The organism is Agrobacterium sp. H141 (assembly GCF_057158725.1).
Genome location: NZ_CM169893.1, coordinates 1932110 through 1988097, shown reverse-complemented (window position 1 = coordinate 1988097; position 55988 = coordinate 1932110). Strand labels below are relative to the sequence as shown.

General features: G+C 58.7%; 59 protein-coding genes (1 of these 59 cut by a window edge). 35 read left to right on the top strand and 24 right to left on the bottom strand.

Going from position 1 to position 55988, the window contains the following annotated elements:
* Positions 1-13: 13 nt before the first annotated feature.
* On the bottom strand, positions 14-3424 hold the full coding sequence (locus tag ACWPM9_RS09095) for a YhdP family protein (RefSeq protein WP_484757458.1): 3411 nt from the start codon (positions 3422-3424) through the stop codon (positions 14-16).
* 114 nt (positions 3425-3538) lie between these two features.
* Between ACWPM9_RS09095 and bcp the strand changes: the two genes are divergently transcribed.
* From bcp to ACWPM9_RS09065, 6 genes are all read left to right on the top strand, one after another.
* Positions 3539-4006, top strand: coding sequence for a thioredoxin-dependent thiol peroxidase (bcp, locus tag ACWPM9_RS09090; protein WP_484757457.1), 468 nt, complete (start codon positions 3539-3541; stop codon positions 4004-4006).
* Between the two features lie 5 nt (positions 4007-4011).
* The gene (locus ACWPM9_RS09085; RefSeq protein ID WP_428187485.1) at positions 4012-4839 is read left to right on the top strand and encodes a ferritin-like domain-containing protein; all 828 of its coding nucleotides are present in this window, start codon (positions 4012-4014) and stop codon (positions 4837-4839) included.
* A 219-nt stretch (positions 4840-5058) separates the two neighbouring features.
* A complete protein-coding gene (locus ACWPM9_RS09080) occupies positions 5059-6387 on the top strand; it encodes a peptidoglycan DD-metalloendopeptidase family protein (protein ID WP_484757456.1) in 1329 nt (442 codons plus the stop codon).
* 51 nt (positions 6388-6438) lie between these two features.
* Positions 6439-7062, top strand: coding sequence for a LysE family translocator (locus tag ACWPM9_RS09075; protein ID WP_484757455.1), 624 nt, complete (start codon positions 6439-6441; stop codon positions 7060-7062).
* A 144-nt stretch (positions 7063-7206) separates the two neighbouring features.
* Positions 7207-8688: a DEAD/DEAH box helicase gene (locus tag ACWPM9_RS09070; RefSeq protein ID WP_484757454.1), complete on the top strand. Its 1482-nt coding sequence runs from the start codon at positions 7207-7209 to the stop codon at positions 8686-8688.
* Positions 8688-9095 carry an NUDIX domain-containing protein gene (locus ACWPM9_RS09065; protein WP_428186966.1) on the top strand — a complete coding sequence of 136 codons (408 nt, stop codon included), beginning with the start codon at positions 8688-8690 and terminating at the stop codon, positions 9093-9095. The genes ACWPM9_RS09070 and ACWPM9_RS09065 overlap by 1 nt, the downstream gene beginning before the upstream one ends.
* On the opposite strand, the gene ACWPM9_RS09060 is transcribed toward ACWPM9_RS09065, so the two are convergent.
* The 7 genes from ACWPM9_RS09060 to ACWPM9_RS09030 are packed head-to-tail and all read right to left on the bottom strand — an operon-like array spanning position 9054 to position 14763.
* Entirely contained in the window at positions 9054-9434 is a 381-nt protein-coding gene (locus ACWPM9_RS09060; protein ID WP_428186967.1) for a TfoX/Sxy family protein, read from the bottom strand. The genes ACWPM9_RS09065 and ACWPM9_RS09060 overlap by 42 nt on opposite strands.
* Positions 9435-9437: 3 nt before the next feature.
* The gene (locus tag ACWPM9_RS09055) at positions 9438-11066 is read right to left on the bottom strand and encodes an NTP transferase domain-containing protein (RefSeq protein ID WP_484757453.1); all 1629 of its coding nucleotides are present in this window, start codon (positions 11064-11066) and stop codon (positions 9438-9440) included.
* On the bottom strand, positions 11063-11767 hold the full coding sequence (locus ACWPM9_RS09050) for an XdhC family protein (protein WP_484757452.1): 705 nt from the start codon (positions 11765-11767) through the stop codon (positions 11063-11065). Before ACWPM9_RS09050 ends, ACWPM9_RS09055 begins: the two co-directional genes overlap by 4 nt.
* On the bottom strand, positions 11767-12093 hold the full coding sequence (locus ACWPM9_RS09045; protein ID WP_428186970.1) for an XdhC family protein: 327 nt from the start codon (positions 12091-12093) through the stop codon (positions 11767-11769). The genes ACWPM9_RS09050 and ACWPM9_RS09045 overlap by 1 nt, the downstream gene beginning before the upstream one ends.
* Positions 12094-12103: 10 nt before the next feature.
* Entirely contained in the window at positions 12104-13354 is a 1251-nt protein-coding gene (locus ACWPM9_RS09040) for a vWA domain-containing protein (RefSeq protein WP_484757451.1), read from the bottom strand.
* 1 nt (position 13355) lies between these two features.
* Positions 13356-14285 carry an AAA family ATPase gene (locus tag ACWPM9_RS09035; RefSeq protein WP_428186971.1) on the bottom strand — a complete coding sequence of 310 codons (930 nt, stop codon included), beginning with the start codon at positions 14283-14285 and terminating at the stop codon, positions 13356-13358.
* Positions 14286-14313: 28 nt separating this feature from the next.
* Positions 14314-14763 carry a flavin reductase gene (locus ACWPM9_RS09030; protein WP_428187487.1) on the bottom strand — a complete coding sequence of 150 codons (450 nt, stop codon included), beginning with the start codon at positions 14761-14763 and terminating at the stop codon, positions 14314-14316.
* 234 nt (positions 14764-14997) lie between these two features.
* Here ACWPM9_RS09030 and ACWPM9_RS09025 point away from each other — a divergent pair, with 234 nt between their 5' ends.
* Together ACWPM9_RS09025 and ACWPM9_RS09020 are read left to right on the top strand one after the other, a co-directional pair.
* Positions 14998-16080 (top strand): ABC transporter substrate-binding protein, encoded by a 1083-nt coding sequence (locus tag ACWPM9_RS09025; protein ID WP_484757450.1) that lies wholly within the window; start codon positions 14998-15000, stop codon positions 16078-16080.
* Between the two features lie 28 nt (positions 16081-16108).
* A complete protein-coding gene (locus ACWPM9_RS09020) occupies positions 16109-16747 on the top strand; it encodes a LysE family translocator (RefSeq protein WP_484757449.1) in 639 nt (212 codons plus the stop codon).
* A gap of 90 nt (positions 16748-16837) precedes the next feature.
* On the opposite strand, the gene ACWPM9_RS09015 is transcribed toward ACWPM9_RS09020, so the two are convergent.
* A complete protein-coding gene (locus tag ACWPM9_RS09015; protein WP_484757448.1) occupies positions 16838-17602 on the bottom strand; it encodes an SDR family NAD(P)-dependent oxidoreductase in 765 nt (254 codons plus the stop codon).
* Positions 17603-17800: 198 nt separating this feature from the next.
* On the opposite strand from ACWPM9_RS09015, the gene rpe reads away from it, so the two are divergent.
* The 4 genes from rpe (at position 17801) to purB (ending at position 21117) form a co-directional block, all read left to right on the top strand.
* On the top strand, positions 17801-18478 hold the full coding sequence (gene rpe, locus ACWPM9_RS09010) for a ribulose-phosphate 3-epimerase (protein WP_484757447.1): 678 nt from the start codon (positions 17801-17803) through the stop codon (positions 18476-18478).
* A complete protein-coding gene (locus ACWPM9_RS09005) occupies positions 18475-19206 on the top strand; it encodes a DUF2259 domain-containing protein (protein ID WP_484757446.1) in 732 nt (243 codons plus the stop codon). The genes rpe and ACWPM9_RS09005 overlap by 4 nt, the downstream gene beginning before the upstream one ends.
* A gap of 1 nt (position 19207) precedes the next feature.
* The gene (locus tag ACWPM9_RS09000; RefSeq protein ID WP_484757445.1) at positions 19208-19729 is read left to right on the top strand and encodes a hypothetical protein; all 522 of its coding nucleotides are present in this window, start codon (positions 19208-19210) and stop codon (positions 19727-19729) included.
* Between the two features lie 86 nt (positions 19730-19815).
* Positions 19816-21117, top strand: coding sequence for an adenylosuccinate lyase (gene purB, locus ACWPM9_RS08995; RefSeq protein ID WP_428186978.1), 1302 nt, complete (start codon positions 19816-19818; stop codon positions 21115-21117).
* Between the two features lie 100 nt (positions 21118-21217).
* Here the strand turns inward: purB and ACWPM9_RS08990 are convergent, their stop codons facing one another.
* Positions 21218-22099 carry a DUF2189 domain-containing protein gene (locus tag ACWPM9_RS08990; protein WP_484757444.1) on the bottom strand — a complete coding sequence of 294 codons (882 nt, stop codon included), beginning with the start codon at positions 22097-22099 and terminating at the stop codon, positions 21218-21220.
* A gap of 358 nt (positions 22100-22457) precedes the next feature.
* Here ACWPM9_RS08990 and ACWPM9_RS08985 point away from each other — a divergent pair, with 358 nt between their 5' ends.
* Together ACWPM9_RS08985 and ACWPM9_RS08980 are read left to right on the top strand one after the other, a co-directional pair.
* Positions 22458-23006 carry an RBBP9/YdeN family alpha/beta hydrolase gene (locus ACWPM9_RS08985; RefSeq protein WP_428186980.1) on the top strand — a complete coding sequence of 183 codons (549 nt, stop codon included), beginning with the start codon at positions 22458-22460 and terminating at the stop codon, positions 23004-23006.
* A gap of 84 nt (positions 23007-23090) precedes the next feature.
* Complete coding sequence (locus tag ACWPM9_RS08980; RefSeq protein WP_484757443.1) at positions 23091-25655, top strand: sensor domain-containing protein; 2565 nt, start codon at positions 23091-23093, stop codon at positions 25653-25655.
* 26 nt (positions 25656-25681) lie between these two features.
* On the opposite strand, the gene ACWPM9_RS08975 is transcribed toward ACWPM9_RS08980, so the two are convergent.
* Entirely contained in the window at positions 25682-26002 is a 321-nt protein-coding gene (locus tag ACWPM9_RS08975; protein ID WP_428186982.1) for a DUF1476 domain-containing protein, read from the bottom strand.
* A gap of 258 nt (positions 26003-26260) precedes the next feature.
* On the opposite strand from ACWPM9_RS08975, the gene purC reads away from it, so the two are divergent.
* Genes purC through ACWPM9_RS08945 form a run of 6 tightly spaced genes read left to right on the top strand, consistent with a single transcriptional unit; the run spans position 26261 to position 28826 of the window.
* On the top strand, positions 26261-27025 hold the full coding sequence (gene purC / locus ACWPM9_RS08970) for a phosphoribosylaminoimidazolesuccinocarboxamide synthase (RefSeq protein WP_428186983.1): 765 nt from the start codon (positions 26261-26263) through the stop codon (positions 27023-27025).
* A gap of 16 nt (positions 27026-27041) precedes the next feature.
* The gene (gene purS, locus ACWPM9_RS08965; protein ID WP_428186984.1) at positions 27042-27284 is read left to right on the top strand and encodes a phosphoribosylformylglycinamidine synthase subunit PurS; all 243 of its coding nucleotides are present in this window, start codon (positions 27042-27044) and stop codon (positions 27282-27284) included.
* 19 nt (positions 27285-27303) lie between these two features.
* A complete protein-coding gene (locus tag ACWPM9_RS08960) occupies positions 27304-27510 on the top strand; it encodes a hypothetical protein (RefSeq protein WP_484757442.1) in 207 nt (68 codons plus the stop codon).
* Between the two features lies 1 nt (position 27511).
* Positions 27512-27760: a hypothetical protein gene (locus ACWPM9_RS08955; RefSeq protein ID WP_484757631.1), complete on the top strand. Its 249-nt coding sequence runs from the start codon at positions 27512-27514 to the stop codon at positions 27758-27760.
* Positions 27757-28434: a phosphoribosylformylglycinamidine synthase subunit PurQ gene (gene purQ, locus ACWPM9_RS08950; RefSeq protein ID WP_428186986.1), complete on the top strand. Its 678-nt coding sequence runs from the start codon at positions 27757-27759 to the stop codon at positions 28432-28434. The genes ACWPM9_RS08955 and purQ overlap by 4 nt, the downstream gene beginning before the upstream one ends.
* 11 nt (positions 28435-28445) lie before the next feature.
* Complete coding sequence (locus ACWPM9_RS08945) at positions 28446-28826, top strand: hypothetical protein (RefSeq protein WP_484757441.1); 381 nt, start codon at positions 28446-28448, stop codon at positions 28824-28826.
* Between the two features lie 119 nt (positions 28827-28945).
* On the opposite strand, the gene ACWPM9_RS08940 is transcribed toward ACWPM9_RS08945, so the two are convergent.
* Positions 28946-29224: a DUF1127 domain-containing protein gene (locus tag ACWPM9_RS08940; protein WP_428186988.1), complete on the bottom strand. Its 279-nt coding sequence runs from the start codon at positions 29222-29224 to the stop codon at positions 28946-28948.
* An 83-nt stretch (positions 29225-29307) separates the two neighbouring features.
* On the opposite strand from ACWPM9_RS08940, the gene ACWPM9_RS08935 reads away from it, so the two are divergent.
* From ACWPM9_RS08935 to ACWPM9_RS08900, 8 genes are all read left to right on the top strand, one after another.
* Positions 29308-30726 carry an aminotransferase-like domain-containing protein gene (locus ACWPM9_RS08935; protein ID WP_428186989.1) on the top strand — a complete coding sequence of 473 codons (1419 nt, stop codon included), beginning with the start codon at positions 29308-29310 and terminating at the stop codon, positions 30724-30726.
* Between the two features lie 30 nt (positions 30727-30756).
* Positions 30757-31356: a GNAT family N-acetyltransferase gene (locus tag ACWPM9_RS08930; RefSeq protein ID WP_484757440.1), complete on the top strand. Its 600-nt coding sequence runs from the start codon at positions 30757-30759 to the stop codon at positions 31354-31356.
* 143 nt (positions 31357-31499) lie between these two features.
* Positions 31500-31862 (top strand): DUF6636 domain-containing protein, encoded by a 363-nt coding sequence (locus ACWPM9_RS08925; RefSeq protein WP_484757439.1) that lies wholly within the window; start codon positions 31500-31502, stop codon positions 31860-31862.
* 190 nt (positions 31863-32052) lie between these two features.
* Complete coding sequence (gene purL / locus ACWPM9_RS08920; protein WP_484757630.1) at positions 32053-34284, top strand: phosphoribosylformylglycinamidine synthase subunit PurL; 2232 nt, start codon at positions 32053-32055, stop codon at positions 34282-34284.
* A gap of 15 nt (positions 34285-34299) precedes the next feature.
* Positions 34300-34533, top strand: a complete 234-nt coding sequence (locus ACWPM9_RS08915; RefSeq protein ID WP_428186991.1) for a BolA/IbaG family iron-sulfur metabolism protein — start codon at positions 34300-34302, stop codon at positions 34531-34533.
* A gap of 12 nt (positions 34534-34545) precedes the next feature.
* Positions 34546-34776, top strand: a complete 231-nt coding sequence (locus ACWPM9_RS08910; protein ID WP_428186992.1) for a hypothetical protein — start codon at positions 34546-34548, stop codon at positions 34774-34776.
* Positions 34777-34916: 140 nt separating this feature from the next.
* Positions 34917-35249, top strand: a complete 333-nt coding sequence (gene grxD / locus ACWPM9_RS08905; protein ID WP_428186993.1) for a Grx4 family monothiol glutaredoxin — start codon at positions 34917-34919, stop codon at positions 35247-35249.
* A 116-nt stretch (positions 35250-35365) separates the two neighbouring features.
* Positions 35366-36571: a multidrug effflux MFS transporter gene (locus tag ACWPM9_RS08900; RefSeq protein ID WP_484757629.1), complete on the top strand. Its 1206-nt coding sequence runs from the start codon at positions 35366-35368 to the stop codon at positions 36569-36571.
* 84 nt (positions 36572-36655) lie between these two features.
* Here the strand turns inward: ACWPM9_RS08900 and ACWPM9_RS08895 are convergent, their stop codons facing one another.
* The 5 genes from ACWPM9_RS08895 to rpsD form a co-directional block, all read right to left on the bottom strand.
* Entirely contained in the window at positions 36656-37477 is an 822-nt protein-coding gene (locus ACWPM9_RS08895) for an inositol monophosphatase family protein (protein ID WP_428186994.1), read from the bottom strand.
* Positions 37478-37508: 31 nt separating this feature from the next.
* The gene (locus ACWPM9_RS08890; RefSeq protein ID WP_484757438.1) at positions 37509-38336 is read right to left on the bottom strand and encodes an inositol monophosphatase family protein; all 828 of its coding nucleotides are present in this window, start codon (positions 38334-38336) and stop codon (positions 37509-37511) included.
* A 45-nt stretch (positions 38337-38381) separates the two neighbouring features.
* Positions 38382-39254, bottom strand: a complete 873-nt coding sequence (gene ttcA, locus ACWPM9_RS08885; protein ID WP_428186996.1) for a tRNA 2-thiocytidine(32) synthetase TtcA — start codon at positions 39252-39254, stop codon at positions 38382-38384.
* Positions 39255-39321: 67 nt separating this feature from the next.
* Entirely contained in the window at positions 39322-40248 is a 927-nt protein-coding gene (locus ACWPM9_RS08880; RefSeq protein ID WP_428186997.1) for a glutaminase, read from the bottom strand.
* A gap of 111 nt (positions 40249-40359) precedes the next feature.
* Positions 40360-40977 carry a 30S ribosomal protein S4 gene (gene rpsD / locus ACWPM9_RS08875; protein WP_428186998.1) on the bottom strand — a complete coding sequence of 206 codons (618 nt, stop codon included), beginning with the start codon at positions 40975-40977 and terminating at the stop codon, positions 40360-40362.
* Between the two features lie 369 nt (positions 40978-41346).
* Here rpsD and ACWPM9_RS08870 point away from each other — a divergent pair, with 369 nt between their 5' ends.
* The 4 genes from ACWPM9_RS08870 (at position 41347) to ACWPM9_RS08855 (ending at position 45107) form a co-directional block, all read left to right on the top strand.
* Positions 41347-42387 (top strand): endonuclease/exonuclease/phosphatase family protein, encoded by a 1041-nt coding sequence (locus ACWPM9_RS08870; protein WP_484757437.1) that lies wholly within the window; start codon positions 41347-41349, stop codon positions 42385-42387.
* 135 nt (positions 42388-42522) lie between these two features.
* Positions 42523-43353: a D-alanyl-D-alanine carboxypeptidase family protein gene (locus ACWPM9_RS08865; RefSeq protein WP_484757436.1), complete on the top strand. Its 831-nt coding sequence runs from the start codon at positions 42523-42525 to the stop codon at positions 43351-43353.
* A gap of 36 nt (positions 43354-43389) precedes the next feature.
* The gene (pepT, locus tag ACWPM9_RS08860) at positions 43390-44625 is read left to right on the top strand and encodes a peptidase T (RefSeq protein ID WP_484757435.1); all 1236 of its coding nucleotides are present in this window, start codon (positions 43390-43392) and stop codon (positions 44623-44625) included.
* Between the two features lie 62 nt (positions 44626-44687).
* Entirely contained in the window at positions 44688-45107 is a 420-nt protein-coding gene (locus tag ACWPM9_RS08855; protein WP_428187002.1) for a DUF1810 domain-containing protein, read from the top strand.
* A 4-nt stretch (positions 45108-45111) separates the two neighbouring features.
* Here ACWPM9_RS08855 and ACWPM9_RS08850 read toward each other — a convergent pair whose 3' ends face one another.
* Both ACWPM9_RS08850 and ACWPM9_RS08845 read right to left on the bottom strand, forming a co-directional pair.
* On the bottom strand, positions 45112-46638 hold the full coding sequence (locus tag ACWPM9_RS08850) for a helicase HerA domain-containing protein (RefSeq protein ID WP_484757628.1): 1527 nt from the start codon (positions 46636-46638) through the stop codon (positions 45112-45114).
* A 143-nt stretch (positions 46639-46781) separates the two neighbouring features.
* Positions 46782-47003 carry a DUF1127 domain-containing protein gene (locus ACWPM9_RS08845; protein WP_484757434.1) on the bottom strand — a complete coding sequence of 74 codons (222 nt, stop codon included), beginning with the start codon at positions 47001-47003 and terminating at the stop codon, positions 46782-46784.
* A 131-nt stretch (positions 47004-47134) separates the two neighbouring features.
* Here ACWPM9_RS08845 and ACWPM9_RS08840 point away from each other — a divergent pair, with 131 nt between their 5' ends.
* On the top strand, positions 47135-47848 hold the full coding sequence (locus tag ACWPM9_RS08840) for an ArsR/SmtB family transcription factor (RefSeq protein ID WP_484757627.1): 714 nt from the start codon (positions 47135-47137) through the stop codon (positions 47846-47848).
* Positions 47849-47889: 41 nt separating this feature from the next.
* On the opposite strand, the gene ACWPM9_RS08835 is transcribed toward ACWPM9_RS08840, so the two are convergent.
* The 5 genes from ACWPM9_RS08835 to ACWPM9_RS08815 form a co-directional block, all read right to left on the bottom strand.
* A complete protein-coding gene (locus ACWPM9_RS08835) occupies positions 47890-48123 on the bottom strand; it encodes a hypothetical protein (RefSeq protein WP_484757433.1) in 234 nt (77 codons plus the stop codon).
* A 394-nt stretch (positions 48124-48517) separates the two neighbouring features.
* Positions 48518-49327 carry a glutamate racemase gene (gene murI, locus ACWPM9_RS08830; protein WP_484757432.1) on the bottom strand — a complete coding sequence of 270 codons (810 nt, stop codon included), beginning with the start codon at positions 49325-49327 and terminating at the stop codon, positions 48518-48520.
* Positions 49328-49442: 115 nt separating this feature from the next.
* A complete protein-coding gene (locus tag ACWPM9_RS08825) occupies positions 49443-51362 on the bottom strand; it encodes an FUSC family protein (protein WP_484757431.1) in 1920 nt (639 codons plus the stop codon).
* Between the two features lie 80 nt (positions 51363-51442).
* A complete protein-coding gene (locus ACWPM9_RS08820) occupies positions 51443-52267 on the bottom strand; it encodes an RNA methyltransferase (RefSeq protein WP_428187007.1) in 825 nt (274 codons plus the stop codon).
* 128 nt (positions 52268-52395) lie between these two features.
* Positions 52396-52914, bottom strand: coding sequence for a hypothetical protein (locus ACWPM9_RS08815; RefSeq protein WP_484757430.1), 519 nt, complete (start codon positions 52912-52914; stop codon positions 52396-52398).
* A 232-nt stretch (positions 52915-53146) separates the two neighbouring features.
* Between ACWPM9_RS08815 and ACWPM9_RS08810 the strand changes: the two genes are divergently transcribed.
* Together ACWPM9_RS08810 and ACWPM9_RS08805 are read left to right on the top strand one after the other, a co-directional pair.
* Positions 53147-54358, top strand: coding sequence for an NADP-dependent isocitrate dehydrogenase (locus ACWPM9_RS08810; protein ID WP_428187009.1), 1212 nt, complete (start codon positions 53147-53149; stop codon positions 54356-54358).
* Positions 54359-54532: 174 nt separating this feature from the next.
* Positions 54533-55988, top strand: the 5' portion of a protein-coding gene (locus tag ACWPM9_RS08805; protein WP_484757429.1) for a SulP family inorganic anion transporter. Its footprint extends 185 nt past the window's final position; the window shows 1456 of its 1641 coding nt (coding positions 1-1456); it begins with the start codon at positions 54533-54535; the stop codon falls past the right edge of the window.

Below are 55988 nucleotides of genomic sequence, written 5' to 3'. Positions count from 1 at the left end.
GCTTTTTTGTGGCTCAACGGAACTCGAAGATCGAGCGGAACACGCCAGGCGCGATGATGGAAAGCGGATTGATGGTCAGCCGCGGCGCACTGGTCGGGCCGGTCAGCTTGAAGGTAATCCCAAGCAGACCGCGATCCCGCCCATTGCCAAGCAGCAGACCGATCACCGGCAATTCGCCAAACAACCGGTTGAGCCCGTAGGCCGGCATGAAAGTGCCGGTCATGTCCATGTTGCCGGCGGCATCACGGATTGTCCCTTGAAAGGTCGCGCCGATCTGCTCGCCTCGAACAACACCATTATCCAGGCTGACGCTGCCATTGTTGAGTGCGATCAGCGCAAACCCGCGCTGGAATTTTTCGGAACTGATATCGATATCCCGCTTCACCGCATTGTTCAGGCTCTGGCCGTCTGCCCCCGCTGGCGATGACACAATCGATTGCAGCCGCTCTTCGTTTTCGACCCGGAAACTGCGGATATCGACCGAACCGTTCCAATTCTTGTTGTCTGGCGACATGAGCTTCAGATTGAGCAGCCCGCCGCGCATCCTTGTATATAGATTGATGAAACGCAGGATGGACCCCGCATCGCTGCTGGTCAGGCTCAACTCGTCGCCATTTTGTCCGGCCGCGAGCTTGGCAATGACAGCCTGCCCATTGTCGGTTACCGCGCTCAAGTTGAGTGCCGTCACTCGACCGCCGCCATTGCCGTAGACAAAATTGACGCTCGACAGGGTTTCTCCGGCAAACCCTGTCACACGATCCAGCTTGGCCTCGACGCTGATCGGTACGCTCTTGGCCGAGGTTCCTTCACCCTGCCCCTCACCGGGCGCCTTGATCTCAGCAATCACCGACCGCACATCGACAGACTTGCCATTCACCTTAACCTGGTAGCCACCGCCACTTTTTCGGACGCGAACAGAAAAACTGTCACTGGCTGAAAGCTTCATGCTGTCGATATCTGCCGAGGTCAGACCGGACGTGCCCACCACAAGGTTACCCGCTGCGCCGAAACCGTCGCCTGTCAGCGTGAGGTTGTCCACATGGGTGCTTCCATCGCGTTGCAGCAGATCGAAATCCGCCTTGGCGGCAATTCCGCGCCCCTTGGACCAACCCGCCCAGGGAAGGCTTAGAACGGCGGATCCCAGATCGGCGCGCACCCGCCACTCGGTGTCGCTGACATAGGTCAATTCAGCTTTCATGCTGCCTTGCAGGATATCATCGAGCCCCGGCGTCAGACGTTTGCGACCGTCATTGTCCAGAGTGAGTGTAACGACCCGTTCACGTTTGGCCCCGAGCGCCTTGTCCACAGGCTCAACCATGTGAATTTCCATCGGCACACCATCCAGCAATCCCTTGCCTTTCAGACGGGCCGCTGATGGGTCGATTTCCAGTGTTGCGTCAAGCTCGCTGAGTTTTCGTCCGGAGAAATCCTTCGCGACATTGACCTTGTTCAGGTCCAGCTTGGCCTCCCATTCTGGCGCAGGCGGATCCTGACTGCGCACAAGACCGGCCCGGACCCTGGCATGCGCTTTGACGGCACCGGTAAAATCGCTGATCGAAAAGCCCGCTTTTTCCAGTGCCCCGATCGGCTTGTAGCTCACCAGTTCTGCCACCGCTTCGGCGGCGCCCGCAACGGATATGTCAATATCGGCCATCAGCGGTTTGCTATAGGCATCCTCTATGGTCAGCGAGCCTCCACTCAAACTGACCGTTCGGCCGGACGGAAAATAGGAAACGCCTTCCTTGAAGGTCACGGTCAGATGACCGCCAACCATCTCCACATGTGCGTCGGTATCGCGCACCGGCGGAATATCGCCGGTCACGTTCGCTCGGGTATTCTCGATATCGAAGGAAAGACGCAGTTCGTTTTCCCCGAGATGAAGAGGCGACGGCTCCAGCTTCATGCGGCCCGCGGGGATGAATACATCCACTGACGCATTGGTGATCGTTCCACCGAACAGGTTCGACATCACCCAGTCGCGCGGTTTGTCGGCGATCCAGTAGGGCCATAACTGCTTGACGACCGACGTGTGGATCTGACTGAACTGCGCACTGAAACTCAGCTCTGGCGACTGATCGCCGAACTGCGCGCGCAGCGACCCGGTCATCGCCCCCCCACGGGTTGAAACAGCCAGTTTGTCAGCTTGGAACTCGCGGCTGTCATAGAGATAACGGCCAAAGAGCTTCAGGTCGAAGGGAACCGGAGCCTCACCCGAGTTTTCTGCTGACGCCACGCCATCCTTGACCAGCAGATCGATGCCAATGCCACTCCCGGGCTTATAGGTCGTATCCAACCTGTCGAGATCGATCAGCGCCCCGCTGAAGGGCATGGTCGTCGCTCCGAAGACGACATTGGAACGGCGAACCTCAAGCGTATTCTTTGTGAAATCATAGCCAAGCCGGATATCCGCAGACGTCACCTCCTGCGACTTGCCATCGATGTAGAAGATCCCATTGGCAGACTTGACGGATGCAGTCAGAAGCGGCGTGCGCCCGGAGCCTGCCCGTTCGGCGTCGATGGAAACCCCTGTCACCCCGCCAAACCCCTGGCGGATCGCACCACTGTCATCTCGCCGCAGAAGGATAGGCGCCACATCCAGATCGGCCACCCGGACCTTCATCGCCGACGTGACATCGCCCTTCACTGAACTTTCCACGTGAAAAGTGGCCGGCTGGCCCTTAACCGTCAGAATGCCATCTGCGAGCAACGCCGAATCGGTATTACGCTGCAAAACAAGATCGACAATGCCAACATCGAGCGGGTTCTGACCGCGACCGGGCACCTTGATACGCACGTTGGACATCCGCACGCGATCCAGACCGGCATTGGCGATGAAGGATTTGGCATTGTCCAGTTCTGCGAATGCATGTTCGACCACAGTCGGTGTGGCATCGACCCTGAACTTGGAAAAATCCACTGGCGGGCCTGATGGCATGACCGCGGCATCGATCACCATGTCGTCGGCAGCGATCTCATCCACCTCAACCTTGCCCACAAAAAGCGCGGTGGTCTTGAGGACGAACTTGACGGATTTTGCCTGGGCCAGCACCAGATCGCTGTCATTGTGGCGCGCAACCACGTCGCTCGCCTCGATCAACAGCCTGAGATCCTTGGAGAAACGGATGGATGTCGTGCCAATGCTGGCGCTGAATTGAGGACTGAGACCGGCGTCCAGCGCTTTGCGCGCACCATCAGCCAGCAGCCGATCGAGGCCACCAGTCTGGATGCTGGCAACCACGAGCGAGACAAACAGAAGAATGGCGATGATGGAAAGCACGCAGACACGCGCAAACCGTCTGGCAAAGCCGCGGCCGCGCGGACAATGCACAATAATCGGCTCCTCCGCCTGCGCCGACGGAAGTTGGTGCAGGGGTGTGATATCTCTCTTGCGAAAACGAAGCTTTTCGCCCCGGATTTCTCCCATGTGCCGGGTTGGTCTCCACTGATTGCCGCAAACGGGTGGACGTCCGCCGATACGACGATATATCCGTATGTATCCGTATACGTCGATAATGACGGCGAAAGAAAGGTTTGCACAGTGAGCGATTTGGCAATTGGCGACAAAGCACCGACCTTCACCCTGCCTCGCGATGGCGGGACAACGGTAAGCCCTTCAGATTTCGAAGGAAAAAAGGTTGTGGTCTATTTCTACCCGAAGGACAACACGTCGGGCTGCACCGTCGAAGCCGTCGACTTTACCGCGTTGGCGAAGAGCTTCGCCGATCAGGATGTGGTCGTGATCGGCATCTCGCCCGACTCGGTCAAAAGCCATGATCGATTCGTGTCCAAGCATGAACTCAGCGTCATTCTGGCAGCCGACGAGGATCACGCGGTCGCCGAGGCCTATGGAGTATGGGTCGAAAAGAGCATGTATGGACGCAAATACATGGGCATAGAGCGCTCGACCTTCCTGATCGACACCGATGGCAAGATTGCCGAAATCTGGAGCAAGGTGAAGGTCAAGGGCCACGCGCAAGCAGTGCTGGATAGAGCGTCAGCCCCTTGAACCAGATCTATACCGATGAGGCTATTGCCTCGCTGCGAGCAGGCGCTACCAAAGCCATCGCGGCAACCGATCTTGACCGCAAGATCAACCTGACACGCGAAACGGCGGTGCGCTGGAAAGCGCGCCGGCTGTCATTGCGTCACCCCGCTGATCCCTTGGTGCCCGACAGACCCGGCCGGCCGGAAAAGCCGGAACTGGTGCCGCCGAAAGCTGTCGGCAAACGGTCTTTGCATACCCTGCCCGGTCGCATTGCCATGCTGCATTCGCTGGCGCATATCGAGCTCAACGCCGTCGACCTTGCCCTTGATATCGTCGCACGCTTCGCAACGGAGCCGGTGCCCAATTCCTTCTTCGACGGCTGGATGCGGGTAGCAGATGAAGAGGCCAAGCATTTCGGCCTGGTGCGAGACCGGCTGCGCGCGCTCGGTGCAGACTATGGCGATATGCCGGCCCATGACGGCCTGTGGCAGGCAGCGCACGCAACCCGCAACGATCTGACGGCACGCCTGGCCGTCGTTCCACTGATACTCGAGGCACGAGGGCTCGACGTCACCCCGTCCCTGCAGGCCAAAATGCGTGAAACGGGCGACATCGAAAGCGCAGATGTCCTCAATATCATCTACGAAGATGAAAAAGGCCACGTAGCGATCGGTGCAAAATGGTTCCGCTTTTTTTGCGCACGGGAACGCGTCGATGCCGCCACTCGCTTCAAGGAACTGGTGAGGGAAAACTTCCGCGGCGCGCTGAAGGCGCCCTTTAACGACATCGCCCGCGCAGAAGCCGGATTGACGCCGTCATTCTACCGCTCTTTGACCGCCAGCAATCGCGGCTAAGTCACCTGAACTGTGTTGCAAAACAGGCTTGCGGCAAGCCGCCATCAAGTAATTATTAACCATATTGACCTGTAATGACCCCAGCGAAAAGGGCGACTCAACGCGCCCCGAGAGCGATCTGCATTGTTTGTAAAAATGGCGCGGATAACATGGGAACATGACGGCCGGGGCAGCGGCCGACGCGCCGAATTTTAATGTGCGCCGAGTAGGAGAGCATCTGTGGCCAACACGGCAAAAAGCCCGAGCTTCGGAAAACGCCGCCAGCAACACATCATCATTCTGGCAAGCGGTGATCGAATTCGCCATATGACAATCCGCCCCTGGATGACGGCAATCGCCTTCAGCGTTGTCGGCATGATGGCTGTCGGTTATCTCGGTGCGACCTCCTACCTCGTCTTGCGCGACAACCTGATCGGCGCCACCATGGCGCGTCAGGCACGCATGCAGCATGACTACGAAGACCGTATCGCGGCGCTGCGTGCCCAGGTCGATCGCGTCACCTCGCGCCAGCTTCTCGATCAGCAGGTTGTCGAACAGAAGGTTGAAAAACTTCTCGAGCAGCAGATGGCGCTGACCTCGCGCCACGGCCGTCTCGATTCGCTGCTTGATCGTGCAGAGGGTGCCGAGCCGACATCTGCCGATGTGCCGGTACCGGCCTTTCGCCCGGATACGAGTGCTGACCGCGCAAGCCTTTCCAACAGTGGTTTGACCGCAATCGACAGTCTGATGGGCGGCAAGCAAAGCGCAAAAGCCGATTCCGCCGCCGAGGTGCTCGCCTATGCCCCGCTCCGTGAAAGCGTAGCCGACAAGGCAGACCGCGTTTTCTCCAACGTCACGCTGTCCCTGAAGAACATTGAAAACGAGCAGCTGCAACGGGTGCAAAAGCTGACAGTCGGCGCCACCCAGACCGCAAGCGCCATTGAAACCATCCTGAAGGGCAACGGCATCCCGCTCGATCAGGTCGAACCGCTACAGAAGGCATCCTTGGCCGACGAGAGTGACGACGACAGCGGCACAGCTATCGGCGGTCCTTATCTGGCGCCTGAGAATCTCGAGGTCTTCGACGCATCGCTCGACGATCTCGACTCGGCACTGAGCCGGCTTGAGGCAATGCGCGACACGGCCAAGCGCCTTCCCTTTGGAAATCCCGCTCCGGGCAAGGCGATCACAAGTCGATTCGGCAATCGCGTCGATCCCTTCTTCGGCAAAATGGCCATGCATGCCGGTATCGACTTCCGTGAGCGCACTGGTGGTGAAATTCGCAGCACCGGCGCCGGCACAGTCGTCACCGCCGGCAGAGCAGGCGGCTATGGCAACATGGTCGAAATCGATCACGGCTTCGGCATCTCGACGCGTTTCGGCCATTTGAGCCGGGTTCTCGTCAAGAAAGGCGAGCATGTGGACGCTGGGGACCTGATCGGCCTTGCCGGCAGCACCGGCCGCTCCACCGGAACACACCTACACTACGAAGTGCGCCGCAACGGCGTTGCCGTCGACCCGATACGATTTCTGAATGCCGGAATGAAGCTTCAGGGCCTTGTCGATTGACACTTTGCGCCGCCAACCGCAATCTTCCTCTATCTGCAAGAGGAAACTCGTATGGACGCGCATTTATTGATCGCCTTCGCGGCGACATTTTTCGTTTTTGCAGCAAGTCCCGGCCCGGACAATGTGACGATCGTGGCAAAGACCGTCGCTAACGGCCCACGCTCCGGCATTGCATATGGACTGGGTACGGTTGCCGGCATTCTGGTCTATCTTGGCCTCGCCGCATTTGGTCTGTCACTGATTGCCTCTGAAATGTCTCTCTTGATGACCGGGCTACGCTATCTGGGCGGTGCCTACCTGATCTGGATGGGAATAAAACTGTGGACGCAGAAGCCTGCAACCGCTGAAATGCAGACAGAGCTACAGAAGAACGATGTCATTCAGCTGTTTGCCACAGGTTTCGCACTCAACCTCGGCAACCCCAAAATGCCACTCTTCTATCTGGCTCTGCTTCCGAACTTCGTTACCGCCGATTTTGGCATGCCGGAATACATCGCGCTCGCTACGACGATCGTGGCCGTTGAAATCGTGGTGATTGGCACCCATGTATGGATGGCACAGAGAGCGAAATCCCTCTTGCACCGCCCTTCCGTCGTCCGCAAAACCAATCGCGTGACGGGTCTGTTTCTCGCAGGCGCAGGAGTGGCAACCATTGCCACCGGACGCGCGACCTGACGTTACGTTAACGCTGACGGACAGGAACGCGCCGTATTCCTTGACTTTCCGGTGTTTTTTCACTATTCGGCGCTTGCGGATGACACCGCGCAACCGATTTTTCTGTCAGCGTTAGCACGAACCGAAACGGAAACAGATTTCCCTTTGACCACATTTGCTGATCTTGGCCTGAGCCAAAAAGTCATGTCCGCCGTCGAAGACGCCGGCTACACGATCCCCACACCGATCCAGGCCGGTGCAATCCCTCACGCCCTACAGCGTCGCGATATCTGCGGCATTGCGCAGACAGGAACCGGCAAGACCGCCTCCTTCGTGCTGCCCATGCTGACGCTTCTGGAAAAGGGTCGGGCCCGCGCCCGTATGCCGCGCACGCTGATCCTGGAGCCGACACGCGAACTCGCGGCCCAGGTCGCCGAGAACTTCGAGAAATACGGCAAGAATCACAAGCTGAATGTCGCCCTCCTCATCGGTGGCGTTTCGTTTGAAGAACAGAACCGCAAGCTTGAGCGCGGCGCCGATGTGCTGATCTGCACACCAGGCCGCCTGCTTGACCATTGCGAGCGCGGCAAACTTTTGATGACCGGCGTTGAAATTCTTGTCATCGATGAAGCCGACCGCATGCTCGACATGGGCTTCATTCCCGATATCGAACGTATCGCCAAGATGATACCGTTCACCCGCCAGACCCTGTTCTTCTCGGCCACCATGCCGCCTGAGATCCAGAAGCTGGCGGACCGGTTCCTGCAAAACCCGGAGCGGATCGAGGTGGCTCCGCCATCTTCGACCTCCAAGACCATTACCCAGCGCCTCGTGGCGTCGCAGAGCAAGGACTACGACAAGCGCGCAGTTCTTCGCGATCTGATCCGCGAACAGTCGGAACTGAAGAACGCCATCATCTTCTGCAACCGTAAAAAGGATGTGGCAGACCTGTTCCGCTCGCTTGAGCGTCATGGCTTCTCCGTCGGTGCACTGCATGGTGATATGGACCAGACGTCACGCACCAAGATGCTGGCAGGGTTCAAGGAAAATGCCATCACTCTGCTGGTTGCCTCCGACGTTGCCGCGCGCGGCCTCGACATCCCCGATGTGAGCCATGTCTTCAACTTTGATGTTCCGATCCATGCGGAAGACTATGTCCACCGCATCGGTCGTACCGGTCGTGCCGGTCGTGCGGGCGCTGCCTTCACACTCGTGACCAAGAGCGATGCCAAATATCTCGACTCCATCGAAAAGCTCATCGACCAGAAGATCGAATGGCTGAACGGTGATGTGGCGTCGCTTCCCTCTGCCACCGAAGGCTCGGACGAGGGCCGCGAAAAGCGTGGCCGTGGTGACCGTCGCAGCAAGAGCAAGGGTCACAAAACCGAAACGCGCAGCGCGCATACTGCGCCCGTCGAACAGGACGTTGTTCCAGAAGAGGCACCAAGCGTGATTGCAGAACAGACCAGACAGAAGAAAAGCGCACCACCGGTGGCACGTGGCAATGGCAACCGCCAGAACCCGGCCAATGACGATCATCGTGATCGCCGCCGCCGTGAGCGCGATCGCGATGACGGCCCGACGCCTGTAGGCTTCGGTGACGATATCCCGGCCTTCATGCTGATTGCGTCCAACGCAAAGATCTGATGACTGTGCCCGGCGTCCATTTTCCAGGCGTCGGTGTCGGGCTTGCCATCCTGCGCGACGGCAAGCTCCTTCTCTATAAGCGGATGAATGCGCCGGAAGCCGGCCACTGGAACATTGTGGGTGGCAAGGTCGATCATCTTGAGCCTTCTGTCCAGGCTGCCAAGCGCGAGGCCGAAGAAGAGACAGGCCTCTCGATCGGCGAAATCGAATTCGTGAAGACGAGCGAACAGATTATCGACGCCGACCATCAGCACTGGATATCGCTGCTTTACAAGACCGAAGACTTCTCCGGCGAACCGTCACTGACGGAGCCGGACAAGCTGTCTGATTTTGGCTGGTTCGAACTCGACAATCTGCCCGAGCCCTTATCGGCCTTTACCCGCGCGATCGTTCCCCATCTTGTCTGAACGCTTCTTTTTCGGCTTTGTCGGTCCAGCACGCATGCCGGCCTCATAGGCAAGACGCACCCATTTTTCCATCAGGTCGGGATCGTCATACGCATCTTCGGGTATGCTCCAGTAGGGCATCGCAACCGGCGACTTGCCCTCTCGCTGATAGACCCACTGCCGGGCTCCGGCCCGTTCGAACTCCGGCGCAGTTTGCTCGTCCGCTTTCAGCATGACCTCATCGAAGAGGTCGACGGCAATGATCACGCCATCTCGATACATGCCCTTGCCTCCAAACATGCGCTTGATGGTAATTTGCCCAAGGCTGGAAAACATCTCTTCAATATCGGCATTGTCCATGGATCACCCCTTGAGCACACCGCCAGCCGCGATCACGGCATCCTGAGTATCGACGTCGAGACGTGCATTCAGACCAATCTCGACGTCAATGATCTCCAGACCCGACGATTCGATGATAGCACGCGCTCCAATATCCCCCTCCAGCTTTGTGACTGCTCCAAAAGTCGATTTCGGAAGGATTACTGGATTGCCACGCTTTCCGCCGGCAACCGCGCGCACGATTGCCCGACCGCCAGAGTTTCGAAACGCAAAGACCAAAGCACGGATAGCCTCGGCATCCACACCCGGCATATCGCCAAGGAGAACAAGCACGCCATCTGCATCAGCCGATTCGGGCAGCGTGAACCCGGCGCGCAACGATCCGGCCATCCCACTTTCGTAGTCGAGATTATGGACAAGCGTCAGCGGCAATCCTTCGAGCGCTGCATCGATCTCGTCAGCGCGATGACCGGTGACCACCACAACGCTCTCCAGGCCGCTTGAAAGGGCAGCCTGTGCGACACGGCGAACCAGAGGCATGTCATCGAACTCGGCCAGCAGCTTGTGCGGCCCGCCCATGCGGCTGGATTTGCCGGCAGCCAGCAAGACTGCTGTGATACTGATTGCGCTGCGGGCCTCGGTCGCCACTTCCCGTGGCTGCGGACGACTGGCAATTTCCATGAGCAATCCTCCGACACCAAGTGTCGCCAGTTCAGCAGACGTCGGGTGTTCACCGGCCAACAGTCTTGCCAGAACCCAGTCAAACCCGTTTTCCTTTGGCGATCGGGCACAGCCCGGCGCGCCCACGACAGGCACATCTCCAACAAAGCCCAGAACCAGCAGATTGCCCGGATCGATGGGCAGGCCCACGCGCTCAACCTTGCCACCCGCAAGCCTGATAGCCTGTGGAATAACATCGCCATCGTCTGAAACGGCGGACGCGCCGAAAACCACCACCATACGCTTGTGTCTGGATCGATCTGCCAATGCATCTCCGATTGCATCAGCCACCGCTTGGGCTCGATGCGCAACGCGGATCTCATCGGTAAGCCGGCTACCGAAACCGGCGAGACGCTGTTCGAGAAGACGGGTCGTCTTGTCCATGACGGAGGATTTTAGCGAAGGCAGTTCGGTCGCAATCAGCGACACATGATGCTGGATGAAGAGATTCACCTGGATGACGGAGCCTTCGGTCAGCACAGCCAGTGCCGCTTCGACCGCGGTCGCCGGCACGGCAAGCGGTATGATCTTGATGGTGGCGATCATATCGCCCTGCCGAACATTGGAATGATCGGCAAGGCACGCAAGCGTGATGGCCGGATCGACGGCGTTGAACCGGTCGATCAGCGCCTTGTTTGCCACGAACAATCCATTTTCGGTTGCGTGAAAATTGACACGCCCCGTTGCCGGCGGCGCCGCGCGGACACCCGGACGCACCAGTGCCGAGGCCAGTATATCCGCTGCCAGATCTTCGCTCAGGTCACCATCTTCCAACCGGCTGACGATGACGGACGCCACCCTTTCGGACAGCAGCCGTTCGATATCACGGTACTCCAGACGGTGACCCTTTTTGAGCTTGCCGTCCTTCAGCGTCACGCTGTGCGCCAGGATTGCTCCTTCCGCGGCACTTGTGGCGATCTCGCCAAAAATCATGCAACCACCTTCAATGCCGAGGGCTCTCTGCGCCTGAGCGATTGGATGATGTCAGCCAGAACCGCAACGGCTATTTCAGCCGGGCTCGATGCACCTATATCGAGCCCAATCGGTGCCGAGATGCGGGCAATATCGGCATCATTGACACCCTCCGCCAGAAGCCGCTCCACACGCTTGCCATGGGTTTTCCTGCTTCCCAGAGCGCCGACGTAGAAGCAACCTGCCTTCAGTGCCGAAGCGAGCGGGAAATCATCGATCTTCGGATCATGGGTGACTGCGACCAGCGCGGTATAGGCATCCAGAGGACGCGATTTGAGGATATCCTCCGGCCAGTCCGCCAACAGATCGACGCCAACGAAACGCTCTGCAGTGGCAAAGGCCGTACGCGGGTCGATGACACTGACATCAAATCCGGCAATCTGCGCCATCGGACAAAGTGCCTGACTGATATGGACAGCGCCAATCACCACGATACGGGGCGACGGTAGGTGGACATTGAGAAACAGCGAGCTGCCGTCGATCTCGACCATGCCCGACTTTGCCGAGCGAAAGCGGGAAGCCACCTCGTCACCCAACGCACCGCCCACATCATCGCCTTCGAGGATCAACCGGCTCGAACCATTGGCTATATCCGTCACCATCACACAGGCCTTGCGCTCACGCCGTGCGGCATTGAGCGCCTTTAGATGTTGAAGCTCCATCAGGCTAGCCTCTCGACATAAACACGGATCCGCCCGCCACAGGACAGGCCGACACGCCAGGCGGTCTCGTCTGCAACACCGAATTCCAGCATCTTTGCCGACCCCGATTGCAAAACATCCATGGCTTCGCTGATGACTTCGCCCTCCACGCATCCACCGGAGACGGAGCCCTCAAAGTGCCCGTCCTGATCAATCACCAGATGACTGCCGATGGGACGCGGTGCCGAACCCCAGGTCTCGATGACCGTTGCCACCGCCACCTGCCGACCCAGATTCTTCCAGTCTTCCGCTATCGTCAGCGGGTCCATTGCTGCAGCCTCAGTCATGGAAATTACCTCATGCGTTGACGAAACGGCGGGGATCGGCTTCTCGCGACCTTAAACCGGAAAGGGCGGCTGCGAGATCCGCTAAAGAGTTTAGATTGTGCACGGAACGCAATTCGTCAATATGCGGCAGCATTGCGCGAATGCCCGATGCCTTTGCTTCGAACCCGTCGAAGCGCAAAAGCGGGTTGAGCCAGATCAGCCGCCGGCAAGATCGATGCAGCCTGTCGATCTCCGTCGACAACAGCTCCACACCGTCGCGCTCCAGTCCGTCCGTGATCAAGAGTACCACCGCACCCTGCCCCAGAACGCGCCGCGCCCAGATGCGGTTGAACTCCTTCAATGTCTCGCCGATACGCGTTCCACCGGACCAGTCCCGCACTACGGCATTGCAGCCGGCAATCGCGGCATCCGGATCGCGATGCTTCATTTGCCGGCTCACATTGGACAATCTCGTTCCGAACAGAAATGTATGGACCCGGCCGCGCTTCTCGGTCAGCACGTGAAGAAAGTGCAGGAAGACCCGTGTATACTGGCTCATGGAGCCTGATATATCGGCCAGAACCACCAGCGGCGGATGAACCTCTCGACGCTTGCGAAAGCGTGGCAGGATCAGGTCGCCCCCATGGCGCATGGAACTTCGCATGGTCGCCCGCGGATCAATGCGACCGGGCCTGCCTGCAGGTCTGTATCTGCGAATTTCCACCCGGTCGGCCGGCATCACCAGCCGTTCCATCTCGCGCCGCGCAGCCGCAAGCTCTGCCGCCGACATCTGGGCAAAGTCCATCGACCGCAGCAATTCATTGCCGGAGACTGTGAAGCGCGCGTCGATCTCGACGTCAGGATCTTCGGCCTCGCGCGGCGGTCGTTGCCGATCGGCAAACAACGCATCGTTGACACGGGCCGAGCCGGGTTTCGCCTTTTCCTTTTCAGCAGCATCAGGGGCGACCGGCGACATCATGGCGATCATCTTGCCGACCAGATCGCGCGAGCGCCAGAAAATGCGAAACGCCTCATCAAACACCATCTGATCCTCGTGACGCTTGACGAAGACACAAGACAGCGCTGCATGGAACTCTACCCGATTACCCATGCCGATTGCCTTGACGGCCTCGATGGCATCAGCAACGGCGCCCGGACCGGGCTTTAAGCCGGCCTTGCGCAGCACCCGGGCGAAATAGACGATATTGTCGGCAAACCGTCCGGCACCGGGTTGGACCGGTGGAAGGACGAGACCATCGCATTCGCCTGCCCGCTCCATCATCTCAGCTCGCCGCCTGAAGATCGGCCTTCACATCCGACAGCAGCTTTGCCCCCTCGCCGCCCTGGATGCGGGCGATATCCTCCTGATATTTCAGCAGTGTTCCCAGTGTGTCGGAAATCGTTTCGGGATCGAGTGCAAGACGGTCGAGTTCGGTCAGGGCCGTCGCCCAATCGATCGTCTCGGCAACGCCCGGGTTCTTGAACAGATCCAGCGTGCGCAGCTTTTGCACATAGGCAACGATCTCGCCGGACAGGTCTGCATGGCATCCCGGCACCTTGCGCCGAATGATTTCCAGTTCTTCGCGCGCCTGAGGATAATCCACCCAGTGATAAAGGCATCGTCGCTTCAATGCGTCATGCACCTCACGGGTGCGGTTGGATGTGACGATCACAATGGGCGGATGCTCCGCCTTCACCGTGCCAAGTTCCGGGATCGTCACCTGAAAATCGGATAGCACTTCCAGCAGAAATGCCTCGAAAGCCTCATCCGTACGGTCGAGCTCGTCGATCAGGAAAACGGGCGCCTTCCCGCCTGCGCTTTCGAGCGCCTGCAAGACCGGACGACGGATCAGATAACGCTCGGAAAAGATATCCTGCTCCAACCGGTCACGGTTAGATATGCCGGCAGCCTCAGCCATACGAATTTCCAGCATCTGGGCTGGATAGTTCCATTCATAAACGGCAGAGGCAATATCCAGCCCCTCATAGCACTGAAGGCGGATCAGCGGGCGGTCGAGCGCCTTGGCCAGCACCTTGGCGACTTCGGTCTTGCCGACACCGGCCTCGCCTTCGAGAAACAGCGGACGTCCCATACGAAGCGACAGAAACAGCACCGTCGCCAGCGCCTTGCCTGCAAGATAGTCATGGTCCGATAAAAGCCGCATCATCTCGTCGATTGATGCGGGAACCCTTGTGTCCTCACGCTCGGCCATGTCTGCTCCCCGTTATTTCAGGGCAAGCTTACAGGCTGCGGAAACCCCGGTCCAGATAGATGAGCGCATTGTCATCAGCGCCGAAATGAAGCGCTGCAACTTCACCAAACAGCACTGTATGGGTGCCGGTGATCTTGCTGTCGACCACGCGGCAGTCGAACACGGCAGAGGCATCGGTAAGCACAGGCGCACCTGTGGCAAGCGTCTGCCATTGACCAAGCGCAAAGCGTTCTTCCGCGGAAAGCTTGCCGAACCCGGCAAACGCGCCTGCCAATGCCTCATGCGCCGGCGTCAGCGAATTGAGCGCGAAATAGCCGCTTTCAAAAAACACGGCATTCTTGTCATTGCTGTTGTTGAGGCAGACCAGCACCATGGGCGGATTGTCGGAAACCGAGCAGGCAGCCGTAATGGTCACGCCCCGCTTCACACCCTCATATTCGGTGGTAACGATCTGCACATGGCCCGCATAGCGCGCCATGGCGTCGCGATAGAGGCTGGAATCTGCCTGCGTCTGTTTGTTCAACAAAAAACTCTCCCGGGCTTCAAGGACCCGTTTCAACCATTTCGAACTCAATATGGCGTGCAGGGATTACCTTTTCCATAAAGTGCCTGGAGTTTTAAGGTAAGAGCGCCGGAGCAGATATCCAAACTGCTTTCCGCCACCACCCCTTATGCGCTACGATGATTGTCATATTGACCGGGATATTCATTGATGACAGCAAGACCAACCGTTTCCCTACTCCTTGCCGCAACAGCGTTTCTCGCATCCTCAGCAGCCGATGCACAGGTGATAGGTGTTGTCTCACCGCAGAACGGATCTTTCGAATTGCTCGGTCGGCAGATCCGCGGCGGCGCGGCATTTGCCGGTATTTCCAACGGCGTCACCCTCAAGATGGTCCCGGAAAGCTGTGAAGACGGTAGCGGCGAAGCCGTCGCCCGCCGCCTGGTCGAATTGAAGGTCGATGCTGCCATTGGCTTCCTCTGCTCGGAATCGCTCGACGGCGCAATGCCGCCCTTGCAGAGCGCCGGCATTCCGGCAATCACACTTTCGGTGCGCTGGCAGGGCATCATGGAAGATGCGCTGAAACGCGACTGGCCGCTCTTTCGCATGGCACCAGCCACAAGGGCTGAAAGCGACAAACTCGCCGACGTCATCCTCACCCGTTGGCCGGGCGTGGCGCTTGCCCTGATCGACGACGGCACCATCAGCGGGCGCGATCTCTCCGAAGCCGTGCGGTCCAAACTGGAAGAACGCGGCATGAAGCCGGTCTTCACCGACACCTTCCGTCCCGGTCAGGAACAGCAGATCGGCCTCGTGCGCCGGCTGCAATCCACAGGTGCCACCCATGTGTTTATCGGCGGCGACCGCAGCGATGTCTCCATCATTGCCCGTGATGCCTCCGCCGAAAAGATCAAACTGACCATCGTCAGCGGTGACGCCATGCGTGCAGCCGACGCCCCCGTTGCGCTGCAAGACGGTGTTTATGCCGTTGCACTGCCGGACTATGGCGCAAAGGCAGATGCAAACGAGATCGCCACCAGCATGCGCGAAAAAGGGATCGAACCTGAAGGCTATGTCCTGCCGGCCTATGCCGCCGTGCAGATTGCCGCGGCAGCGGCTGAAAAAGCCAAACAGGACAAAAGCACGGTCGCCGCCGAGCTTCTTTCCAACCGTTTCGCCACGGCCATCGGTCCCATAGGCTTCACATCCGAACACGAACTCGCCGACAACCCCTATGTCTTGCAGGTCTGGCAGGACGGACGCTTTGTCAGGCCGCCCGCAGATACGCAGTGATCGGACGACGCAGCCAAAGGGGCATGGAATGAACTGGTCGGAACTTCTTGCATTCATCCTGGCGACCACCCTTCTGGTGACCTCGCCCGGGCCCAATGGCGTCTTGATCGCGCGCACCGTGCCAACCTCCGGCAAGGCTGCCGGCTTTGCCAATGTCGCAGGCTTCTTCACCGCCTTTTATATTCACGGCACCCTGTCGATCCTCGGCATATCGATCATACTGACGAAGTCCGCCACAGCCTTCATGATGGTCAAATATCTGGGTGCCGCCTATCTTTGCTGGGTGGGCATCAAATCGCTGCGCGCCGCGATGACAGGAAGACCGCAAGCGCCAACCATTGCGCCCGCCCGCCGTCAGCGGACGCTGGCATGGGCCTATGTCGAGGGCCTGTTGACCAATGGGCTCAACCCGAAGGTCTCACTCTTCTATCTCGCCGTCTTCCCGCAATTCGTCCCCGTCAACGGTCACCCCGCCGCGACTGCATTCCTGCTGGTCGTCATTCACTCGACGATCAACGTGATCTGGTTCACCGCCCTCATCCTGCTCTTTTCAAAGGTCACGCAAGCGACGCGCGGCGAACGGTTTCAACGCTGGTTGAAAGGTGTCACGGGTGCGGTTTTTATCGGTTTTGGAGTGAAGCTCGCGACCTTTAAGGCTGTTGGATAACCGAGAATCACGCATGACAGTATTGCAAACCAAAAACCTGACAATCCGACCTTGTTGTCTGGAAATATCATGACAGACCGAGCTTGACCGTCACAGCCCGTAAGGCCAGGTCGCCTGCGAGAACACGCCGCCATCAACCGTCAATGTCTGCCCGGTGACGAAACCGGCAGCCTCGCTCACCAGAAACAAGACCGGCCCTGCGATATCTTGCGGATGGCCTGCACGCCTAAGAGGCGTAACCTTGGACCAGGTCTCCTCGTAATCCGGGGCCTCCACCAGCGTGCGCTCGGTGATGATGGCGCCCGGTGCCACGCAGTTGACACGGATGCCGTGCGGACCAAGCTCCACGGCGGCGACCTTGGTGAACTGCTCGACACCTCCCTTTGATGCGGTGTAATCGACCAGTTTTGGAAAGGCGAGCTTGTTGCAGCCGGAGCCGATATTGATGATCGCCCCACCCTTGCCATCCGCAATCATGCGCCGTGCGGCCTCCTTGGTGTTGAGAAAGGCGCCGGTGAGATTGGTCCGGAGCACCCCGCTCCATTGCTCTTCGGTCAGATCGAGAAGCGAGGACCATGTCTGAATGCCGGCATTGTTGACGAGCACATCGGGTGCAGATCCGGCCCATGCGCATGCGGCGTCAAAGAAAGCCTCGACATCGCCCCCCTGCCCCACATCGGCCTTTGCGGCAAATGCCTGTCCGCCACCGGCCTCGACATCCGCCACAACGGCAGCGCCCTCCTCCGCAGAACCGTAATGCGACAGCGCAACCTTGTAGCCGTCCTTGACGAAGGCATCGACCAAATGCCGGCCAATACCGCTGGTGCCGCCGGTGATGATTGCAAATTGTCCCATACAGTCCTCCTGAGCGAGAGTGCGGCATGTAAGCTGCCTGAAGACCCCGCGAATCTCGATTGCGTGACGGATACTAGCCTGAAACATCGTTGAGATTAGCCCGCCCGACAGGTTGTGAGCAGGTTTTGCCGGTGCTATTGCGAAGCCCATATTGCGCGTCAAATAGGGCGCGCCAGGCGTTTAACCGGAGAAGCTGCCATGTCCCGTCCGCTCAAGATCGCTCCGTCGATCCTTGCCTCCAACTTTGCCAAGCTCGGCCAGGAAGTGGCCGATGTGACCGAGGCCGGCGCGGACTGGATCCATCTTGATGTCATGGACGGTCATTTCGTGCCCAATATTTCCTTCGGTCCGGCGGTCATCAAATCGCTGCGTCCGCACACCAAGGCAGTCTTCGATTGCCACCTGATGATTGCGCCGGCAGATCCCTATCTTGAAGCTTTCGCGGATGCCGGCTGCGATATCATCACGGTCCATGCCGAGGCTGGCCCTCATCTCCACCGCTCGCTGCAGACCATCCGCGCCCTTGGCAAGAAGGCCGGCGTTTCGCTCAATCCCGCAACCCCACTCTCCAACATCGAACATGTGCTGGACGATCTCGACCTGATCCTGATCATGAGCGTCAACCCCGGCTTCGGCGGACAGAAGTTCATCCCGGCCATGGTCGAGAAGATTGCCAAAACCAACCTTATGATTGCCAACCGGCCGATCGATCTGGAAGTCGATGGCGGCATTACCGCAGAGACTGCGCCATTGGTAACGGCAGCCGGCGCCAATGCTCTGGTGGCTGGCTCTGCCATCTTCAAGGGCGACGGCGTTGACGACTACCGCAAAACGGTCGACACTCTGAAAAAGGCAGCAGAGGACGGACGAGCTTGATACGTTTCAGCACGGCACTGGCAGCAGCGGGCATCTCGCTTGCCCTTTGCGGACCGGCCCACTCCGGCGATATTGCCAGCGTCCAGCCACTCGGCTTCTCCGAAGACCGCTCGGTCTTCGCCTTCGAGCAATATGGCGTCCAGGACGGGTCCGGCTTTCCCTATTCCGATATCTTCGTCATCGATACGGACAAGGACACGTTTCTACCGGGCTCTCCCATACGGGTGAGGATCGACGACGAAACAGTCGGGCTTGGCCAGGCGCGCGCAAAAGCCATGGCGCAGGCAAGCGAAATTCTCAAAGATTACGACATCGAGGATCATCCCGGAAAGCTGGTCGCCTTCAATCCGGTCAGCGAACTGGATACCGACGCTTATTTTATCCGGTATCTGCCCTATCCGGCCGATCCTGCCTTTGGAAATCCATACGCCTTTTCGCTTGAGGAAAGCTCGCACCTCCCGGCAGATCAGTGCGAGGGCATACTGGATGAAGTGAAGGGCTTTCGCCTGATCCTCAAGCAAAAAGACGGCAAGGACACCAACACGATCGTCCACGAAGACACCACCGTGCCGAAGAGCCGAAATTGCCCAACGGGCTATCGTATTGGCGGTGTCGTGACTTATACGGCAATGGATGGCGCCACCGTTCATGTCGTCCTGATCAACGTTTTGAGCCACGGCTTCGAGGGACACGACGGTCGCTGGATTGCTGTGCCGGTTCACCCCTGATATGCCAGAATCGGGCAAGACCGGCGCGCCCTCCGTCAGAACTCGCCTCTCAGCATCGCGCCCTCCCGCTCTCAGCTGGATCGCCGGCGCACTGATCTGGGGCGCTGCCATGACCGGGGCACTGCTAGTCACGCTCGCCATTCTGGAGCGTCTGGGCGAATTTCATCTGACGGCTCTCGTCAGCATCTATTTCTGTGGTGGCGCCCTTGCCTGGCTGATCGCCCTGCCGCTGATCCGCTTTGCCAGTTACAGGCGCCGGGTCGAAACCCGTTTTGCCGCCGGCTTCCTGTTTTTAGGCTTGGGAACGGTCGCGATGACCGCTTTACTGTTCGCCATGCAGTACCGTCTGTTTTATGCCCGCTGGCATGCCCCAGCGGGCTCATTCATCTGGATGTATCAATTCGTCTACACCTCTGCCGGTGCCGCTTATCAATTCTGCGTCATCGGTGTCAGGCTGGTCTTTCCGTGGGCGCCAGCCCTTCTCCTGGCCGCCAGCCTCTATCTTGCCCGTCAAAGAGCCTGAGCGGATTGTTGTGATTATCACGGCACTTTGCTAAAGCGGCGGCAGAATTTCCCAGCACGAATTGCCAAAGACAGGACGCAACGCCGATGATCCCTCGCTATTCCCGGCCCGAAATGGTCGCCATCTGGTCGCCTGAAACCAAGTTCCGCATCTGGTTCGAGATCGAGGCCCATGCCTGCGACGCGCTGGCCGAACTCGGTGTCATCCCGAAATCAGCCGCCGAGACCATCTGGGAAAAGGGCGGAAATGCCGAATTCGACGTTGCCCGCATCGATGAAATCGAGGCCGTCACCAAGCACGACGTCATCGCTTTCCTCACCCATCTCGCCGAATTCGTCGGCCCGGATTCACGCTTCATCCATCAGGGCATGACCTCGTCGGATGTACTCGACACCACCTTCAATATCCAGCTTGTGCGCGCCGCCGACATTCTGCTCGCTGACATGGATCGTCTTCTGGAAGCGCTGAAAAAGCGTGCCTTCGAACACAAGGATACGGTCCGCATCGGTCGCAGCCACGGCATCCATGCCGAGCCGACAACGATGGGTCTCACACTCGCCCGCTTCTATGCTGAAATGAAGCGCAACCGCGACCGGCTGGTCACCGCCCGCGCTGAAGTGGCAACCGGTGCGATCTCCGGCGCCGTCGGCACATTCGCCAATATCGACCCGCAGGTCGAAGAACATGTCTGCGCAAAGCTCGGCCTCGTACCGGAGCCTGTTTCCACCCAGGTCATCCCGCGGGACCGCCACGCCATGTTCTTCGCCACCCTCGGCGTGATTGCGTCTTCGGTCGAGAATGTCGCCATCGAAATCCGCCACATGCAGCGCACCGAAGTGCTGGAAGCGGAAGAATTCTTCTCGCCGGGCCAGAAGGGCTCGTCGGCCATGCCGCACAAGCGCAACCCGGTTCTGACGGAAAACCTAACCGGCCTTGCCCGCCTCGTGCGCATGTCCGTCATCCCGTCCATGGAAAACGTGGCACTGTGGCACGAGCGCGATATCTCGCACTCCTCGGTCGAGCGCGCCATCGGGCCCGACACCACCATCACACTCGATTTCGCCCTCAACCGCCTGTCAGGCGTAATCGAAAAGCTGGTGATCTATCCGGACAACATGTTGAAGAACATGAACAAGTTCAAGGGACTGGTGATGAGCCAGCGCGTTCTCCTGGCACTCACCCAGGCCGGTGTATCACGCGAAGACTCCTATCGCCTGGTACAGCGCAACGCCATGAAGGTCTGGGAACAGGGCAAGGACTTCCTGGAAGAGCTCCTGGCCGACGAAGAAGTGCGCAAGGCGCTGTCGGAAGAGGAAATCCGCGAAAAGTTCGACCTTGGCTATCATACCAAGCATGTCGACACGATCTTCAAACGCGTTTTCGGTTGATACGGCCGAAAGACGCCATAACGATTGACATATTGAGGGTGGCGGCCAATCAGGCCGTCACCCTTTTTCAATCGCATTGGTTAAAGCGAAAAGACTGTCATCAGGCGGCTGACTGCCCCTTCCCCGAGGCAGTTTTTGCAATACGGCTGCTTCTGGGCTTCAGCGTCCGCAGTTGGGCCGGCACCGGCAGCGGTTCGATCAGCTTGCGATAAAGATGCCACGTCGCATGGCCGAGGATCGGTACAATCACAGCCAGGCCGACCAAAAGTGTCGCCATGCCAACCAGCAGCGCAATCGCCACCGTCAGCCCCCAGAGCAACACCGGCACCGGATTGGCGATGGTCACACGAAGCGACGTCTCAATGGCGACCGCCACGCTGACCTTGCGATCCAACATCAGCGGAAAGGCAACGATACTGGTGGCAAGGGCTACGAGTGCAAAGACGAAACCGATGAGATTGCCCCAGATGATCAGCGCCCATCCCCCTGGAGCCTCCATCACATCGGCAGCAAAACGCAAGAACGACGCCGGAGCAAGATCACCGAAGGACAGGAAATAGAGCCACTGGGCGGCGACCAGCCAGGCGACGAACAGCCCGACCAGAAAGGCACTCATGGCAATGATCGACGGCAGCGCTGGCGAGTGTCTTACTTCAAAGGCATGGTGCCAGCTTGTATCCTCCCCCATCTCTCGCCGGCGGCTGATCTCATAAAGACCCAGCGCCAGAATGGGGCCGACCAGAGCAAAACCGCTCATCAGAGGATAAATCATCGGCAAGAGTGCCACGCCGATGCTCCAGGCGATCAGGACGATCCCCGCGACCGGATAAATCAAACCCATGAATACATAATGAGAGGGCTTCGCCTTGAAGTCCTCCAGCCCGGCATGCAAGGCATCGCTGATGTCTTGCGTTGTAATCTGGCGTATTATTGGCTGCTCAAGCGCCCCGTGCGCTGCCGCCATTCCTTGTATACTGGCCATGCTGCTGCTCCACTCCCGGTTAGGCCGGCGATGACCCAACGGTCCTCTAGTCAAATTGGACCGCCGGTAGCTCCGGCATTGCCTGCTCAATGGTTTTGCCTCCCTACCGCCAATCGGCAGCAAGACCATGGAGTAGGCCGCAAGCGTCTCAAGAGCAGCACAACAACGACGCATATTCAGCCATGCGTTGAAGCTTATCACAGCCTGCACGTGATGTCGCCACACTCGCGAAAATATGAAGGAAGCCGATATCCAATCGGGCTTCAACGATCATCAAGATCCGTTGCGGATCGCGTGACGGAAAATTCCTTTCGCATCCATGCTTGACGAATGAAGCCCGTGACAGCAGATAAGGGCCATGAAGGCGTCAGAAGCAGAAATTCTCATCATTCCCGGATACACCAATTCGGGCCCCGACCATTGGCAAAGCCGCTGGGAGCAGAAACTCTCCTCGGCGCGCAGGGTCGAGCAGGCCGAATGGTCGAAGCCCGTGCTGGAAGACTGGGTCGAACGCGTGGCCGCAGAGGTCAATGCAAGCGAAAAGCCCGTCGTTTTGGTTGCCCACTCGCTTGGCATCCCGACGGCGATCCATGCCATCCCGAAATTCGAGAAGAAGGTTGCCGGCGCCTTCTTCGTTGCGCCGCCTGAGGTGGATAATCCGAAAATCCGTCCGAAGCACCTGATGACCTTCGGCCCCTATCCAAGAGCGCCGTTGCCGTTTCCGACGCTCACCATCGCCAGTCGCAACGATCCATTCGGCTCGTATGATCACGCCGACGACGTCGCCAATGCCTGGGGCTCGCTGCTGATAGACGCAGGCGAGGCCGGCCATATCAATGCAGAATCGGGTCACGGACCCTGGCCAGAAGGCACGATGGTATTCGCGCAGTTTCTGGGCCGGCTCTGACAACGTCGGCGATTAAGCCGATCTTAATGCAATATCCATAACTTTCCTGCAACGTTCCCGCCGTGCCGAGTATGAGGGGGCAAGTTGCAGCGTAGCGCCACCAAACGGCTTTTCAAACAGGCCAATCTGACGGATCTGCCATCCGGGCTGTTCGACGCCTTGCCGGAAGCCACAGCAATTGTGGATCGAAACGGCGATTTCAGCCTTATCAACAAGGCATTCCAGACACTGCTGAAGACGCATGCCCAGTCGGGGTCTTGCGCTGATTTTGTCTACGATGACGATTGCGCACCTTTCAGTGCCTTTCTGGTTGCCGGCCAACTGTCGACCGAGGAGCGACGCCCTACACAAGTGCGGCTCCTCGCCGCTGACGGAACAGCAATCTGGGTATTGGCGAGCCTCGCCCCGCTGGCGATTGACAATCCAAGGCAGGCTCTGGTGGTCCAGTTCGCCAATATTTCGGCCCTAAAGGCCAAGGAATCGGAGCTATCGCTTAAGGAAGCGCGTTGGCGGCAGGCACTCACCAGTTCCGCAACAGGTGTTTGGGACCATAATTTCGCAACCGGAGAAATGTTCTACTCCTCCGAATGGCGCAAGATGCGCGGGCTCGCGAAGAACGATCCGATCCCGGAAACGGACCAAGATTGGCTGGCACTCATCCATCCCGACGATCGGGACCGGACCATGCACGCCCTGGAGCGGCAGAACGCGGGCGACCCCCTGTTTGCCTGCTTTGAATATCGGGAGCGTCACAGGGACGGACACTGGGTCTGGATAGAATGCCGCGGCGCATGTGTCGCCTGGGACAGCATGGGCACGCCCCTGCGTATCATCGGCATCGACACCGACATTACTGAACGCAAGCGCTCGGAGGAAATGCTGAAGGAACTATCGCGTCGCCTCAAGCTGGCACTGGAAGTCTCAAATATCGGCGTTTTCGAAGCGGACTTCGATACAGGCCGGAGCGACTGGGACCAAAGCATGCGCAAGGTCTTCGGCATCGACGAGAATAGCGAAGTCAATATTGGCGGCATATGGGAACAGCTCGTGCACCCGGATGATCGTGACCGTGTGCTTGAAAATGTCGATATGAACGTCAAGAATTTGCAGCCGTTTTCGGATGAATACCGCGTGGTCTTGCCCAATGGCTCCCAGCGCTACATCCGCTCGCGCACCCTGCCCTATATAAGCGCCGACGGTCACCGCAGGATGGTGGGCGCCAATTGGGACGTCACAGCAGACAGGGCGCTCAGAAGCGAGCTGGAACGCTCCAAAACGCTGGCTGAAGCCCGCAACGGTGAACTCGAAAAAGCCAAGGCGCATATCGAACACATTGCGATGCACGATTATCTGACCGGCCTGCCCAACCGACGCTATCTGGACGAGACGTTGGCCGCGTTCGGCGCTGACTGCGAACAATCCGGTCAATCACTTGCCGTGCTGCATATCGACCTGGACCGCTTCAAGCAGATCAACGATACGCTTGGCCACGACGCCGGGGACACCATGCTCAGGCATGCATCCCGTATCCTCACCGATAATATCAGAGACGACGATTTCGCAGCCCGCATTGGCGGCGACGAATTTGTGGTGCTCATTCGCTCCGACGGCTCGCAACGCAAGCTGGCACGGCTTGCCGATCGCATCATCAGCGAAATGCGCAAACCGGTCGCCGTCGATGGTCACGAATGCCGTTTCGGCAGCAGCATCGGCGTCGCCGTCGCCAGAGGCCCTGGGCTCGATGCCCGCCAGCTGCTGCTCAACGCCGACATTGCCCTCTACCACGCAAAGAACAGTGGCCGTAATCGCTGCGAGTTCTTCTCGCCCGACACTCACAGCCAGATGATCAGCGTCAAGAAATTGTCGGATGACATTCTGCGCGGGCTGGAGATGGACGAGTTCGTGCCCTTCTACCAGTTCCAGTTCTGTGCCCGCACACTGGACGTAACAGGCGTTGAAACGCTGGCCCGCTGGCGGCACCCGGAAAAGGGGCTGCTGATGCCAGACAGCTTCCTGACGGTCGCCGACGATCTGGACGTCGTTGCCACCATTGATGGCCTGATCCTGGAAAAGGCACTGGTAGACTTCAAGCGCTGGCGCGCACAGGGGCTTGTCGTGCCCAAACTCTCGGTCAATGTATCCTCGCGCCGCCTTCACGACCCTGCGCTGAAGAAGAAGCTGTCAACACTCGACATCAAGCCGGGCACTGTCTCGTTCGAACTGCTGGAATCGACATTTCTCGATGACTTTAACGAGCAGGTCAGTACCAATCTGGCGCATCTGCGCAAGCTCGGGATAGATATCGAGGTGGATGACTTTGGAACGGGTCACGCCTCAATCGTCAGTCTTCTTCGCCTCAGCCCCCACACCTTCAAGATTGATCGAGAGCTGATCAGCAAAGTCCCGGATTCAAAGGAACAGAGGCAGATGGTGCGCTCCATCATCGAACTCGGCCACTCTCTGGACATCCGTGTCATCGCAGAGGGCGTGGAGACAGCCGATCATGTGCGCGTGCTGAGTGAGCTGGGCTGCGATGTTCTGCAGGGTTACGGCTTGTCGAAACCCATCCCCTTTGAGGAGACGGCAAAGTTTCTTGAAAACGAATCTTGGCGGGTGCAGAACCATGCCAAAGGGCGCAAGGGCGAGTAGACGAGCTCCCGCCCCCGCGCAGAAATTCACTTGGTTTGTACTTGCTCGATCGCTTCACCGAGCAGATCGACCATTTTGGTCCGGATGGCCTCATCGCTGATCGTGACACCGCCAGCCGTCAGATCGCCGCGGACCTTGCGAAAAACATCTTCATCGCCGGCTTCCTCGAAATCGGATGCAACCACCTCCTTGGCATAGGCGTCCGCAGCTTCGCCATCCTTGCCGAGTTGCGAGGCAACCCAAAGGCCAAGCAATTTGTTGCGCCGTGCTTCTGCCCGGAACTTCAGATCCTGATCATGCGCGAACTTGTTTTCAAACGCTTTTTGACGATCATTGATACCGCTCATCTGCATCTCCCAATTTGCACGCCGCCGGGCGCGCTTCGTTTCCCCATTAATCAAAACCCTGTACAAAGAGCAATGCGTCCCTTTGTCGATTCTCTCACGCTTCGAAAGCTCCTGTCACCCCTCCATCGCCATCACCAGCAAAACAGAGGAAGGAACAACAGTCGCATTGTGGAAATCGCCGTTATCCTTTATGGGACCGCTTTAAATCATAACTCCACTGCGTTTCGCTGAGAACGCCAACAGCAGAGAACATCATCCATGAACCGTCGCCGCCGTATTTACGAGGGCAAGGCCAAGATCCTCTATGAAGGTCCAGAGCCGGGCACACTGGTCCAGTTTTTCAAGGACGATGCGACCGCTTTCAACAAGAAGAAGCACGATGTCATCGACGGCAAGGGCGTACTCAACAATCGCATTTCCGAGTACCTCTTCACCCACCTGAACAAGATCGGCATTCCCACCCACTTCATCCGCCGGCTCAACATGCGCGAGCAGCTGATCAAGGAAGTGGAGATCATTCCGCTTGAGATCGTGGTGCGCAACGTCGCTGCCGGATCGCTCGCCAAGCGGCTCGGAATTGACGAGGGCGTCGTTTTGCCCCGCTCGATCATCGAATTCTACTACAAGTCGGATGCGCTCGAAGACCCGATGGTCTCCGAAGAGCATATCACGGCCTTCGGTTGGGCAAATCCCGCCGAACTCGACGATATCATGGCGCTGGCCATCCGCGTCAACGACTTCCTCTCCGGGCTGTTTCTCGGCATCGGCATCCAGCTCATCGACTTCAAGATCGAATGCGGTCGCCTTTTTGAAGGCGAAATGATGCGGATCATCCTCGCCGACGAGATCTCGCCGGACAGCTGCCGCCTGTGGGATATCGAAACCCGGGAAAAGCTCGACAAGGACCGTTTCCGCGAGGATCTCGGTGGCCTGCTCGAAGCCTATCAGGAAGTTGCACGCCGTCTCGGCATCATCAATGAAAATGAACCGCTCCGGGGCACCGGTCCGGTTCTCGTGAAGTAATCAAGGGAGCTATCCAGTGATCAAGGCCCGCGTCACCGTCACATTGAAAAACGGCGTTCTCGATCCCCAGGGCAAGGCGATCGAAGGTGCATTGTCGACCTTGGGTTTCGACGGCGTCAGCCATGTCCGTCAGGGCAAGGTCTTTGACCTCGAACTCGATACAGCCGACAAGGCAAAGGCCGAGCAGGACCTCAAAGCCATGTGTGAAAAGCTGCTCGCAAACACCGTCATCGAGAACTATACTATCGCCATCGACTGAGGGTTGAAGGGGCGCGGCCATGGCCGAAGTGACCAGTGAAATGCTCTACGAAGATCTGCTCAAGCTGGATGCGAGAGCAGCTCAAGCGGAAGCTGCATTGAACGATCTGGTGAGTTTCATGAAAGACATGAACAAGGAACTCACGGATGGTCAGGTCAAAACGGAAGAGCTGAAGAGAAAGATCTTCAAGAACCGTGTTGACGCTGAGGGTGCACTGAGTGGCTGACATGTCTGCCGAATTGGTCCAGGAGCTTTTGCGCCGTATCCACCAGCGAGCGGACCGACCAGAGACAGCTGCCCGCGACCTGCGAAATGAGTTAAATGCCATGCGCCTGACATTGCATGCGCATCAAAGCGACATAAACAACCTCTACGCCCTGCATCCGCAATTGGATGAGCGGCTTGAGAGGATCGAAAACCGTCTGGAGCTCCGCGAGCTTCAGGAAGCACAATCAAGGTTTGAACCAAGCCCATGAAATCTGCAGTCGTTCAGCTCCCAGGCCTCAACCGCGACCGCGACATGATCGCAGCCCTCACCAAGATTTCCGGCCATGCGCCGGTTACCGTCTGGCAGACGGAGACGGAAATCCCCGATGTCGACCTGATCGTCATCCCGGGCGGCTTCTCCTATGGAGATTATCTGCGCTGTGGCGCAATCGCTGCCCGCATGCCGGTGATGCAGGCGATCAAATCAAAGGCCGAGCAGGGTGTCAAAGTGCTCGGGGTCTGCAACGGCTTCCAGATTCTGGTTGAAGCCGGCATGCTGCCCGGCGCGCTGATGCGCAATGCCTCGCTCAAATTCGTCTGCCGCGAAGTCAAGCTTGAGGTCGTAAACCCCGACACCGACTTCTCGCGCGCTTACGAAAAGGGCCAGATCATCCGCACCCCTGTTGCCCATCACGACGGCAACTATTTTGCCGATGCCGAAACGCTTTCGGCTATGTACGATAAGGGACAGGTCGTATTTAAATATGCCGACGGCACAAACCCCAACGGTTCTGTGGACGACATCGCAGGTGTCATGAACGAGAAGGGCAACGTGCTCGGCATGATGCCCCATCCGGAAAACCTCATTGAAGCCGCCCATGGGGGCAGCGACGGACGCGGCATCTTTGCATCTGCGCTCGACGTCGTCGCAGCGTCTGCCTGAGAAAGAACAAAATGCGCCCTGCCCTCACTGCGGCACTCTTCATCGGTCTCGCAGGCCTTTCGGCCTGCCAGTCAAAATCGGACAACAAGCCGACCCAATCGGCGCTTGATGTGATGGAACGGGTTGCGGTGGGGGCAAACCGCTGCTGGTTCAAATCTGGTGATTCCGCCTTCACCGCTTATGAAATGGCGCCTGAACTCAACTCATTCTCCGGCAAGCCACGCATTCTGCTGGTACGCAAGGGCCACAGCGACATTCGCCCGGTCCTGGTCGTGCTCGCGGAAGGTCGACCGGCCAAACTGAGCGCGTTCGGCCCCATGATGAACGAGTCCATCGCGTCGCGTATCGGAACAGATGTCACGCGCTGGGCCGGTGGCGACAAGAGCTGCTGACAAAAGACGGCCCGAACGTGGTTGGGAACGTTCGGACCGCCTATAAGACTGCAGGGATGCAGCCTTGAGCTGATCATGTCGGCTCAGCTATCAACAGCGATAAACCGTCGCCTCTCCACTCATAGAAACAGAGACCTGCGCACTTCCTCGCGCACCTGCTGTCGGCTGATACCGATGTCGCGCAACATTGTGTCGTCAAGCTCGCGCAGCGCCAGACGGCTGCGACGTCGCGCACTCCAATTGACCAACATCTGCCACAACCCCGCCGCTCCACGACGCGTGACGGGCATCGGCGCGGGCGCCAACATGTCACCCGTGGACCGAAACAGGCTCTCTCGCTGGTAACCATCGGGATAAATTGTATCTATTGTCACGAGATATTCATCGTACTTGCGCATATTGCACCTACATCCGCATGGCTTAATCGGTGCAATTTAGATATATTGACACCTTCAAGGGTTCAATGTAGATAATTGTCACTATGACAACTTGGCTCCCAGACATCAAAAAAGGAAATGGCCCTCTCTATGTTCGCCTTGCGGACCAGATGGAGGAGGCCATTATGGTTGGACATCTGGTCGACGGGGCAAAGCTGCCTCCGCAGAGAAATCTCGCATTCGACATAGGGGTGACAATCGGTACAATTTCTCGCGCCTATGCTCTTCTCCACGAGCGCGGCCTGGTCAGCGGCGAAGTGGGACGGGGCACCTATGTCCTGTCGCGCAAGGACATCACCGCACAGGCGGCCAATGATCCGGTCACGATCGGCCTATCCGGCAGCAGGCCCTTCACGGCCCCACCGGGCAAGATCAGGTTCGACAGTACGGCCGCACCCGATATTGGCCAAAGTGCACAACTGGCCCGGCTGATGGCAGAGATCGGAACTGAATGCTCGTCAGAAATTGCAAGCTACACCCGCAGCTTCCCCGATCATTGGTATGAGGCAGGCGCTCGCTGGCTCAGCTACGGCAACTGGAGACCGTCGCCGGAGGTCATCGTCCCCACATTGGGAGCCCATGCCGGCATCATGGCAATCCTTACCGCCATAACCAATCCCGGTGATCGCATCATCTTTGAACACATGACCTATTCGCAGGTCAGCCGCGCCGTAGGCCTCGTTGGCCGCCGCACCGCATTGGTGGAATCCGATGGGGACGGAATCATTCCTGAAGATTTCGAGCGCGTTTGCGTGCAGCAGCATCCGAAGGTCGCCTTTATCATGTCGTCGGCACAAAACCCGACCTTGGCGACGCTTCCCTTCGATCGACGCAAAGCCATCGCAGACATTGCCCACAAACACAGCGTGTGGCTGATTGAAGACAATCTCTATGGCGCGATGGACAAGAAGGAAATTCCGCTCATCGCTGAACTTGCCCCCGACCGCACCTTCGTCGTCGATGGCTTGTCGAAGGCCGTGGCAGCGGGCGTGCGCGGCGGCTGGGTCGCCTGCCCGCCGCATTTTGCCCAGCGTGTCCGTGTGGCCCATAAGATGATGACGGGCGGTCTGCCCTTCCTTTTGGCCGAGATTTGCGCCCGGCTCGTGATGTCCGGCGCAGCGGATGAAATCTGGCAGGCCTGCCGCCGGGAAATCAATGCCCGCGAGGCCGAAGCACGCAAGATTCTGGCGGGCCATGACTTCAGGTCGAACACCGACATCCCCTTCCTGTGGTTGAAGCTGCCGGAGCCCTGGCTCTCTGCGACATTCAAGAATGCCGCCCTCAACGAAGGCGTGCTGATCGACGACGAGGATGAGTTCAAGGCCGGCCGCTCCGAAAAGACCAGTCACCGCGTCCGCATAGGCTTCTCCTCACCGGAGTCACTCAACGAAGTCACCAACGGCCTCAAGGTCATCCGCGGCCTGCTGGATAATGCATCAGCGGGATACGACAGTGTCGCGTAGTGAGCTTGGTAAAACATCCCGGAGTTTCAAATGACAGTCTGGCCAGATCTCTTTTCGGTTGAAGGCAAATATGTATCCGTTGTTCCCCTCTCCATGGATCACCGTGACGATCTGGTCGAGGCGGTCGCCGACGGAGAACTGCATCGACTGTGGTACACGGTGATCCCCAAGCCAGAAGACATGGGCACGGAGATCGACCGGCGCCTTGGACTGCGCAAGGCTGGCTCCATGCTGCCGTTTGCAGTGATTGATCAGGCAAGCGGTCGGGCTGTCGGCATGACGACCTATATGAATATCGACGCCGTGAGCCGAAAAGTTGAAATCGGATCCACATGGTACAGACAGTCCGTGCAGAAGACGCCGCTCAATACCGAATGCAAATTGCTGCTGCTGGAGCACGCTTTTGAAAGGCTCGACTGCATCTGCGTGGAGCTCAGAACGCATGCCCTGAACGTCCAGAGCCGCCGGGCAATCGAGCGCCTTGGCGCCAAACTGGACGGTTTACTCCGCTCCCATTCGATCATGGCCAATGGAACCGTCCGCGACACCGCAGCCTATTCCATCATCGCGTCCGAATGGCCAGCCGTAAAAGCAAATCTGAAGTGGCAGCTGGAAAAGCCCAGATCATAGCCCAAGGTTACGCTTTTTGTCGCCATGGTCAAAGCCCGCCTCGCAGACTATCATCGACCTCGGATCAAACATGTGCGGGGGCGAACATGCAGAGATTTTCAGGCCTTTCGGCCGCAATGATGGTATTTTCAACAGCACCGGCCATGGCCGATGTCTGGACATTCGAGACACCATCGCAAAATATTCAGTGCTCGGTCGGCGAGGACTTCGACACCGAAACAGATATCTTCTGCACCATTATCCAACGAAGGGATCCACCAGCAATCCCGCGCCCGGCCAGTTGCAAGGCGGACTGGGGACATGACTTTACCCTGCGCGAATATGGGCCTGCAAAATTGCTCTGCAGGCCTCTTAATCGCAGCAAGGGCGGCTTTGACACGGCGGAATACGGCGTCACTGCCGATCTTGGTGGCATCATATGCTCTTCGTCCCGCAAGGGCCTAAGATGCACGAACCGCGACGGACACGGATTTTTCCTCTCTCGTGCCGTGCAATCGGTGTTTTGAGAAACGCGACCGCAGGGCATCGATGCAAGGCAGCATTCGATGAGCGAAATTTCCCTCTTCTATTCCTGTGGATTCACCCTTCTGACATCAAAAGAGCAAATTTCCTGTCGCACCGCCCGGCCACATGCGTTAAACAACCGGCAAACCTCTACCCATGCGCAAGCCTTCCAAGGAAGAGCCCAGGACAACGATGACAATTTCCAATACTGTTGCGATCACCCCCGAACTCATTGCCGCACACGGCCTGAAGCCGGACGAATATGATCGGATCCTGGAACTGATCGGTCGCGAGCCGAGCTTCACCGAACTCGGCATCTTTTCCGCCATGTGGAACGAGCACTGCTCGTACAAGTCTTCCAAGCGCTGGCTGCGCACGCTGCCGACCACCGGCGCCCGTGTCATCCAGGGTCCGGGTGAGAATGCCGGCGTGGTCGACATCGATGACGGCGACTGCGTGGTCTTCAAGATGGAGAGCCACAACCACCCGTCTTACATCGAACCCTATCAGGGTGCAGCCACCGGCGTTGGCGGCATTCTGCGCGATGTCTTCACCATGGGTGCGCGCCCTGTCGCCGCCATGAACGCACTGCGCTTCGGTTCACCTGATCACCCCAAGACCCGCCACCTCGTCTCTGGCGTGGTTGCAGGCGTTGGCGGCTACGGCAATTCCTTCGGCGTACCGACAGTCGGCGGCGAAGTCGAGTTCGACGAACGCTACAACGGCAACATCCTCGTCAATGCATTTGCAGCAGGGCTTGCAAAGACCGACGGCATTTTCCTGTCCGAAGCCAAGGGCGTCGGCCTGCCAGTCGTCTATCTCGGAGCAAAGACCGGTCGCGATGGCGTTGGTGGCGCGACCATGGCCTCGGCAGAATTTGACGAATCGATCGAGGAAAAGCGCCCGACCGTTCAGGTTGGCGACCCCTTCACCGAAAAATGCCTGCTGGAGGCCTGCCTTGAACTGATGAAGACGGGCGCCGTCATCGCCATTCAGGATATGGGGGCCGCCGGTCTCACCTGTTCGGCCGTCGAAATGGGCGCCAAGGGCGACCTCGGCATCGAATTGAACCTCGACACGGTGCCTGTTCGCGAAGAACAGATGTCATCCTATGAAATGATGCTGTCGGAAAGCCAGGAGCGCATGCTCATGGTGCTGGAACCCTCCAAGGAAGAAGAAGCCAAGGCGATCTTCGTCAAATGGGGCCTCGACTTTGCCATTGTCGGCAAGACCACCGACGACCTGCGCTTCCGCGTCCTGCATCAGGGCGAAGAAGTGGCCAACCTGCCGATCAAGGATCTGGGTGACCAGGCTCCCGAATATGATCGCCCCTGGCGCGAATCCGACAAGCGCAGCCCGCTGCCAGCCAGTCTGGTTCCTGAAATGGAAGATTATGGCGCAGCGCTTCTGCAACTGGTCGGTTCGCCCAACCAGTCGAGCCGGCGCTGGGTCTACGAACAGTATGACACGCTGATCCAGGGCAACTCCCTGCAGCTTCCCGGTGGCGATGCCGGCGTGGTGCGCGTCGAAACCCATCCGACCAAGGCGCTGGCCTTCTCGTCTGACGTCACGCCGCGCTATGTCGAGGCCGACCCCTATGAAGGTGGCAAGCAGGCCGTCGCCGAATGCTGGCGCAATATCAATGCCACCGGCGCCGAGCCACTGGCCTCCACTGACAACCTGAACTTCGGCAACCCGGAAAAACCCGAAATCATGGGCCAGCTGGTGGAAGCCATCAAGGGTATCGGTGAAGCCTGCAGCGCGCTCGACTTCCCCATCGTCTCGGGCAATGTCTCGCTCTATAACGAGACCAACGGGGTGGCGATCCTGCCCACTCCGACCATTGCCGGCGTCGGCCTCATGCCCGACTGGTCGCGCATGGCCCGCATCGGCAGCGCCAACGACGGCGATGCTCTCATCGTGATCGGCGGCGACGGCACCCATCTCGGCAGCTCGATCTATCTGCGCGATCTTCTCGACCGCACCGATGGCCCCCCACCCGAGGTCGATCTCTACGCCGAGCGTCGCAATGGCGAACTGGTGCGCTCTGCCATTCGCAACGGTCAGATCACTGCCTGCCACGACCTGTCCTCAGGCGGACTCGCTCTGGCTTTGGCCGAGATGGTCATCAGCTCCGGCAAGGGCATGAAGATCAGCCTTGATGACAGCCGCGGCCCGATGCATGCACTGCTGTTTGGTGAGGATCAGGCACGCTATGTGATTGCAGTTCCAGACGATCTCGCCAATTTCGTCTGCGCCAGCGCAGAAGGTGCCGGCGTGCCGTTCCGCAAGCTCGGCACAGTGGGCGGTGACACATTGACCATCGATGGCGTCTTGTCGCTCAGCGCTGAACAATTGCGCCAGGCCCATGAATCATGGTTTCCTGCCTATATGGACGACGCGGCCAAGGTTGCGGCGGAATAACGAGGAAACATCAAAATGGCAATGAAACCAGGCGACATCGAAGACATGATCAAGGCGGGCATCCCCGGAGCAAAGGTGGTGATCCGAGATCTGGCCGGCGATGGCGATCACTATGCAGCCGAAGTCGTCGCAGAGGCGTTCCGTGGCAAGACACGCGTTCAGCAGCATCAGATGGTCTACGATGCGCTCAAGGGCAATATGGGCGGCGTTCTGCACGCATTGGCGTTGCAGACCTCCATTCCGGAATAGGACTGAAACGCCATGGCCAGTCTCGTCGGTGAATTCGTAGAAAAACTGGTGGAGGGCGCCCTCAGAGAAGTCCTGAAAAAGACCACCGGGCGCACGACGACACGCCGGCGCAAACGTCAGGCCCGCTCGGCCACCACCGGACGGTTCGTCCGCAAGAAGACCACCGCGGCCAGGAAGCCAGCCCGCAAACAGGTCAGCAAACGCCGCACGGCCGCCAAGCGCAGCAAACAGCGTAGCCGGTGACCAGTAGGTTTGGGTGGGAGAGCCCGTTCGGGCAGCAGATGCCTTATTTTTCCCTCCCCCTGCTGGAATTCGCGGCCGTCCATGCTATCTAGAGGCAAAGCAAGCAGCGGACCTTGAACCCGTATGTGAAAGGAAGATCCATGAGTGTCACCGAATTCATCGCCAATGAAGTGAAGTCCAACGACGTCGTCGTATTCATGAAGGGCACACCGCAGTTTCCGCAATGTGGCTTCTCCGGTCAGGTGGTCCAGATTCTCGATTACCTCGGCGTCGATTACAAGGGCGTGAACGTGCTCGCCGATGACGAGATCCGTCAGGGCATCAAGGAGTTTTCCAACTGGCCGACGATCCCGCAGCTTTATGTCAAGGGTGAGTTTATCGGCGGTTGCGACATCATCCGCGAAATGTTCCAGGCCGGCGAATTGCAGGGCCACTTCGAACAGCAGGGCATCGCCGTACGCGGCGCTGCATAAAACCCGACAAACCGCATTACCTATCTATATTGAAGGCGCTGCCCAGCAGCGCCTTTCTCTCTGTTTGGAAAGTCTCTATGTCCAGTACGTCTGAAAATCCAGCAGCGCTTGGCGCGATGCACCGGATTGAATTCATCGCGCTCATGGCAGCGCTGATGTCGCTGACCGCCCTTGCCATCGACAGCATGTTGCCCGGCCTTGCGCTGATCGGCAGCGATCTGGGCGTGATCGATCCGAACCACAATCAATATATCGTCTCATCATTTCTGCTGGGCTTCGGCATGGCGCAGCTGGTCTATGGACCGGCCTCCGACCGGCTCGGACGGCGCATTCCCGTCCTGTTCGGCCTTGGCCTTTATATCGTCGCCGCTCTCGGCGCGACCATTGCGCCAAACTTCGAGACCATGCTCACCTTGCGCGTAATCCAGGGCATTGGCGCCGCATCGCTGCGCGTCATCACCGTCTCGATCGTCCGCGACGTCTATGGCGGTCGCCGCATGGCTGAGGCCATGTCCCTCATCCTGATGGTCTTCATGATCGTGCCCGTTATCGCACCCGGTACCGGTCAGGTGATCATGCTGTTTGCCGATTGGCACTTCATCTTCGTCTTCATGGCGTTGGGTGCGGCCGTGGTCGGCCTGTGGACCTATATTCGCTTGCCAGAAACCTTGCCGCTCGATGAGCGACGTCCCTTCACACCGAAGGTCATCATCGAAGGTTTCAAGATCGTGATCACCAACCGGATCGCACTGTGCTACACTCTGGCCAGCACCTTCATCTTCGGTGCGCTGTTTGCCTTTATCAATTCCGCCCAGCAGATCTATATCGATATCTACCAGCTCGGCGAATGGTTCGCGGTGGCCTTTGCCGCCGTGGCAATCTTCATGGCGCTGTCTTCCTTCATCAATGCCAAGCTCGTCGGGCGTTTCGGCATGCGGCGTCTGTCGCATGGGGCATTGATCGGTTTTATGCTGATCAATCTCATCTGGCTGATTGGCCATCTTGTCGGCCCCTCGCCCATGCCCTTCCCGCTGTTCCTGACGCTGTTTGCGCTGGCAATGTTCCAGTTCGGCTGGATCGGCTCGAACTTCAACTCGCTCGCGATGGAGCCTCTGGGACGCGTTGCCGGCACGGCTTCATCGGTGCTGGGCTTCCTCAGCACCATCGGCGGCGCATTGATCGGCGCGGTAATCGGCCAGTCCTTCAACGGAACGGCAATCCCGATGGTTGCCGGCTTCTTCGGCGTTTCGGTCTTGGGCCTTGTCTTCGTGTTGATCGCCGAAAAAGGAAAACTCTTCCAGCCGCATAATCCAGCCGTCTGATTTCGAAACAGAAATGAACGATTGAACGAAAAAGCCCGCGAAGCTTACTTCGCGGGCTTTTCTTGTTGCGCATTGGACGGCCTGTCAGCCGTTGAAAACCTTCTCGGCAAGCTCATCCCAGGCATCTTGATCGCAGGCCACCAGCAGGCCGCCATCGGTGTGATGCGGCAGATAGGGCGAACCGTCGAGCCGCGCGGCATGGGCGCCCGCTTCCTGCGCGATCAGCACGCCTGCCAGATGATCCCACGGCATCAGCTTGCGATACATCAGGAAGTGGAAATGGCCGCCGACAAAGGTGCGATATTCATGGGCGGCACAGCGATAGCTGGTGAACAGACGGACATCCGCCAGGCGCGCCAGCAACTGGCGACGTTCCTCCAGGGCGACATAGCTGGTATTGGCAATGCCGACCATCTGTTCCAGCGGAACACCGGGGACGACCTCCAACTGGGTCTGCATGCCATCCGGACGAACGGACCAGGCGCCTGACCCTTTCTCCGCGATCACCCAGTCGTTACCGATCGGGTCATAGATGATGCCGGCAACCGTCTCGCCCTTGGAGACGACGCTTAGCATCACCCCGAACAGTGGCAGACCCGCGGCAAAATTGAATGTGCCATCAATCGGATCGACGATGACGGCCAGATCCGCGCCCTGGATCTTGTCGAGCAGCGCCGGGTCGCTTGCCACCGCCTCTTCACCGATGAAGAGCGCATCTGGCATGATCTCGGCAATGCGCGCACCGATCAGACGCTCGGCGGCCTCGTCGCCTTCGGTCACCAGATCGATGGCCTCGGTCTTCATCCTGACGTCGCCCTCTTCCAGATTGCGAAAGCGCGGCAGGATTTCCTTTACCGCGGCCTCCTGCAAAAGATTGGCAAGCGTTGCGATGTCGAGGTTTTCCATGCTGTCTCCTTCAATTATCCGTCTTTGAAAATCAGATCGACTGTACGATCTCGGCCAGGATCAATTCCCAGCAATCGCGGTCCGGCGCCGAAAGGATGCCACCGCTGGTATCGCCCGGCAGATAAGGACTGCCGTCAAACCGCGCAGTATATCCGCCCGCCTCTGCGTGGATCAGAACGCCGGCCAGATGATCCCAGGGCATCAAGCTGTGATGCCCGATGAAATGAACCTTGCCAGTCGCCGCCATCCAGTATTCATAGGCCGAGCAATTATAGCCGAATGCCATCTTCGTCTTGGCGAGATTGCCGGCAATGCGTCGACGTTCCTCATAGACGATATCGTTCATCGAAATTGTCCCGACCATCGTCGAGAGCGGCACCGATGGCGCAACCGCAATCGTCATCTCGGGGCCATCGTGACCGATAAAGCGCGCACCGCCATTCTTGATGGCAACGAGGCTGTCGCCCATCACGGCTTCATGAATGATGGCAGCGACCGTCGCACCCTTGCTGACAACCGCGAGATTAGTGCCGAACATTGGCAATCCGGCCTGAAAATTGAATGTCCCGTCGACGGGATCGATGACAAAGGCGAGATCGGCGTCGCGCAGGCCTTTAATCACGCTTCGATCGTTCTCATAGGCTTCTTCAGCGACAATATGAGCGCCCGGAAAATGCTCCAGCAGCAGCCGCGTGATCCGCTTTTCCGACATCAGGTCAGCATCTGTGACCAGATCGATGGAAGACTTCTTCTCGGCGATATCGCCAGCAGCGAGCTTTCGAAAGCGGGGCAGAATCTCTTCGGACGCAGCCTCCCGGACAATCTCAAGCAACAGATCAAGCTGGCTGTCATCAAACATTTTCAGACTTTCCCTGGGGGGTTAAAAAGGAAAGCCCCGCCTGCACTAGTCATGTGACGCCGGCGTGACAGCGAGACTGGAAAAGTCGAACAGTTTGGGATCGAGCAGATGGGATGGATTGGTGTGGGAAAGCGCCCGCAACATGGTGTCCTTGCGTCCCGGCATTTTGGCCTCGATGCCGGACAGCATCTCTTTCATTGCGTTGCGCTGAAGGCCATCCTGCGAGCCGCAGAGATCGCAAGGAATGATCGGAAACTCCATGGCCACGGCAAACTTGGCGAGATCCTCTTCAGCCGCATAGGCCAGCGGTCTGAGCACCATCAGATCGCCCTCATCGTTCAACAGCTTCGGCGGCATGGCAGCGAGACGCCCGCCATGGAAGAAGTTCATGAAGAATGTTTCGAGGATGTCGTCGCGATGATGTCCCAGCACCAGCGCGTCACACCCTTCTTCGCGGGCGATACGGTAGAGATTGCCGCGCCTGAGCCTTGAGCAGAGCGAGCAATAGGTGGCCCCTTGCGGTACCTTCTCCTTCACCACCGAATAGGTATCGCGATATTCGATACGATGTTGAACGCCAATCGATGTCAGATACTCGGGCAGAATGTGCTTGGGAAAATTGGGCTGCCCCTGGTCGAGATTGCAGGCGATCAATTCCACCGGCAACAATCCGCGCCATTTCAGATCGAGCAGGATCGACAAGAGACCATAACTGTCCTTGCCGCCGGACATGCCGACCAGCCAGCGCGTCTGTCCCTTGAGCATGGCGAAGTCTTCGATCGCCTGCCGGGTCTGGCGCAGCAACCGCTTGCGCAGCTTGTTGAAGGACACGCTTTTCGGCGCACCGGAAAACAGCGGATGTGCACCGGTGTCCTCGACGGTATCGTCGGCAACGTCTATTGGAGAAACGATGGTCACAGTCTGAACCTTCCTGCTCGGTTCGTCAGAGCGGTTTTGAGGGGAATGCCCCCTTACGCGGCCAAGATCAAGTCCCGAAGACGGACCAGCCTGTACGGTTTGTCAGCATTTCCAGCGCAACCGACCCCAAAGCCGAATTTCCGACCTTGTTCAGACCCGGAGACCAGACAGCAATAGAGGCCTTGCCCGGCGCGATCGCCAGGATCCCGCCGCCGACGCCGCTCTTGCCCGGGAGCCCGACATGGAAGGCAAAATCTCCCGACCCGTCATAATGCCCACAGGTCAGCATCAGCGCATTGATACGCTTGGCTCGCTTGGGCGACACAACGGAAAAGCCGGTAATCGGATTGGTGCCGCGATTGGCCAGAAACAGGCCTGCATGGGAAAGCTGTACGCAATTCATGGCGAGCGCGCATTGATGGAAATAGACGCCCAGCACATGTTCGACCGGATGATGCAGATTGCCGAAGCCATGCATGAAATTGGCGAGTGCAAAATTGCGGAACCCGGTACGCTCCTCTGAGTGAGCCACCTTCTCGTCGATCGACAGGCTGTCATCATCGGCCAGGTAGCGCATGAAGCGCAGATATTCGCCAATCGCCTCGCGCGGCTGGTGACCTCCCAGCACGACATCCGAAACCACGATGGCCCCAGCATTGATGAAGGGATTGCGGGGTATCCCGTGTTCCTGCTCAAGCTGAACGATGGAGTTGAAAGCGGAACCGGACGGTTCGCGGCCCACCCTGTTCCAGATCGTTTCGCCGACCTGCCCCAGTGCCAGCGTCAGCATGAAGACCTTCGATACGCTCTGGATGGAAAAGGAGGTCGCGGCATCGCCTGCGGTAAATGTGTCGCCGTCGACGGTGGTGATCGCAATGCCGAATTGGCGGGGATCGATCCGCGCCAGCTCTGGAATATAGTCGGCAACCTGCCCCTCGCCCAGCCTTGGAGCGAGCTCTTCGACGATCTCGTCAACAACTACCTGCAGATCCATGTCATGCCTCGTGTTCGAACCTGGCAATGCTCATCATGACCGCTGATTTTCGCGGCGCAAACGAAAAAGCCGCCCCGAAGGGCGGCTTTTCCAAAATCCATCCCGCAGGGATTAACGCGAATAGAATTCGACGACGAGCTGCGGTTCCATGATGACGGCGTAAGGAACGTCCGACAGTGTAGGAATACGAACGAAGGTCGCAACCATCTTGTTGTGATCGACTTCAACGTAATCCGGAACGTCGCGCTCAGCGAGCTGAACCGACTCAAGCACGGTCACCATCTGCTTGGACTTTTCGCGCACTTCGATCACGTCACCTGGCTTGCAGCGGTAAGAACCGATGTTCACCTTGATGCCGTTGACCTTGACGTGGCCGTGGTTGATGAACTGACGCGACGCGAAAACGGTCGGTACGAACTTGGCGCGGTAGACGATGGCGTCCAGACGCGACTCGAGCAGACCGATCAGGTTTTCACCTGTGTCGCCCTTGCGGCGGTTGGCTTCTTCGTAAGTCGCGCGGAACTGCTTCTCGCGGATATCGCCGTAGTAGCCCTTGAGCTTCTGCTTGGCGCGAAGCTGAACACCGAAGTCAGACAGCTTGCCCTTGCGGCGCTGGCCGTGCTGACCTGGGCCGTATTCGCGGCGGTTGACCGGGGACTTGGGACGACCCCAGATGTTTTCGCCCATACGGCGGTCGATTTTGTACTTGGATGCAGCGCGCTTGCTCATCGCATTTCCTTCTCAAACAATTACACCGGTTTGTTACCAAACCGGATCAAGGAAACACGCCCTCCTCTGAACCTCATTTTGGAAGTTCTGACAGGTTTCTCTCGTTCGCGAACGGTGAAACCACGGGACATGTCGTTGAAACACCGGACATTGCGGCCCGGTGTTGATGGGGTCTTTAGGCAGGGATCACCGTAAAGTCAACCAGTTTTGCGCAATAGGTGGCGGAATGCCCCCGAAGTTGTCACGCAACCGCTGTCATCAAGCTGAATACAATCTGGAATAGAAGGCGTAAACTGCATTCCACCGCCCAACCTTAAATCTCGCCGGGACTGCGCGTCCTGTCTGGCTGTTTCAAAGAGAGGAAAGACAATGGCCTACTACAAGAGCCTCAGGAATGAAACGCGCTATCCGCTTGGCAAGGACAAGCCCGGTCAGGCCGGCTGGATATCCGAGCGGCTCTTGCGACTGCGTGCCATGCTGAACGGCAAGATCACGGCCATTCGCCAACCGAACTCGCTGATCATCGGGTCCTGGAACATCCGCCACTTCGACGGCGGCCGGCTGCGCCTTGATGAAAGCATGCATTATATTGCCGAGATCATCGATCACTTCGATATCTGCGCCATCCAGGAAGTGAAGACCATCGAGGCAATGGAACGCCTCATGCGTCTTTTGGGCCCCAATTGGGACTATTTCGTCAATGACAGCTCTGGCGGCGGACGCGGCAATCATGAGCGCATGGCCTTTGCCTACAACAAGAACAAGGTGTTCTTCCGCAATCTGATCGGCGAACTGGTTCTGGAAAAGGACACCTTTGCCGGCAATGAACAGATCGGCCGCACACCATTCTTTGCCGCTTTCCAGTCCGGCTGGTTCCGCTTTGTGCTGTGCTCGACGCACATTGTCTTCACGGAACAGGAAGGCCGTCCCATGCGCGAGGATGAAATCCGCGCCGTCGCAACCGTGCTGCGCCAGCGCGCCCGGGAAAGCGACGAAGTCCATATCATGCTGGGCGACATGAATATCGACAGTCCTCAGGATGCCAGCATGAAGGCACTGACCGATAACGGCTTTCTCGTCACGCCCCTGCCCGCCTCGTCGCTCGATGGCAAGAAAGCCTATGACCAGATAGCCTTCACCGGCCCCGCCGACGTCAAGCATATGCTGAATGCCGGCATCATTCCCTGGCATGACGTGATCTACTCCAGGGAAGAGGCAGCCGCTTACGTTGCCATGGCAGCACAAGAGCCAAAGCCCGAAGACGGCGGAAAGGTCTACCCGAAAACCGATCGGGCCTTCTCCAGCTGGCGCACCCATGAAATCTCGGATCACCTGCCCGTCTGGATCGAAATCCAGACCGACTATTCCAATGCCTATCTCCAGGACATCGTGCAGATGAAGCCCAAATAGACGGTCAAGCTTGCGTGAGGTCCAAACTCTGAACCATCAAAGGTCATGAGTTTGATAACGCAAAGGCTGACAGGGGCGTCAAACTGGTTTATTCGACCTTTCGAAAACCTACACCAGTTCCAGTCAGGGCCTTACATGCTTCAACGCATCCAGCGTATCCTTCTTGGCGCAGCCTTCACCGTGGCGCTCGGCCTTCACGCCGGCATGGCACAAGCAGGCCAGGCCCATATCGTCGTCGACGCCTCCAGCGGAATGATCCTCGAGGCCGCGAATGCCAATGAGCTGAACTATCCTGCCTCGCTCACCAAGATGATGACGCTCTACCTGACCTTCGAAGCCATCCACAACGGCACCCTGACCTGGGATGAGCGGCTGGTCATGTCGGAAAATGCCGAAAGCAAGGACCCCTACAAATATGCAGTCGGCGTTGGCAACACCATCAGCGTGCGCGAAGCGGTAATGGGCATGATCGTGCTCTCGACCAACGATTCCGCTGTCGCCGTGGCCGAAAAACTGGCGGGCTCCGAGGCAGCCTTCGGCGAGGTCATGACCGCCAAGGCCCATGAACTGGGCATGCGCGACACCGTGTTCACCAATCCGGCTGGTCTGCCCGACCCGGCCCAGGTGACCACTGCGACCGACATGGCGCGCCTCGGCATGGCGCTCATCCGAGATTTTCCGGAAGAGTACCCGATGTTTGCATCGAAGACGCTTCAGTTCCGCAGCATGAAGTTTCGCGGGCACAACGGCGTTCTCTCCGCCTTTCAGGGCGCCGATGGCATCAAGACTGGATACACCGAAGCCTCCGGATACAATCTAGTCACCTCCGCTGTCCGAAACGGCAAACGGGTGGTCGGCGTCGTGCTTGGCGGCAAGACCGCAGAAGAACGCGATGCGGAAATGATTGCACTTCTGGAACGCTATCTCGGCCCGGCAACGCCTGCCGCACCGACACAATCGCAATAGTTTTCCCGGCCCCAACCGGATAAGGAATTTCAGACAATGACCGATACTGTTTTGAGCCGCTTGCTGCGTTATGTCGTCATCGACACGCAGTCGGACCCGGAATCCGATGCTCAGCCCTCGACGGAAAAGCAGAAAGACCTGAGCCGCCTGCTGGCCGCGGAATTGCAGGCCATGGGCGTGAAAGACGCCCACATGGATGAGCATGGCAATGTCTACGCCACGATCCCGTCCAATGTCGACAAGGCTGTCCCGGCTATCTGCTTCTGCTCGCATGTCGACACCGCACCCGACTTCACCGGCACCGGCGTCAAACCGCAGGTGGTCAAGGCCTATGCGGGCGGCGACATCCAACTGGTCGGCGATTCCAGCCAGGTAATCCGCATGGCGGACCATGCCGAACTGAAGAACCAGATCGGCAATGATATCGTCACCACCGATGGCACCACGCTGTTGGGCGCCGATGACAAGGCCGGCGTGGCGGAGATCATGACGGCAGCGCAGTTCTTGATCGACCACCCCGAAATCCCTCATGGTGACGTGAAGATCCTCTTCACCACCGATGAAGAGATCGGACGCGGTGCCGACAAGGTCGACCTGAAGAAGCTGGGCGCCACATTCGGCTACACCATGGACGGCAGCACCATCGGTGAGATCGAGAATGAGACCTTCTCCGCCGATGGCGTCGACATCGAGATCACCGGCGTTTCCATGCACCCCGGCACAGCAAGGGGTGTCATGGAAAATGCCATCAAGATCGCCGCCGACATCGTTGCCCGTCTCCCCAAGGACAAGGCACCGGAAACCACAGGCGGCCGTGATGGCTTTATCCACCCGACCGACATCTCCGGTTCGATGGACAGCGCCCATCTGCAGTTCATCATCCGCGATTTTGCCGAACAGGGCCTTCACGAGAAGGAAGACCTTCTAAAGCAGATCGCCGAAGACGTACTCAAAGCCTATCCGGGCTCCTCCATGACCTTCAAGGTGCGCCAGCAATATCGCAACATGAAGGAAGTTCTGGATCAGCATCCGGAAGTCATCGCAAATCTGGAAGAAGCCGTCCGTCGCGTCGGCCTGGAGCCGGTTCTGCACAGCATTCGCGGCGGCACCGACGGTTCGCGCCTCTCCTTCATGGGCCTTCCCTGCCCCAACATCTACACCGGCGGCCATGCCTACCACTCACCATTGGAATGGGTGAGCGTTCAAGACATGGAAAAGGCCGTGGAAACGATCGTGGCACTGGTGAAGGTCTGGGAAGAACGCGCCGCCTGACCGGCACTTACCTCCAGTTGAGATGTGCGTCAGATATCTGAATGCAATGGCAGGAGACAAATATGAGCGCCCCTTTCAACCTTGAGCGCTTCGTCACGGCGCAAGACGCGGTTTATGCCGACATCTTGCGCGAACTACGTGCCGGTCGAAAGACCAGCCACTGGATGTGGTTCATCTTCCCGCAGGTCCGGGGGCTGGGCTCCAGCCCGATGGCCGAACGCTTTGCCATCTCGTCGCTCAACGAGGCCCGCGCCTATCTGGCGCACCACGTACTCGGCCAGCGCCTTGTCGAATGCTGCGATATTCTTGTCCACTTGGAGAACAACGATGCGCGCACGATTTTCGGCTCGCCTGACGATTTGAAACTGAAATCATCGATGACGCTGTTTGCCTGTGTCAGCCTCGACGGCAATATCTTTGAAGACGTGCTCGACAAATTCTATGGCGGCGCGTCCGATCCGCAGACCATAGAAAGGCTCTAGCGCCTCACTCGGCGGCCTCTTGGCCACCGGCCACGTCGTCCGGCGCGTCGGCAGCTCCGGGCGCGGTCTCCACTTCGAGTTCCGGGAAAGCAACAATGCGCTTCCCGGACAGGTCTGTGTGGACGACGATCAGCCCCTGTTCTTCGAAATAGCCAAGCAGACGTCTGGCCCGACGGGCCGAATGCGTGCCATAGGCCTTGGCAATGCGCTGGTCCGATGGACAGGCTTCACTGGCAAGGGCAGCCTTGGCAACCAGCAGGAAAACACCCTTCAGATCATCCGCCACCTGATCGGACAACGACAAGACGGTTGCCCAGGCCTCGGATGCAGCCATCTCCGCATCCACGCCCGAACGGGCTATCGCCACCCGGCGACGAAACTCGCCCATCGCCATGGGCGAGCCACCGACACGCCGCATGCGGGAACGCACCAGAAATTCCTGATAGAGCACGGAATCGGTGCGGTAGGCCGATTGCGGATCGCCCAGGATCTCGTCGAGTACGCTAGACAGCCGTTCGTCGCGCTCTTCTTGCGAAAGCGCCGGCGCGGAAGGCCGTGATGGCGTAGCGGGAATGATATCCTCGCCGGCAACCGGCGCCTTCGACAACTCGGCCAGAATATCGGTCGTCGGTCGCGGCGCAGCCGTCGCCCGGCGCGGCGCCATTGGCCGATTGAACTCTTCGGGATCGGGCGTGAAGATCAGATCCTCGACATCCTGCGGTGCGTCCGGCAAAGGCATCAACTTCGGTGATGATGAACGGGCGGAGGTTTCAACGGCACCAATGACGATCGGCAAAGGACGCCGCGACAAGGCCGGCCCCAGCGCCACGAAATTACCGCGCTGAAGATCCCTGAACATTTCCGCCTGGCGGCGATCCATGCCCAGAAGATCGGCAGCGCGTGCCATGTCGATATCGAGAAAGGTTCGCCCCATCAGGAAGTTCGAGGCTTCCGCCGCCACGTTCTTGGCAAGCTTTGCCAGACGCTGGGTGGCAATGACACCCGCAAGTCCGCGTTTACGGCCACGGCACATCAGATTGGTCATGGCACTGAGCGAGGATTTGCGCGCGTCTTCGGACACCTCACCGGCGACAGCCGGAGCAAACATCTGCGCTTCGTCCACCACCACCAGGACCGGATACCAGAATTCACGGTCGGAATCGAAAAGCCCGTTGAGGAAGGCGGCGGCTGCCCGCATCTGCTGGTCGACTTCCAGTCCCTCCAGCGTCAGCACGCATGACACGCGGTGACGGCGAATACGATCGGCAATACCGATCAGCTCGGCCTCGCTGCGCTCGCCGTCCACGACGATATGGCCGTATTTTTCGGACAATGTGACGAAGTCGCCTTCGGGGTCGATAATGACCTGCTGCACCCATTGTGCCGACTGTTCGAGCAAGCGGCGCAGAAGATGCGACTTCCCGGAACCGGAATTGCCCTGCACCAGCAGACGCGTGGCAAGCAATTCCTCGATATCGAGCGAAGCCGGTTGGCCGCCCGATAGGGTTCCCATGTCGATCCCGACCTTCAACGTGACAGTCCTCGTGAATGCGAATGCGTGAACATGGCCGATTCCGCCAATCGGCAATCCGATCTCTTAACAGAATTGCGATGGATGAGACGCATCCAATGCGGGCAATTCACAGGGAATTCGGCCCATGACGCAAAAATACATCAGCGCCAGAACGGCTTTTCCGCCTCACGCTTTGCCTGCGTTCGGCTGAGGCCGATGTCCCTCAACAAATGGTCGTCCAGTTCCCGAAGCGCCAACCGACTACGTGCCTTTCGCGGCCAGAAAAACAGTAAGAGCCGAACCGCGTGTTTCAGCCGGTCTCGAAATGCAGTCTGGGGGACAACATCGGCCTCGATGGCGGTCGTTTCAAGAGAATCGGACATGCGGTTCGGCTCCTGTTGGATCATGACCCGACCTGCCTATCGGATTGCAGCGAGACGATGCTTCGGCGCTTACCGTAGTATCAGCTGATGACGTTGCGCTGCGCTGCCGCTATCATTGGTCCATGAACACGATGATATCCGGCATCAATCTCGCGGAAGTCGCGGCCCTGATCGGCGATGTGGCGCGCGCCAATATCCTGTCCGCCCTGTTGGGCGGCAAGGCGCTGACGGCGAGCGAGCTTGCCTGGTCAGCGGGTGTCACGCCGCAAACGGCCAGCGGCCATCTGGCCAAACTGCTGGACGGCCATCTGGTCGCGGTGGAGAAACAGGGGCGTCACCGCTACTATCGCCTCGCCTCGGCAGCTGTGGCCCAGACGCTGGAAAGTGTGGCCAACCTGAGCATGGACGGACCAAAACGCCATCGACCGACCGGCCCGAAAGACGCGGCGATGCGCCACGCCCGTACCTGTTACGACCACATGGCTGGCAGACTCGCGGTCGCCCTTGCCGAACGCTTTGAACAGGACGGCTATCTACACCTTGGCGATGGCGCGGGCATCGTGACAGACGAAGGCAAACGGTTCTTCTGCGATTTCGGCATCGACCTCGCACCGGATCGCAAGAGCACACGCCCTCTCTGTCGCTGCTGCCTCGACTGGAGCGAGCGTCGCATGCATATCGGCGGGAGGCTCGGAGCCGCACTTCTCCAGCGCTGCATAGAGCTCGGCTGGCTGCGCAATGGACCTGACAGCCGAACCCTTGCGATCACCCGACCGGGCGAACGCGGCTTTCGCGAGACCATGCAGATCGGGCCGGAAGACCTGATGCTCCCCGACCCGCTTTGACGGCATAACCCAATGCTCAACAGTCCTTCGGCGGTCACTTATCAGAATGGGGCACGTCTGAACCAGATTTCGTCCCTGGGCTTTTCCGCGCGACGCTCATACCCGATGTCGTGCAGCATGTGTGCGTTCAGATCTTCGATGCGATTTTGACGCCACTGGCGTTTTGCGCCAAACGCCGCAGCGACCGCGCGCAAGACACGCAAGACGCCGAATTCGGCGCACAGTTTCTCGATTTCGGCATCGACGGAAACAACTTTTGATTGAAATTCACGCATAGGTTCTCATCCCGGCGCCAAACGGTCGCCGGATCCTTTACGGGTAAATGTGTCATCATGAACGATGCGACGAATATCCGCGTGAAGACGCAGTACGCCTACAGCAGGAGTCGCTCACATCGGAGATAAGGGCTTGACGCTAAAGCGCTGAAATATCGACCTTAGGGTCGAGAGAGCATCATTGCGCACTGCATCCCGCCAAAGCGGGACGAAGTGGAACGAGCCAGTCCGCCAGAGCGACGTCGAACTACGTAAAAATGCATCATATAACGTCTCCTCTGAATTGAGTTGCGGATGGAAAATTCTATGCCACGCGTCGTGGCCTACGACAAGACCGCAATTGGCGATTGCGCCCACTCTTGCATGACAGTGGCAAAAAAGCCACAAACCGAGATCAGCCGGTTACAGCATCCGCGATCTGCAGCCCAAATCCCTGCAACAGGCGTCGGGCGGAAAAATCCGGCTTGCCGGAGGTGAACACGGCGAAGTCGTGCTGGTCGGGATGCAATGCGCAATCGACCAAAGGCACCTGCCGCCGCGCCTGCCGGGCGATCGCTTCTGCCGGATCGATCCAGTCGACAGGCCACGGTGCCAGACGGCGAAAGACATTGGCCATGAAGGGGTAATGCGTACAGGCAAGCACCACGATATCTGTGCGGCGGCCATCCTGCTCGATGAAACAGGGCATCACCTCGTGAAGCACAGCATCGTCGGCAACGGTTTCGCCACGCACATAGCTTTCAGCCATGCGCGCAAGGTTTTCGGACCCGACCAGGCGCACATGACAGCGCGCCGCAAAGGACTGGATCAGGTCGCGCGTATAGGCGCGCTTGACGGTCCCAGGGGTCGCCAGAACAGAAACGAGGCCGGAACGCGTGCGCTCCGCAGCAGGCTTGATCGCCGGCACAGTGCCGATGAAACATATATCCGGAAACCGGGCGCGCAGATCGGCTCCCGCCAGAGTGAAGGCGGTGTTGCAGGCAATGACCACGGCCTCAGGATCATAGGTTGCCAGCAAGCGCTCGAAAAGTGCAAGTATGTGGGCCTTGAGCGGTTCCTCTTCCCAGCCGCCATAGGGAAAGCCGGCATCGTCGGCAATGTAGATGAAGCCGCGTTCCGGCATTAGCACCCGCGCCTCGCGCAACACCGTCAATCCGCCAATACCGCTATCGAAAATCAGAACCGGCTTCAAAACATCTGCCATCGCATTTCCCCGGTTCCCGTCAACCCATCGGCTATCTGACATCTACACATTCCCTGACCGCCTGTTGCGGCGTCATTGCGGCACACGGGATCATTTTCAGGCTGCTGCGCCAAGGTCAATGTGGGTAAAGCCGGTCGAGGGTGGCACCCAGTGTGTCGAGACTGTCCGTCATCGGGCGCTGCGGCATCGGCATGCTGGACGGCGGACGCCGAATGCTGTCGCGTGCCACGTAAAAACACGCGGCCTTCTTCGACTTCAATTGCGCCAGAAGGTCCATCAGAGACATGATCATATCATCTTCCCCCTTGCTGTCTGTTGTTTCCGTCTCGGCGCGTTTGCGGGCAGACAACCTCGCCCAATAGGTGGCTGCCAGAAACAGTGCCAGCGTCTGGCGCACCCTGCCCGGTCGGGTAATGACCTGCCAGGAGGTGCCAAGCGGACGAGCCGCATCGACCAAGGCGCTGTAGCTCTCATCCAGCGTCCGTGACAGGCGCTGCAACGCGCCAGGGTCTACCTGTTTGATGCGCAAAGCACCGAGCAGGTCCTCAAGCGCCGAATACCAGGCCTCCACGGCAGTCTCCAATGGACCGCGTGTATGGGCCGGAAAAACGGTGGCGGATACGAGCACACCCGCGACCGCACCGATGACGGTCTCCTCCACGCGCAGCACCATCAGATCGAAGGTCAGAACTCCGAGCAGTGAATAGGCGAGCGCAATCACAATCGAGACGAAAAACGTCATGCGGGCATAGGAGACCGGCAGGTTGAAAAAGGCGAGAAACAGGGCAATGCCAGCCAAGCCGCCGGCAATCACTGGCCGGTCGCCAATAGCCAGCGCCAGGAGCAGTCCGGTAATGATGCCCAAAAGCGTGCCAAGCGCCCTTTCGGTGCCCTTGACCATGGTATCGCCGCGAGAGCGGGTATTGGTGAACACGAGAAAGGCACTGAGAACCGCCCAGAACCAGCGGTCACGCGACAAGGCAAGGCCGGCACTCATGGCAAGTGCAGATGCGAGTGTAATCTGCACCGCTGTCAACACAGCACGGTCACGCAGGCTGATTTTCACCGGCTTGGCAGTTGCTTGAGGCTTTGCCGGCGGCAGGCGCGTCAGCGCCTTCGACCTTGCAATCACCTCCCGCCGTGCCTGTACAAACCAGCCAAGCGCATGCGCGCTTTCGCTTTCACTGGCCGCGAAATCCTTCGTATTCGCTCCGGCTTCGATCGACTTGCGCAGCAGCTCGACCGGCGGCAGTGAACCGGCACTGGCCACGATCACGCTTTCTGCGGCGAGCTGCAATTCGATCAGGCTGGTCTGCAATGCAATCATCGCCTCGTCGAGCTTGCCTGAATCATGGCCGGACAACAGGCCATTGGCCACCAGAACGGCCTCTTTGAGCCGGTGTGAGCGCATGCGAAGCCGTTCCATCTGGGCTTCGTTCAATTCCCCATCGCGCGCGATGGCAATCAACGCTTCAACGACCTGCTCCGCACGCTGCAAGGCAGCCGTTGTCGCGCCCTTGAGGCTCTTCAGCCGATTGTCGGGCAACAGCACGAACCGAACCGTTTGCGCCACCAGCGCAGACATCACGATACCGGCAATCGCCCAAGGGATCTCGGAGAATTGAGGATGGAAATAGGCAGCCATGAAATAGGCCATGAAGGCATACATGCCCACGGCCATCCAGCGGGGACCATAGGCCCGGCCGAACGCGGCGAGAAAGATGACCGCCAGAAACGCCAGGTCGCTGTAGAACCGGTGCGCCTCCAGCATCGAAGCGGTCAGCACCGAGAGGGATGCGGCAACAACGCCCAGACCGCGCGTCACGGCTTGGTTGAGCGCACCGCTATCGCGCACGACCAGCACACCCTGCACCGACAAGATCATGCCAAGACCATAGGCAGCAACGGGCATCGGATGAACCAGATGAGAAAAGGCGGTGATCACCGCCAGCGCCAGAACAATGCCAATCGTCACACGGCTGGCAAGCTTGGTGCGCACCAATGCCGGATCAATCGCGAGAAGCGTGTCTCTCAACCCTAACCTGATCACCTTCACCCGCTCTCCGGAATCGCGACATGCAGATTACCGGACGCTAACACGGGGTGCGGCCAGCGTCACACTTGATCGTCACTGTCGCCGTCTGCCTCGATACCGTCTTTCATGTTCCGCTTCGGGTTCTGCCGGCTATAACGATCGAAGGTTCTGAACACCCCGCGCAAGACGTTGATTTCCGGCGATGTAAAGGCGCGGCGAGACAGAACGGCACGCAGATTTTCGATCATGCGTTGCTTCTTTCCCTCCGGACGGAAATAACCACGCGCATCAAGCGCCTCTTCCACCTGCTCGAACAGGCCGAAAAGCTGATCCTTTGTCGCTGGCGTTTGCTCCACCGCATCGAAGCGGGTTTGTGTCAGGTCATCCATGCCCGAATTCATCCACTCATAGGACATCAGCAGAACGGCCTGGGCAATATTGAGCGAGGCAAAGGCTGGATTGACGGGAAAGGTCACGATCTCGTCGGCCAGTGCCACTTCCTCATTGCTCAACCCCCAACGCTCGCGACCGAACAAGATGCCGGTCTTCTCGCCAACACGGAACCGGCCACGCAGCGTCTGCGCCGCCACAACGGGAGATCGCACAGGTTTGAAACCATCGCGCTCGCGCGCCGTCGTCGCATAAACGAAATTGAGATCGGCGACGGCCTCTTCCAGCGTGTCGAATACCCGCGTCCCATCGATCACGTGATCGGCCTTGGAGGCCGCCGAACGCGCTTTCTCACTCGGCCAGCCATCCCGTGGCTTCACCAGTCGCAGTTCGGCCAGGCCGAAATTGGCCATGGCGCGTGCGACCATACCGATATTCTCGCCAAGTTGCGGCTCAACCAGAATGATCGCCGGTCCCTCGGCCAGAAGTTCGCGCTCGCTATTGGTCCCTGCCATGGCCTGCTCTTTATGCATGTTAAAATCGGCGGTTCACTCGCACAAAGTCAGGCAAAAAGCAAAACATCGCGGCGAAAGGCCGAGACCCTCGGCGGCCGGGCCCTGATACGGATGCGATTGCGGCTCGCTTACTGCGCGGCAATCAGTTGCATGTCTGCTCTGACCGATCCCTGCAGATTGCCGTCCGATGGCGGGTGGATATCATCGATGACCGCATGTCCATCTTCGTCGATGACATCGAAGTGTACCTCTTCCACACGCAGGTTCTCCGGCGCATCGCCAAAGCACTTGGTGTTGTTGAACCGCGCGACCACATCGGTCACACCATCGGACGTTTGACCTTGCGAAATGGACAGATCTTCCAGCGCGCAGCCGTCCTGTGCGTTCAGGATAACGTCATAGTCGAAGGGTGTCGTGCTGTCGTCGAACACGGGATACTTTGCCGCGGCCCGGTATTCGGCGACGAAGGCCTTGCTATAGATCGAATTGAGCAGGTCGTCGGCAAAAATATCGCGCCCCTCGCCGCCATCCTCGCTCCAGTTATCGGCCGTGATGTCCATGACCGTCTTGACCGGAGGTGTCAGATCGCCGGCAAAGGCCGCAACTGGGAATAACAATGCAAGGGGAAGCAAGAAACGAAGGGTCATGGAACTGTCCGGGCTGTCTATCGAAGGCGCCGCCCATGCTGGACCTTGTCGACAACGACCGCAAGGCGGGCACAGGAAAGCAATAACCAGCCTTTACGCCATTCCCCAGAATAAAAAAGGGCCAATATTGGTACCGCGCGCCTTTGCCTCAGACGCACACGATGCTATAGCCCAGCCGATTTCGCATTCAATCCCGGCGGGATGACATCCCTACCAACACAAGAGGCAATTCATGAAAAAGATCAAGGTTGCAAACCCGGTCGTCGATCTCGACGGCGACGAGATGACCCGCATTATCTGGCAGTTCATCAAGGACAAGCTGATCCTGCCCTATCTTGATCTCGACATCGAATATTACGACCTCTCCGTGCAAAAGCGCGACGAGACCGATGACCAGATCACCATCGATGCAGCAAACGCCATCAAGAAGCACGGCGTTGGCATCAAGTGCGCGACGATCACGCCAGATGAAGGTCGCGTCGAGGAATTTGGCCTGAAGAAGATGTGGCGTTCGCCCAACGGCACGATCCGCAACATCCTTGGTGGCGTGATCTTCCGCGAGCCGATCATCATGAAGAACGTGCCGCGCCTCGTTCCAGGCTGGACCAAGCCGATCATCGTTGGCCGTCACGCCTTCGGCGATCAGTACCGCGCCACCGATTTCAAGTTCCCGGGCAAGGGCAAGCTGTCGATCAAGTTCGTCGGTGACGATGGTCAGACCATCGAGCATGACGTGTATGACGCGCCGGCAGCCGGTGTTGCGATGGCCATGTACAACCTCGACGAATCGATCATCGATTTCGCCCGCGCCTCCTTCAACTACTCCCTGCAGCGCGGCGTCCCCTGCTACCTGTCGACCAAGAACACCATCCTCAAGGCCTATGACGGCCGCTTCAAGGACCTGTTCCAGGAAATCTTCGACGCCGAGTTCAAGGAAAAATTCGAGGAAGCGAAGATCTGGTACGAGCACCGCCTGATCGACGACATGGTCGCTTCGGCGCTGAAGTGGTCCGGCGGTTACGTCTGGGCCTGCAAGAACTACGATGGCGACGTCCAGTCCGACATCGTGGCTCAGGGCTTCGGCTCGCTCGGCCTGATGACCTCGGTTCTGATGACCCCGGATGGCCAGACGGTTGAAGCCGAAGCTGCCCACGGCACGGTGACACGTCACTACCGTCAGCATCAAAAGGGTCAGGAAACCTCGACCAACTCGATCGCCTCGATCTTCGCCTGGACACGCGGCCTTGCCCACCGTGCCAAGCTGGACAGCAATGACGAGCTGAAGACCTTCGCTGAAACCCTGGAGCGGGTCTGCATCGAAACCGTCGAGTCCGGCTTCATGACCAAGGATCTGGCGCTGCTGATCGGCCCCGACCAGCCGTGGCTCTCGACAACAGCCTTCCTCGACAAGATCGACGAGAACCTGCAGAAGGCAATGGCTTGATTGCTGCCCGCTATTGACGAAAGAACGAAAAGCGGTCCCCCGGGGCCGCTTTTTTTATTGCCTCGAGGGAAGGCCGGATCGGCAAAGTCAGCCGATTTGGATTGGCATGAGACTCAGCGTAGCATCCGATGATCGCAACCGTGTCATCCTCCTTCGAGCTGTCGACAACCCTTCATGAACCAGGACCTCACCCCGAAACTGATCAGCGTCCTTGTTGAAGGCTATAACCGCGCGCGCCTGAAAAAGGACGCAATATCCGGCCTGACGGTTGCCATTGTCGCGCTGCCCCTTTCGATGGCCATCGCCATTGCCTCAGGCGTAACACCGGATCGCGGGCTCTATACCGCGATTGTCGGTGGCTTCCTCGTTTCCATGCTGGGTGGCAGCCGCCATCAGATCGGCGGTCCGGCCGGAGCCTTTATCGTGCTGGTCGCGGCAACCATGGCACGTCACGGCATTGAGGGATTGCTTCTCGCCACGGCCATGTCGGGCCTGTTTTTGATGGCGGCAGGCTTTCTCAGGATTGGCACCTATATCAAATTCATTCCCTATCCCGTGACGGTCGGATTCACCGCCGGCATCGCCGTCATCATCTTCGCAAGCCAGGTCCGGGAACTGCTTGGCCTCACCTTGTCGGGTCCGGAGCCCGGCGCCTTCGTGGCAAAGATTGAGGCACTGGTCGCAGCCGCATCGACGATCAGCCCGTCAGCGACCACGATTGCAGGTCTGACAATTGCGGTCATTCTCCTTCTGCGCCGCCTCAAGCCCCATTGGCCGGGCCTGCTGATCGCAGTGATTCTGGCCTCTATCGTGGCTACGCTGTTCGGCCTGCCTGTCGAAACCATCGGAACCCGTTTCGGCGGAATTCCCCGGTCGCTCCCCTTGCCGTCCTTCCCAGCCATGTCGCTGGACCTGGCACTCGATGTCCTGCCAAGTGCCCTGTCTTTCACCTTGTTAGGAGCCATTGAATCGCTGCTATCGGCCGTCGTTGCCGATGGCATGACGGGCCGGCGTCATCGCTCGAACATGGAACTCGTCGCCCAGGGGTTCGCCAATGTCGGCTCCGCCCTTTTCGGTGGCATCTGCGTAACCGGCACGATCGCGCGGACGGCGACCAATGTACGCGCCGGCGCCACCAGCCCGTTTTCCGGCATGCTGCATTCGGTCTTTCTTCTGATCTTCATGCTCGTCGCCGCACCGCTTGCAAGCTATATTCCGCTTGCCGCGCTGGCCGGCGTGCTCGCCGTCGTCGCCGCAAACATGGTTGAGCGCCACGCCTTTGCAGCCCTCATGCGCTCGTCGCGCGGGGATACCGTCGTTCTGTTTGCCACATTCCTTCTCGTCGTCTTCCGGGACCTGACAGAAGGCATCGTCGTCGGCTTTGCAATCGGAGCCATGCTTTTCATCGATCGCATGAGCCGCAATGTCACAATCCGGCCGCACATAGGCCGCGACGACAAGACCGAGCATCCAATAGACAACACGGACAGCGATACGGTGATTTACCGACTGGGCGGCGCCTTCTTCTTTGGAGCAGCGGCAAGCGTGGGCACGGTGTTGGATCGCATTGCAGACAGCTACAGCAATTTTATCCTCGACTGCTCGGATCTGTCCTTCATGGACTCCACCG

What these genes read in the sequence shown, in the direction of transcription:
- ACWPM9_RS09050 (WP_484757452.1), bottom strand. Translation starts at nt 11,767, where the DNA reads ATGGAGCTTCAACATCTAAAGGCGCTCAATGCCGCACGGCGTGAGCGC.
- ACWPM9_RS09020 (WP_484757449.1), top strand. Translation starts at nt 16,109, where the DNA reads ATGAACTGGTCGGAACTTCTTGCATTCATCCTGGCGACCACCCTTCTG.
- ACWPM9_RS08870 (WP_484757437.1), top strand. Translation starts at nt 41,347, where the DNA reads ATGGCCTACTACAAGAGCCTCAGGAATGAAACGCGCTATCCGCTTGGC.
- ACWPM9_RS09075 (WP_484757455.1), top strand. Translation starts at nt 6,439, where the DNA reads ATGGACGCGCATTTATTGATCGCCTTCGCGGCGACATTTTTCGTTTTT.
- ACWPM9_RS08955 (WP_484757631.1), top strand. Translation starts at nt 27,512, where the DNA reads ATGTCTGCCGAATTGGTCCAGGAGCTTTTGCGCCGTATCCACCAGCGA.
- ACWPM9_RS08835 (WP_484757433.1), bottom strand. Translation starts at nt 48,123, where the DNA reads ATGCGTGAATTTCAATCAAAAGTTGTTTCCGTCGATGCCGAAATCGAG.
- ACWPM9_RS08820 (WP_428187007.1), bottom strand. Translation starts at nt 52,267, where the DNA reads ATGGCAGGGACCAATAGCGAGCGCGAACTTCTGGCCGAGGGACCGGCG.
- ACWPM9_RS08910 (WP_428186992.1), top strand. Translation starts at nt 34,546, where the DNA reads ATGGCCAGTCTCGTCGGTGAATTCGTAGAAAAACTGGTGGAGGGCGCC.
- rpsD (WP_428186998.1), bottom strand. Translation starts at nt 40,977, where the DNA reads ATGAGCAAGCGCGCTGCATCCAAGTACAAAATCGACCGCCGTATGGGC.
- purL (WP_484757630.1), top strand. Translation starts at nt 32,053, where the DNA reads ATGACAATTTCCAATACTGTTGCGATCACCCCCGAACTCATTGCCGCA.
- ACWPM9_RS09045 (WP_428186970.1), bottom strand. Translation starts at nt 12,093, where the DNA reads ATGACTGAGGCTGCAGCAATGGACCCGCTGACGATAGCGGAAGACTGG.
- ACWPM9_RS09055 (WP_484757453.1), bottom strand. Translation starts at nt 11,066, where the DNA reads ATGATTTTTGGCGAGATCGCCACAAGTGCCGCGGAAGGAGCAATCCTG.
- ACWPM9_RS09060 (WP_428186967.1), bottom strand. Translation starts at nt 9,434, where the DNA reads ATGGACAATGCCGATATTGAAGAGATGTTTTCCAGCCTTGGGCAAATT.
- ACWPM9_RS08865 (WP_484757436.1), top strand. Translation starts at nt 42,523, where the DNA reads ATGCTTCAACGCATCCAGCGTATCCTTCTTGGCGCAGCCTTCACCGTG.
- ACWPM9_RS09015 (WP_484757448.1), bottom strand. Translation starts at nt 17,602, where the DNA reads ATGGGACAATTTGCAATCATCACCGGCGGCACCAGCGGTATTGGCCGG.
- ACWPM9_RS08845 (WP_484757434.1), bottom strand. Translation starts at nt 47,003, where the DNA reads ATGTCCGATTCTCTTGAAACGACCGCCATCGAGGCCGATGTTGTCCCC.
- ACWPM9_RS08815 (WP_484757430.1), bottom strand. Translation starts at nt 52,914, where the DNA reads ATGACCCTTCGTTTCTTGCTTCCCCTTGCATTGTTATTCCCAGTTGCG.
- grxD (WP_428186993.1), top strand. Translation starts at nt 34,917, where the DNA reads ATGAGTGTCACCGAATTCATCGCCAATGAAGTGAAGTCCAACGACGTC.
- ACWPM9_RS08945 (WP_484757441.1), top strand. Translation starts at nt 28,446, where the DNA reads ATGCGCCCTGCCCTCACTGCGGCACTCTTCATCGGTCTCGCAGGCCTT.
- ACWPM9_RS09035 (WP_428186971.1), bottom strand. Translation starts at nt 14,285, where the DNA reads ATGGCCGAGCGTGAGGACACAAGGGTTCCCGCATCAATCGACGAGATG.
- ACWPM9_RS08925 (WP_484757439.1), top strand. Translation starts at nt 31,500, where the DNA reads ATGGCCGATGTCTGGACATTCGAGACACCATCGCAAAATATTCAGTGC.
- ACWPM9_RS08935 (WP_428186989.1), top strand. Translation starts at nt 29,308, where the DNA reads ATGACAACTTGGCTCCCAGACATCAAAAAAGGAAATGGCCCTCTCTAT.
- purC (WP_428186983.1), top strand. Translation starts at nt 26,261, where the DNA reads ATGAACCGTCGCCGCCGTATTTACGAGGGCAAGGCCAAGATCCTCTAT.
- ACWPM9_RS08975 (WP_428186982.1), bottom strand. Translation starts at nt 26,002, where the DNA reads ATGAGCGGTATCAATGATCGTCAAAAAGCGTTTGAAAACAAGTTCGCG.
- ACWPM9_RS08915 (WP_428186991.1), top strand. Translation starts at nt 34,300, where the DNA reads ATGGCAATGAAACCAGGCGACATCGAAGACATGATCAAGGCGGGCATC.
- ACWPM9_RS09040 (WP_484757451.1), bottom strand. Translation starts at nt 13,354, where the DNA reads ATGATGGAGCGGGCAGGCGAATGCGATGGTCTCGTCCTTCCACCGGTC.
- rpe (WP_484757447.1), top strand. Translation starts at nt 17,801, where the DNA reads ATGTCCCGTCCGCTCAAGATCGCTCCGTCGATCCTTGCCTCCAACTTT.
- ACWPM9_RS08880 (WP_428186997.1), bottom strand. Translation starts at nt 40,248, where the DNA reads ATGGATCTGCAGGTAGTTGTTGACGAGATCGTCGAAGAGCTCGCTCCA.
- ACWPM9_RS09030 (WP_428187487.1), bottom strand. Translation starts at nt 14,763, where the DNA reads ATGGCGCGCTATGCGGGCCATGTGCAGATCGTTACCACCGAATATGAG.
- murI (WP_484757432.1), bottom strand. Translation starts at nt 49,327, where the DNA reads ATGGCAGATGTTTTGAAGCCGGTTCTGATTTTCGATAGCGGTATTGGC.
- ACWPM9_RS09000 (WP_484757445.1), top strand. Translation starts at nt 19,208, where the DNA reads ATGCCAGAATCGGGCAAGACCGGCGCGCCCTCCGTCAGAACTCGCCTC.
- ACWPM9_RS09065 (WP_428186966.1), top strand. Translation starts at nt 8,688, where the DNA reads ATGACTGTGCCCGGCGTCCATTTTCCAGGCGTCGGTGTCGGGCTTGCC.
- ACWPM9_RS09025 (WP_484757450.1), top strand. Translation starts at nt 14,998, where the DNA reads ATGACAGCAAGACCAACCGTTTCCCTACTCCTTGCCGCAACAGCGTTT.
- purQ (WP_428186986.1), top strand. Translation starts at nt 27,757, where the DNA reads ATGAAATCTGCAGTCGTTCAGCTCCCAGGCCTCAACCGCGACCGCGAC.
- ACWPM9_RS08940 (WP_428186988.1), bottom strand. Translation starts at nt 29,224, where the DNA reads ATGCGCAAGTACGATGAATATCTCGTGACAATAGATACAATTTATCCC.
- purB (WP_428186978.1), top strand. Translation starts at nt 19,816, where the DNA reads ATGATCCCTCGCTATTCCCGGCCCGAAATGGTCGCCATCTGGTCGCCT.
- ACWPM9_RS08840 (WP_484757627.1), top strand. Translation starts at nt 47,135, where the DNA reads ATGATATCCGGCATCAATCTCGCGGAAGTCGCGGCCCTGATCGGCGAT.
- ACWPM9_RS08930 (WP_484757440.1), top strand. Translation starts at nt 30,757, where the DNA reads ATGACAGTCTGGCCAGATCTCTTTTCGGTTGAAGGCAAATATGTATCC.
- ACWPM9_RS08900 (WP_484757629.1), top strand. Translation starts at nt 35,366, where the DNA reads ATGCACCGGATTGAATTCATCGCGCTCATGGCAGCGCTGATGTCGCTG.
- ACWPM9_RS08895 (WP_428186994.1), bottom strand. Translation starts at nt 37,477, where the DNA reads ATGGAAAACCTCGACATCGCAACGCTTGCCAATCTTTTGCAGGAGGCC.
- ACWPM9_RS08890 (WP_484757438.1), bottom strand. Translation starts at nt 38,336, where the DNA reads ATGTTTGATGACAGCCAGCTTGATCTGTTGCTTGAGATTGTCCGGGAG.
- ACWPM9_RS08855 (WP_428187002.1), top strand. Translation starts at nt 44,688, where the DNA reads ATGAGCGCCCCTTTCAACCTTGAGCGCTTCGTCACGGCGCAAGACGCG.
- ACWPM9_RS08985 (WP_428186980.1), top strand. Translation starts at nt 22,458, where the DNA reads ATGAAGGCGTCAGAAGCAGAAATTCTCATCATTCCCGGATACACCAAT.
- ACWPM9_RS08960 (WP_484757442.1), top strand. Translation starts at nt 27,304, where the DNA reads ATGGCCGAAGTGACCAGTGAAATGCTCTACGAAGATCTGCTCAAGCTG.
- ACWPM9_RS08810 (WP_428187009.1), top strand. Translation starts at nt 53,147, where the DNA reads ATGAAAAAGATCAAGGTTGCAAACCCGGTCGTCGATCTCGACGGCGAC.
- ACWPM9_RS09095 (WP_484757458.1), bottom strand. Translation starts at nt 3,424, where the DNA reads ATGGGAGAAATCCGGGGCGAAAAGCTTCGTTTTCGCAAGAGAGATATC.
- ACWPM9_RS08990 (WP_484757444.1), bottom strand. Translation starts at nt 22,099, where the DNA reads ATGGCCAGTATACAAGGAATGGCGGCAGCGCACGGGGCGCTTGAGCAG.
- pepT (WP_484757435.1), top strand. Translation starts at nt 43,390, where the DNA reads ATGACCGATACTGTTTTGAGCCGCTTGCTGCGTTATGTCGTCATCGAC.